Source organism: Psychrobacter sp. JCM 18903 (genome assembly GCF_000586475.1).
Lineage (GTDB): Bacteria > Pseudomonadota > Gammaproteobacteria > Pseudomonadales > Moraxellaceae > Psychrobacter.
Genome location: NZ_BAWJ01000006.1, coordinates 57,672 through 115,342, shown reverse-complemented (window position 1 = coordinate 115,342; position 57,671 = coordinate 57,672). Strand labels below are relative to the sequence as shown.

The following is a 57,671-nucleotide window of genomic DNA, read 5'->3' as shown; positions in this document are numbered from 1 at the left end:
AAGCCACGTGGCTAGCAGTATGACCGGACACATCCCATACTTGTGCTGCACAGCCCCACGCACTGACGGTACTGCCATCTTTGATGGTTTGATCTTCATCGACATTATGCTCAGTATGCGCAACCAGATGCGTCATCGGATAAGACTCTTGCAGTTCTGCGACACCGCCGATATGGTCATGATGATGATGAGTCGTCCAGATAGACGTCAGCTCTAATTTATTTTCTTCCAAATAACTCATGACAGGCTCAGCTTGACCAGGATCAATAACGATCGCCTGTTTATTATTTTCATTAATCAATGTCCAAATATAATTGTCATTAAACGCTTTGATTGGGTGAATGCGGATAGTCATATTAAATCCTTACCAGTAGTTATCTTTATTGCTGATGTCTTTTATGGTTTTTTTTAAACCAAATAAAATTTTAAGATGCAGCGTTATTTCCTTTATTGTTCTAAATTATTGCTTCAAGTATTGGTTAACACGTGCTTCTGCTTCTTTGTCCGTCCACCAGTAGTCAATACCGATGGCATTAGAGGGCAGTTTTTCAGTATGACGATATTGATCCCAATAGGCGACATTGGTCGCTGATTTTCCGTATAAGGGCACTAAATAATGACCAGCACGTAGTAGGCGATCGAGCACCTGAGCATATAAAACAATCTCATCACGATTCTTGGCTTTGCCTAACTGATCTATTACTGTGTCAATCGCCGTATTTTTAATACCAATAGTGTTTCTGTTGCCCACTTGGTCAGCGGCTGAGCTACCCCAAAAGCCAACTTGTTCCGCACCAGGGGATAAACTCTGAGCAAATACATCGACCACCATATCATAATCGAAACGGCGTACCCGCTCATAATATTGTGGTCCGTCGACTTGACGTAACGTCGCATCAAATCCCAAGCGCTTTAGATTTCGAATATATGGCAGCAGCACCCGACCATGGTTTCGCCTGTCATCAATATCTCAATCTGAGCAAGTTGTCCATTGGGCTGATATAGTTTCATATCGTTATAATAAAACCCAGCATCTAGCAACAGCTGCCGCGCTTCTAACAGTCCTTTACGGTTAAAGCCGCTACCGTCACTGGTCGGCAATTGCCACTCCATTAATACGGCTTGACGTTGCAGTGGTTCAAGCTTCGGTAATAAAGGCGTAAGCACCTGCATCTCTTCAGCAGACGGCATCCCTGTTGCGGCAAGCTCGGAGCCATGAAAGAAACTTTGCAAGCGTTCATACTGCCCATGAAACAAGGTCTTATTCATCCACTCAAAGTCGTAAGCCTTGCTCAGTGCTTGGCGAACGCGAATATCTTGAAAGATGGGACGTCGCATATTCATGACCAAACCCTGCATTGGCACGGGATTTTCGCTACTGATGGTTTCTTTACGAATCAAACCTGCCTTGACGGCGGGAAAATTGTAACCTGTTGCCCAATTAGAGGCTTTATTCTCCGGACGAAAACGATATTGACCAGACTTAAAACCTTCAAAGGCAATCTCTTCGCTTTGATAATAAACAAACTTAATCATATCAAAGTTATAACGACCGCGATTGACCATCAAATCACGACCCAATAATTGGGATCACGTACATAGCTGACCGAGCGCCCTGCATCGACACGTCCTAACTTATAAGTCCACTGCCCATCAATGGCGTCAACGTTATTTTTTCAAAATCCGTATCGATAGAGGACTTAGCAAAAATAGGAAACTGTCCGACGGTTAATAAAATCTCTTTATTGTCATCAGAGTTAAAGATGAATTTTACTTGTTGCTTATTAATAATTTCAATATTTTTAATATCACCCAAATAGCTGCGAATATACATCGGACCTTTATTTAACAGTGCATCATAAGTCGCTTTGACGTCACTGCTGGTGACCGGCGTGCCATCCCAAAAGCGCGCAGCAGGATTAATATGATAGATAATCCAACTGGTATCATCAGGGTCATAAGTTACTTTGGTTGCCAGCTGCGGATACATGGTAAAGGCTTCATTTAATGAGCCAGTCATCAAGGTATCATATAGATAGTCCGTACCAACCATCGCCACACCTGTGGTCATCCATTTATTAGCCGCGTTAAAAGTACCACGCGCCTCAAGTGATAATATACCACCTGTCGGTGCCTTTGGATTGGCATAAGGCATAAAGGGCACGTCAATATACTCAGTGGTACTATTATGACCAAGCGCAGTAGTAGTGATTGGCACCGCGATACTGGCAGGTATCCAGCTTACAGTCATGGCAAGTAAGACGGCTTTTAGCATGGTATTTTTTATCATAATAAAGTTATAACAAACCCTTGTGCGAGCCCAATGAATATGATGAAATTTTACTTAAGTGCTACCATATAATTAAAAAAGAGTGAGTGCCGCAGAATTTTATCATAACAAACTTAGGTTTTTTAACCTAATGATTTGCAGCGTTAGAGTTGCTACATGATGCATCATTTATCTTAAAAGAATACTAACGCGTATAAAAAAGACGCAACTTTTATAAGCTGCGTCTTTTGTTTTAAAATCCATGCTAATTTATGCGTGTTTTTTCTCAAACGCAATCATAAAGTCAACCAACTGCTGCACCCAATCTAATGACACTGCATTGTAAATGCTGGCACGCATACCGCCCACATCGCGGTGACCTTTTAAATTCATCAAGCCTGCCGCTTCCGACTCTTCTAAGAATACTTTATCAAGGCTGCTGTCGGCTAAGGTAAAAGGCACGTTCATGATAGAGCGATATTTGGGATCAACTGGATTGCTATAAAAGCTGCTATCATCAATCGTTTTATAGAGTAAATCAGCTTTTTGTTGGTTGATTTTGCCAATAGCAGCAACGCCGCCCTGCTCCTCTAACCAATCAAACACTAGTCCTGCTAAATACCAAGAATACGTCGCTGGTGTGTTTGACATGGATTCTTTTTCAGCTTGGTGCTCATAGTTCATCAGCAGTGGGCACCATTCACTCGCTTGACCCAATAGGTCTTCACGGATAATCACGATAATCAGACCTGCTGGCCCGATATTTTTTTGCGCACCTGCGTAAATCATGCCAAATTTAGAGACATCAATGGGCTGTGACAAAATACAAGAAGACATATCGACGACAATTGGTGCATCGACTTGTGGCGGCTCAAATATTTGCAAACCATGAATGGTTTCGTTAGCGCAGTAATGGAAATAGGCGGTATCTTCGCTCAGGTTCCATTCGCTTTGGGCTGGTACGTCAGTAAAGCTACTGTCTTTACCCGTTGCGACCTGATTCACTTCACCAAGACCAAGCTTTTCATAGCGCTGTGCTTCTTTGACCGCTTTACCAGACCATGCACCCGTCGTTAGATAGTCTGCGCGCCCACCATTTAGCAAGTTTAATGGAATCGCTGAAAACTGTAAGCTAGCGCCACCTTGTAAAAATAGAACTTTATAGTTATCTGGAATGTCCATTAGCGAGCGCAATTTGGCTTCGGCTTTTTCGGTAATGGCGATGTATTCTTTACTACGGTGACTCACTTCCATAACCGACATGCCGCGTCCCTGCCAATCAAGCAACTCTTCTTGAGCGCGTGATAATACGGCCGTCGGTATAGTAGCAGGTCCCGCTGAAAAATTGGGTACGCGGTTAGGAGCGGCTTTAGTGGTCATAATCAATATCCTAAATATGATGAAGTCATCGTGGTTATTAAAGGTTGAATGTTGAAGGTGAATTTTATCGTTATTTTTTAATCTCTATCATAGTAAGTGGTAAGCCTTTAACTGTGACTCGATAACTGCTCCCAAAGCTGACGTTTAAGGCTACTATCAGCAAGCATCTCATCGAGTGTGGGCACAGTAGTCACGCTAGGATGTTCAAGACCGTCAGGCAACACTGTCAATGCGGCAATTTTTATCTCTTCGCTACGGCCGATTTTAAAGACGTATCCAGCAAGACTGGCATTGGCAAGCTCAGCCGTATCCATACCTTCACAGATAGGGAACGATGTCGTCTCACAACTGATGGATAACGCTTGGGTGATATTTTGCCACAGTTTTTGGCTGTCATGATTAAGTGCTTGGATATCCACCAAAATCACCCAATCACCATAACGACCACCTTGCAAATCAAAGGGTGCTACCTTTTTAAAGCTTTCCTCTTGAAAGCCCTCTTCTTTAAAACTGCCATTTTCAAAGCTCGAAGCATCATTTATATCAACAATAGAAGTTTGCTGAACGACTGTATTTACAAGGGAAGTCACGGCGGGCTTAGAGATGTCAGAGGCAGTCGAGTCAAAACTATAAGTAATAGGGCTTTGCGGGTCAGAATGGTGTAAACCTATCTCACTAGCATCATCATAATAGTGATTAGCAGATGCTGAATGCGACATCCCAACGCTTATATCATCACGATTGGGAGACTCAATAGTTGGCTGTTCAGTGCTCGTCGCAGAAGAACTGCTAGCATTAGCTAAAGTTGAGTTAGCTATAGTCTGCTCAGGCAGAGTAGGCGCAGAAATATCTGCGATATTTATGGTCTCAGAGCTTGGCTGCACCCACTGATTGATACCCATCATCGCTAAAATTTGGCGCTGCTGCATACGATGCTGCAATATAATTAGCGGGTCTTGGATATCACTCATGCTTATTTACTATCCTACTTATCTAAAATGGATTTACAGGCTTTTAATGTCAAAAACAATATTAAAGAACGATGTTAAAAAAAGGATTAAAGATATAGTCGGTTCAATTTAAAAAAGAACACTCAAATGCCATCAATGACATGGCTCAAAAAAGCTGCCGAACGCCTAGCCAATGATTGGCTAACATGGACAAGCAATCATATTCATCTTGACTGACTATCGTATCGTGTAACATCACCGTATGCAATGTGCTCAGCCATTGCCGGTAATCATTGTAATCATAAGGCTTATTATTAATCACATTATAATCTATTTGAGCGCCGCCCTGTTGCCTCTGTCGATAATTATCATCACCTTTGGCTTCTGATGCACACGACTGACTGGCAGATGCTAATAAAATAGGCACCGCTTCTATCACTGCCAATAATTGAACACTATTTATATTTTGCGTAGTCAATAGTAGCCATTGCAAATTTGCGTCACTAACGGCGGCTAAGTCAATATCAATCAAACGTGCGTGACGCCGCAAATCCACAAGATAGTGAGCAACACTGTCATTATTATAGCCGAGTACTGAAATAGGTGATGAAATGTGTACTGAGCTATCTAGTGCTGATACGACCTGACCCTTAACATCTTTTGATAGCCGATAAGCCAATAAAACAAGCATTGTTTTCGCCGCAACATCGAGACCATCAAATACCTGTTCTGAAGGGTCAAGCTGGTCATAAATATCATCTCTACCCGCTTGCAATGCTTGCTGCCATAACCATAATAGCTGAGGCTGAGCATGCACGTGTGTCTCGTTCAATATAGTAGACAATATCGGTAATAGTTGCTGCAACTGTAGCGCTTGCCATAATGATAAAATCGATGGCAACCGAGAGTTGGTATTTTCTAAAGGATTTGATAATAATTGAGGCTTATCAATAGAATCATCATTATCTATATTATCGGCGATATTTTGGCTTAAATCCGCCGTGAGGTAGTGTTCAAATAGCTCAATGATACCCTGTTGATAGCGCATCAGCATTGTACGACACTTTTTTTGCTGCACATAATGTTGATGATCTTGATTGCTATGACTCTCTTCATATCTGAAACGCAATTCATTGATAGCAGTTTCTGACAGGTTATGCTGACTCAGTTGCTTTATTGCCAATGCAATCAATGCGTTGTCTAAACGCCTATCAAGATGTGCCACTGCCGCTAATAATTTATGATCTATCGTATGCGCTAAAAATTGGGGGTGGCTGCTAATATTAGCGCTAGCGTTATTATCGATTTCAGCAGCAGACGTTTTATCGTTAGCAAGTCCAAGCCAGATATCACTCAAGTCATAACTCTCAGTCGTTGATAATATACGACCTTGATGGCACAACATAACTGCTTCAATCAAAGCTTGCGCCCCGAGCGGGTGATAACTGTGATTGAGTATATACTGCGGCAGTGAAACTTTTTGTCTATCGTCGATACCAATCAATGTATCCGATGGCAAATCGCTATCAGGTTTTGCTTGCCATGGCTTGAGCAACTGATGAATACCGGTATTTTGCGCTTGAACCTGTAAACGTCCTGCAACAACGACATCTTTCTCGATAACAAACTCTAGCCCCTTATCTTCGTCCAACTCATTCTTTATTTCATTTGCAGGAAAAGCAGTAATTTTTTTGTCTATAACATCATTGCTGTTATTAGTAAGGCTTTTATTGTTATTGCTTTTATTGTTATTTAACGCTGATTGAGTTTCAAATATTGATGATTGGCTATTTTTTTCTTGTTTATTTTTGCTTAGGCTATTTGCTTTTATGACGCCCCAATCCCCTAATCGCCGCTGCTCATATATCTCTTTTATTTTCTGTTGATTTATGCGCTTTTCTTTAGCTACTTTTATCGCAAAATCATGATAAGCGTGGGCATTAATGGCACTCATTCGCTCAGCCAAGCTCGGATGGGTGGCAAACCAAGAGACGTCACCCAAATCAGCACCACTACTAGCAAAGAAGAAGTGACTAAGACCATTAATATCGGCGATACTGGTTAAGCGCGAACCAAGCGAATCTTGATGAATGGCTTTCAGTGTTGCCATAATAGCCGGCGAGCGTGTCAGCTGCACGCTGGTCGCATCGGCAAGCAATTCACGCTGGCGATTAAAGCTGTGTTTAATCAGTTGCGCACTGGCCATACTCGAAAAACTCAATCCATGTATTAACAACGTCCAAATATTGCGCGGTGCTTGACTATCGAACTTATTATTATTTTGTAGCCATCGTGACTGGCTCTTAGCTGACGACTGCTGGCTTTGTGATTGACTTTGCCAATAGCTTACCCATTCACTATGGGTGGTAAAGTTGGCGGTTTGGGCTTCAGTGCTACGCGCATGGCTATCGACGGCTCTTTGTGACAATAGATTGCGTCGATTGACGCATCATCAAAATAATTGTGATGGCTATTCTGATGACTGCGTTGATTACCAGCGCCAAAATTATTAATAGAATCACTCCAGTCATAGAGTAATTGCAAGCCTGCCAGCACCACCATCAGTTGCAAATTAAAAGTGGCATCACCATGCAAGATATGACCATATTCATGCCCTATCAGCATACAGCCCCTCATCGGACAGCTTATCAATCGCGCCTTGAGTGACGACCAACACCATATCTTGACTATGACGACCCGCAACGAAGCCGTTAATACCTTGCTCATCAGGCAGTATATAAAGAATCGGCATACGTACACCCGAAGCAATGGCTAGCTGCTGGGCAATCTCGTAATAACGACGGTAGACAGGCGGAAAATCTCGCTCATTACGCACGGCGATATGGTGGGCGCTGAAACGAACCTTTGGTATAGGCTCATGCTGATGGGCAACCCCTTGACTATGCTCCCACGCATCTTGGCTGTGGTCGATAAACAGCCGAACCCCGCCCACACGCTGAGCAATAGCGCGACCGCCCGCTTCTAAACGTCTGTACTCTAAAAAACTACCGATCACAAAGCTACCGATTGTCCAGATAGCAACCAGTATCAACACCCAATGATAAATGCCACCAGTAAATATCGTTAGCAGCAGCGCCATGATACCCAGCGCTACTGCCAGATGGGCAAAGACAATAAGAAAAAATAGCCCATAGAGCAACAAACTTCGCTGGGTACGGGTGCGTTGTTCACCAAAAAAATCCATCTATATGCCTGACTTAAAAATAGCTAAACGCATCTGAACATATGAATATAATTCAATATCAGCCCATATTGACGACAGGTGCTTGAGCGATCACCTTTCTGTCTTCAAAAACTAGCGGGCTTAATGGACGAAAGCCAAAAGTCGTACTAATAAGATTGTTGGGGAATACCTCGCGGTCATTGTTGTAGAACATCACGCTGTCATTATAGTGCTGACGGGCGAAGCCAATGCGGTTCTCAGTATTGGTCAGCTCATCCATCAACTCTTTAATCATGCTGTCCGCCTTTAGCTCAGGGTAAGCTTCCACAACCGCTGAAAACTGCCCTAACGCTTTAGACAGCATACTCTCAGCTTTGGCAAATAGCGCCATATGCTCAAGCGAGTCTGGCTGATGTATATTGGAGTCTTGCAAGCTCTGGGCATGATTACGTGCACTAATCACACGGGTCAGCGTCTCTTCTTCATGCGTTAGATAGCGTTTAGCAGTTTCAACCAAATTTGGAATCAAATCATGACGGCGCTTCAGTTGCACATCTATTTGAGCAAAACCATTTTTCGCTTGGTTGCGAGCGCGTACCAATTTATTAAATATAGATACGCCAAACACAATCACTAGTAGCACGAAGGCAATGAACAACCAAACAAACATCTTCATAAGAAAACCCTAAAGTGTCCAGAATGTTAATAAAAGTTAATACATTGTATTTTAACCCATCTTAATCAATCAAAGGTCAAAATCGGACAAAAAAAGGTCGAAAAAAAGCCCTTTACAATGAAGGGCTTAATAGATCAAACGAGCATTTCTGATTAAATATCAAAACAGGTATCAAATTTTAGGCAAAAAAAAGCGACTCCAAAAGCAAATCCTCGGCACACACTGTGACTATTACCGTTGCTACCTTCCGGTCCTGGCGGGGTTCATAGAACAATGTTGCGAGGCTACCAATGGAGCCACCAGTTGCAAATTATACAAGAATTTTTAAATATTACAACCCCTATCGTAAAACTCTTTCTATTACCTCCAAACGCCCTGTAACTTAGGTGACAAAATTCTCACAGCAAGCCTGTTAAATTTTGCTATTTTAGTTGAGGAAGCTGAGCATACTCGGTATCAACTAATAACTAAAATGGACAGCTTCTCATAATAAGGCGAGTCTTACCTATGGTATGGCTCACCTAAATACTATTGATATAACTCACTCAGGAGATCATTATGAAAACCACTTTACTTAATAAAGCCGCTCTAACGACTGGTACTGCATTTCTACTCACAGCCATGATGGGTAGCGCGCATGCAGAACCAACAGGCTACGATCAGCTTACCTTTCAGACAGAAGTAAAAGAAGAAATCCAGAATGATGAAGTACGAGCCAGCTTATATAAAAAAGCGCAGGCAACGGATTCTAAAACTCTAGCGACAACGCTCAACACCTCAATTAATAATGCCATGAAAATTGCTAAGCGCTATCCAACCGTTACCGTGAGTACCGGACAACAGCGCACCTACCCTCGCTATGACAAAAATGACAAAATCATTGGCTGGACAGGACAAGCAAACATCGATTTAAAAAGTACCGACTTTGCAGCAACTAGCCAACTCATCGCTGACCTACAAGAAACGCTGGTGATGGACAATCTGAACTTTGGTGTCTCAGATACCAAAAAGGATGCGCTTGAGCAAAAGCTGATGACCAATGCGTCTCGTGCTTTTCAGCAACAAGCTAAAAACCTAACACGCGCTTGGGATGCTCGTGGCTATCGTGTGGTCAATGTGAATTTAAATACAGGTAGCAACTACCCACGTCCGATGTATAGTGCTATGAGTATGAAAGCAGGCGCAGCAGACGAATCAGTACCTAGCCAAAGTTTTGAATCTGGCAATAGCACTATCTCAGTGACTGCTAACGGTACGATTGAATTGACTAAATAAGCTATAAATACATAGAATTGATAAATATCCTGATAAACATAAAGGCAAGTGCTGCAATCAGCGCTTGCCTTTATGTTATATAGAAGAAATCAACTTATAAAGTTACTCTATTTTGTATAGGTTCTTATACTTATCCATGATTGACACATTGACTATAAGTTAATTTATCACGGGTTGCTCAAGCGTCATAGGTTTATCCACTATAGGCTTAGTAAATGATTGCATATTCGGTTTTTTGCCTCTTGACGCATTTTTAACAGTACTTTTTGATACCAAGGTAGATTTTGATAAGCTAAAAGCTGTTGCGCGATTTTCTTATTATTTTGCAATGTTGTATTGTTTTGAATCACATAAACCGTACGCTCTACTTGTTTGAGTGTTTGACCTTTCTCATTTTTTAACACGGCTTTTATCTTGTGCGATCCTGGCAAAACATCTACCGTTGCAATCGATGCACTGAGACCTTGCGCGACTTCATTACCATCCAAATAAATACTGACACTATCACCTGCTTGTAACTCCGGCTTCACTTGCACCTTTATATCAATGCTTTGGGCTGGGCGACGATATGCACGTTCTGCGCTTGGTTCAGTAATAGCAAGCTGATAATTGGCGTCAGGGCTATTTTTAGCAGCAGTATTTTGCGTAGTCGTATTAACATTACTAGAAGAAGGCGGACTACTCGTGTTGTCACTGTTACTTGAGCTGACGCGACTTTCTTTCGTCGTGACACCCGTTTGGCTGATTTTTTTACCTGCCTGCTGCTCATAATTTTGCGGGCGGTCGGTAAAGGTGACTTGACCTGTTTTTTCGTCAATAACTTTATAAATAGGCGCAGCATTTACCAAAGGGGCGTAGAGAGTTGCCATACTAATCATCGTAGCAGCAATCAGTGCTAACCCTAACTTACTGTTTGAAAAAACCGGTTTTGATAATGAAGTCATAGTCAGTCAACCTAATGAGTACCTAATATTATGAATATCTATTATGCGATACTTTGGGCGTTAAATCAGTAATAATTTCAAAGAGGACAGATCCGTTGATTTAGCAAATTATTATTGAGACGTAAAAAAACCAGCTAAGATTGCCTTAACTGGTTTTATGAATTGAGCTTGCTATGAGCGTATTAGCTGTAAATTAGCAGCTGTAGTATAAGTCAAACTCAACGGGATGTACGGTTACATTGACACGTTGCACTTCTTCTTCTTTCAAAGCGATGAATGCCTCTAACATGTCTTCAGTGAATACATCACCTTTTAACAAGAACTCATGATCATCACGCAAGGCTTGTAGTGCAACTTCTAAGCTCTCCGCAACGGTTGATGAGTGCTTCTTCTTCTGGTGGTAAGTCATACAAGTTTTTGTCAGCCGCTTCACCCGGATGTATTTTATTTTGAATACCATCAAGACCTGCCATTAGTAACGCTGCAAACGTTAAGTATGGGTTGGCCGCTGGATCAGGGAAACGTGCTTCAACACGTACCGCTTTTGGGCTGCTAACATGTGGAATACGGATAGATGCTGAGCGGTTAGACGCTGAGTACGCAAGTTTGATAGGCGCTTCATAATGCGGTACTAGGCGCTTATAGCTATTAGTCGATGGGTTGGTAATCGCATTCAACGCACGCGCATGCTTAATAATACCACCGATGAAATACAGTGCAGATTCAGAAAGACCCGCATACTCATCACCTGAGAAAGTATTGACACCATCTTTGGAGATTGACATATGCACATGCATGCCTGAACCGTTGTCACCAACGATTGGTTTTGGCATAAAGGTAGCCGTTTTGCCAAACTGATGCGCAACATTATGCACAACATACTTTAGCTGCTGTACTTCATCGGCTTTTTTGACTAACGTATTGAAAGCGACACCAATTTCTGACTGGCAAGGCGCAACTTCATGGTGATGAACTTCAACACAGCCTTCACCGATGATTTCTTCTAAACGCTCACACATAACAGAGCGCATGTCTTGCGAGCTATCGATTGGTGGTACTGGGAAATAAGCGCCTTTAACACGTGGACGATGTCCCATGTTGCCCCACTCATAGTCATTGTTAGTCGACCATGCCGCTTCTTCGGCCGTGATCTTGTGACTAACGCCAGACATATCAATTGACCATTTCACATCATCAAATATAAAAAACTCAGGCTCAGGACCAAAATAAGCAGTATCGCCAATGCCCGTTGACTTTAAGTACTCTTCGGCGCGGCGCGCAATAGAACGTGGGTCACGATCATAACCTTGTAGCGTTGATGGCTCGATAATATCGCAAGTAACAACTACGGTAAGTGAATCAAAGAACGGGTCAAGAAAAGCCGTCTCTGGATCAGGACGCAAGATCATATCTGACGCTTCGATACCTTTCCAACCAGCAATAGATGAGCCATCAAACATCTTGCCATCTTCCATCACTTCTTCGTCAACGCTATGCGCTGGAAAGCTGATATGTTGCTCTTTACCACGTGTATCAGTGAAGCGAAAATCAACCATTTAGCATTAGAGGATTGGATAAGATCTAGTAGTTTGTTCGACATAAATAGTCTCCGTTGTGTTGATTAGGTTATTGCGATTTAAAATTATAGGTACAATCTGTTGGTTAAAAATCTCTGGTTTGATAACAGTCAGCGCTGCGTTTAGCGCTAAATATCCTGTTTAATATTATGCTTATTCTCAGCACTGTCAATATTATTAGTCAAGATAGTCATCTGAGTTATGCGCTTAATAAGACCCGCCAGTGTTTTGGTTCGATATTATTCTAACAACATATCACTCATTATGCTGAACTCTTCAGGCACTTGTTAATAATAATTATTGAACCACTTTATCACCAAAGATAATCATAACAGTAATAATGCAAAGGCTATGCCAGTTTTTTATAATAAAAAAATATCGAAGACATAAGTATAGTTATTAATAATAATTACAGTAACTTATAATACCTTTGACAATATTACAGCCGTAGATTTATCGTCAGTGGTGTCATGCAAATTGTTTATCTAGAATCATTACTAACGCACTTATGCACTAAATTAGTGCATATTAAATGTATAAATAAAAATTATGTACTTTTTTAGTGCGTTTGAGATGTTAACGAATGTCATCTAACAAGCAAAATAGATTGTTATTCACCACTTATTTGGGTCGCCTGTACCCTACATTTGATAGTCTACAAAATAGTGGTAAGATAACGGCGTTATATAACCATCTCCATAAGTAGAACTCAATAAGTAGAACGCTAATGATTCTGATGATCGATAATTACGACAGCTTTACGTACAATATTGTACAGTACTTCGGTGAATTACAGCAGGACATCACCGTCTGGCGTAACGATCAAACCACTATTGAAAATATTAGAACCCTTGCGCCAGATGCGATCGTCATTGGCCCCGGTCCCTGCGATCCTGATCAGGCTGGTATCTCTCTAGAAGCTATCAAGACTTTTCAGGGCGTGATACCGATACTAGGTATTTGCCTAGGACATCAGGCAATTGGACAAGCATTTGGTGGACAAGTGGTCAAGGCTGGTGAAGTCATGCACGGTCGCTTATCCGCCGTCTATCACACTGACCAAGGTGTCTTTGAAGGCTTGCCTAATCCCGTACAAGTCACGCGCTATCATTCGCTTGTCATTGATAAAACCAGCCTGCCCGATTGTCTTGAGCTGACCGCATGGACACAAAACAGTGATGGCAGTATTGAAGAAATCATGGGTATCCGTCATAAAACATTTGCGATAGAAGGGGTACAATTCCATCCTGAGTCTATCTTAAGCGAAGCAGGTTATCAGCTGCTCAACAATTTTTTGCAAACGCATCATTTGTCAGCACTAACCTCAGATGAACTACCACAAGTCGGCTAACAGTTTATTAAAGCATGTTCTAAAAAAGGCGTTAATAACAAAATCAAAATAAAACCTATTTTATTTATAATTTAAAATTAACGTATAAAAACATCAAGAGAGATCATAATGAGTACGACAAAAACAAATAAAAACCCTACCCCAACTAACATTGCTCAACTGTCTGATGAAGAGACACATACGCTACTGACGACGGCTTTGGGGCGAATTTTTCAGCACATTGATTTAACCTTTGATGAGATGTATCAGGTGATGCTGATTATCATGCAAGGCAGATGTAGCGACGCATGATGGGTGCTATTTTGACTGGTCTGCGTATGAAAGGTGAGTCCATCGATGAGATTACTGCCTCTGCCAGTGCAATGCGTGCGTTAGCAGCCAATATCGAACCACGGGACTGTAATTACTTAGTCGATATTGTCGGAACTGGCGGTGATGGTGCCAATTTATTCAACGTTTCTACTGCATCAGCATTGGTTGCTGCCGCTGCTGGTGCTCAAGTAGCCAAACATGGTAACCGCGGCGTCTCTACCAACTCTGGTAGCTCAGATTTGCTTGAGCAAGCAGGTATCAGTCTGGCACTTACTCCTGAGCAATCTAAAGAATGTATCGAAAACCAAGGTATCGGCTTTTTGTTTGCGCCCAATCATCACAGTGCGATGCGTTATGCCAATCCAGTACGCCGCGAGCTCAAAGCGCGCACCATCTTTAATATTTTAGGACCATTAACCAACCCTGCTGGCACACCCAATCTGGTAATCGGTGTCTTTACCGCTCAGCTGTGCGAGCCTATCGCTAAAGTCATGAAAAACTTAGGCGCACGTCATGTCATGGTTGTGGGCGCAAAAGACGGTTTGGATGAAATCAGTCTCGCTACCTCAACCACTGTCGCTGAATTAAAAGACGGTGGGATATCTGTTTATGAGATGATGCCAGAAGATGCAGGTATTGAGTCACAAACCCTTATCGGTCTCGATGTAGATTCTCCAGCGCAAAGTCTTGAGCTGATTCGCGCGGCTCTATCAGGAGAGAACTCTCAAGATCGTGCTGTACTTAAAGCACGTGATATGATTGCACTAAATGCAGGCGCGGCCATATATACCGCAGGACTTGCCAGCAACTACTCTAATGGTGTGAGCCGGGCACAAAAAGTCATTCAGAATGGTGATGCTCTACTCAAGCTTGAGTCTCTCGCCACATACACGCAGCAACTAGTGACTCCTGCTTAACGGCTAAGCACCATTACTGTGCACTCTAGCTATTTTGTCTATTTACATTCAACGATATTCGGATACCAGCATGACTCATACAGAAACTAAGACAGATATTCCTTCCGTATTGCAACGCATTGTCGCCACTAAAGTGGAAGAAGTAAATGCCGCACGCGAGGTATTATCTCTTGAAGATTTACAAGCGCAAGTCGCGGCAGATAACAAACCACGTCGTGGCTTCGCGGCGGCGCTGCGGGCGGCTAGCACTAAAGAGCATAATATTGGTATCATCGCTGAGATTAAAAAAGCATCTCCTTCTAAAGGCGTTATCAATCACAACTTCGCGCCTGCCTATTTGCCAAACAATACGAGCAAGCGGGCGCCAGCTGTCTGTCTGTATTGACTGATCGCGATTATTTCCAAGGTGATGATAGCTATCTTATTCAAGCAGCTAATGCGGTAAGCCTACCGATACTGCGTAAAGATTTTATGATAGATGTATACCAGATCTATCAATCTTATCTGATGGGAGCTGACTGTATTTTACTCATTATGGCCTGCCTTGACGACACCCAAGTACAAGAGCTGCATGCGCTAAGTATCGAATTGGTATGGATGTATTGATAGAAGTCCATACCCAATTCGAACTTGAACGTGCGCTACAGCTACCGCGCTCAGCGCATAATATTTACGGTATTAATAATCGTGATTTGAATACTTTCGATGTCGACTTACAAACCACGCTGGATCTAAAAAATATTTTAATCGACGCACTGGCGGCTGATGTGGATAGCACGCTTAAACCGCTTATCGTCACCGAAAGTGGCATTCATAATAGCGCTGATATTCGTTTGATGTTAGATAATGACATTCAGCACTTTTTAATCGGTGAACAGTTCATGAAGACTGATCATCCTGGACAAGCGTTACAATCCTTACTTGCGGGCGTCGCAGCAGACGGGTAAAGTGGCTTAAGTCTACTGAACAGTTTAAATCAATCATTCATCAACCAACGATACGTTAACTTCTATGTCAAACTCTCTATTTTCAAAAGAAATGCAAGACCAGCTCAAAGAGCTAAAAGGCCAACTTAGCAAGGGTCGCGATACCAATTCGCCTGAAGATGAAAACCAAAAGCCTACTGAGCCTGTATCATTGCCCACGCAAAAGCAAGTAAACAAGACTGTCAAGCAAATGGCTAGCGAGCATATTGACGATGACAAAGTTCTGTTTATGCAAGCAATGCATGGCGTCAATCAGCTTGAAGACAAAAACGTACGCTCACCTGCCAATGCTAGCAAAGCGGGCAAGCCTGATGCGACCACCTTGTCTAAACGTGCTGCTGCGCAAGGTAGTGAAGCGAGTGATTTGGGAGCTGGCTTGTCAGATATGCAAGCACTACTCAACCCTGTCGCTGCTGAGGCCTATTTATCTTACAAACAGCCGACTTTGCAGAATAAAATCTTTGATCAGCTTAAAAAAGGTAAGCTACGTTGGTATGACGCCGTAGATATTCATGGTTGTACCATCGAAGAAGCACGCGTGGCCATGACTCAACTCCTAAGCCAAGCGAAACAGAAAAACGAGACCATGGTAAAAATCGTCCATGGTAAAGGCAGTGAAGCCATTTTAAAAACCTGCGTCAATGGTTGGCTGCGTCAACTACCAGAAGTATTGGCATTTTGCTCTGCACCGCCAAAGATGGTGGTAACGGTGCTGTATTGGTACTGCTCAAAAAATCTAAAGCTGATGGTGAATAATTTTTAGTGTTAGAGTTAGTATGAAGAATCAAAAGGACTGCTTATTGGCAGTCCTTTTTGTTATGCTCATTTTAAAATCACTATTTAATCCTTATCTACTACAGCCACTATATTTAACATCTAACGATAGCGGTATTTGCATAAGTTAGGATCGGACATTTATGAGCATACAGATCATTGAGAACACGCAACAGCTACATGAACATATCATGGCTTTGATTGTTATCGAGCCAAGATTTTTGTCTATCTATGAACAAGTTGGTATGCCCAGTCTACGGCATAATGTCGGTGGGTTTGAGCAGTTGATGCGAGCAATGGTTGGTCAACAGCTGTCTGTGGCAGCAGCAGCCAGTATTTGGCAAAGACTACTTGATGCCGCCTTAACGAATCCACAGGCAATTATCAAAGCAACAGATGAGGACTTAAGAGCGCAAGGGTTATCTAAACAAAAAACCCGTTATATTCGCTCATTAGTCGATCATGATATAGACTTTGCTGCGTTAGAAATTATGCCTGATGAAGAAGCAATAGAAGTGCTGACGGCCGTTACTGGTATTGGCATCTGGACGGCTGAAATGTATTTATTATTCTCACTGAAACGTGCAGACGTACTTGCGGTCGATGATCTAGCAATTAAAGTAGCGGCGACGGCGTTATTAGGCTTAACGGAACGCCCAACGCCAAAACAGTTAAAGAATCTAACACAAGATTGGTCGCCACATCGCAGCGCTGCCAGTCTATTGCTATGGTCATACTACGGCTTATTACGTAATCAAACCGCTGTTCCTTTATAATACCAAATACTCAAGTGATGATTCACCTTATCAAACTCGCTTAGCTTAAGCTTAGTCTAGCACTCGTTTTCTTTGCTGTTCTAATTTTTGTGGATCGTATAAGATAAACGCTTGATACTTACCTCAAGTGCTTATCTTATACAGTTTTTAATCCATAATTTTATGGCTGATTCCATATAGAAAAGCCAGATTTTCTTTTTGCGTACTTGAACTTGATTTTCTTTATCATACGGCTTTTATTTCTCAATGCCTTTAACGCATTGTCTTTTTTACTCTCTACGGATTTAGTCGTTTGCTGGCTGCCCTTTTCATTTGTCTTGACGTTATCTTTACTCAAGTCCACGGCATGCTTATCATCGTTGCTGTTATCCTTATTGTCGCTAGCATCATCATCAGTATGGTCATCATTTGACATATCTTTTGTCGTTTCCGCGACGTTGTCTTCCTTATTCTTATCTTCAATTTCGTTTTCTATGTGATGCTCAAGCTCAGTTTGATTGACAATAAGCTGCTGCGTTGGCAAAGCATGCTCGACATCATATTTCGCCACTTGGTTCAATAAATCAACAAATAAAACGTTCTGTTTGTCATAGAATTCAGTCACGCCATTAGCATTAACATACGCCTGTAATTGAATGATATAGCAGTCTTGACGTAGCTCTAAAATATTGACCTGATTCCATTCTTGGTTGGTCAAATAATGCTCATCTATAAACTCATCCAAGTCCTTGACCATCTTAAATACCACATCAATATCAGCAGTGCGTTTAATATATAACTGATGGAAGAAGCGAAACATATCGCGGGATGTAAAATTTTCAATCTGCATTGATGAGAAATCACCGTTTGGTACAGTCACAACAGTGCGCGTCAAGGTGCGCACACGTGATGAGCGAATACCAATATCAATGACTGTGCCTTCATAAGTGCCAAACTTACAATAATCACCAATACGTACGGGCGAATCCGCCACGACCACGACACTACCAACAAGGTTTTCGATGGTTTTTTGCGCACCCAGTGCTAATGCCAAACCACCCACACCCAAGGCGGCAATACCCGTGGTCAAATCAAAACCCAAATTGCCGAAGATAACAATCACGGCAAAGATCAGCAGCAACGCTTTGACCACTTTGCGTAGCAGCCCCAAGATTGAGACACGTTCAGTATAATTTTTCTTATAACTTAAATTTACCGCACGAGTGAATATGGCATCGATGACTCGTAACAGCAACCAAGTCAATGCAAGCCAAGATGCAATCTCGGTAAAACGATTGATCGGTTCACGTAGCGTCACCGACACGCCTGCATACACCATCACTTCTGACAATATCAGCGCCATGATGACCACTGCCAGAGGCAATACGACCTTATCAGGTAATGGCAATGGTACGCCGCGCACACGAGGATAGACGATGCGTAATAGATGGTACAGCAGCCATACCATGATATAAGTAAATACAAAGCTGCCGACAGTCATCATTAACGCTGCGGCTAAATCCGCCACTTGATAACCAAACAGCTTTTTGCCTTCTAAGGAATCAAAAGTATAGCGAGACACTAACGTTGGTTCGGTATTTTCTATGACTTCTGGTATTGAACTGAGCGTATCTGTAGAAAACTGCCAGTACTGCTCTCCTTGCTTAGATACCACTCTTTCAAGTATCAGTGGCACACTTTTTTCACCCACATTAATCGCACCGACGTTTTCTTGGCTTGGCGGTAGCTGATCAGTTAGGTTGCCTCAGGCGTATTATTAATCTGCAAATCAGGCTGAAAACGCCCGCCTGCATCCAGCGCTTGCTTGAATTGACGAACGATTGTGGTTGGATTGTCAGACTTTGATAAGTTTAAATAATTACTCGCCAGCAGATAGTCATTTTCACCTAACGCACTGATGAAGCCCTGTACGGTATGGCGCGGTGTATCGCGTCCGAATGAATCTGGTATCGGCGTACTCGCCGACTCCTCACTGGTACTGCCACCCATTCCCAGTGCGCTAGCTTCAGCAGCAAATGCATTATTGGGCAACAACGCACTCAACAGCATCACAAGCAAAAATAAAATTGCCATTAGTGGCATTTTGATGGTTGAGTATGGTGAAGACAACTCGGGACTGGGAATCATAGGAATCAGGCGATACTTAATAGACAAAACAAACCTCTTAGCATTATGAATGGTACAACGAAGAACAAATGAGTGCTTCCCTATAATAGCAATTATTTATAACAGCAGTGCTTTTGATTACACGTTTTTATGGTCATCTATGTGAATTATCTACTCTCACCTTTGCTTATGGCTGCTAATTTTTTATCACCTTTCACGACACTCCTTGTCGATGTCTACTATGAATAAGAGTGACAATCATTAAATGAATAAACCGCAATCTATCATGAAAACTACTCAGCTTACCGTGAATAACATTAGGTTAAAGTGGTTTATAAAGCGGTCTGTTTTGTAGATAATGAACGCAGTTTTGCTTGTCTACTGTTTTTTGTAATTTTTAGCCATGTTAACGTCAGTATGGTTACTTTTTTCCTGCATTTTTTAATATGATTATTTTGGAATTGACTATGTCTTTATCACGTTCATCTTCACGTACCTACCTTCGTTTGAGTATCTTAAGCGCACTAGGTTTACTTGCGGTTAACACAGCAATGGCAGCGACACCTGACGTTGCTACTATTAACGATAGTGAGCTACCACAAGTTGAGCTTGATGAAATCATCGTAACAGCAACCCGTACCCCCACTAAAACCAGCAATGTAATTGCGCAAACTCGGGTTGTAGATAAAGAAGATTTAAAACGCTTTCAAGGTCAGACGGTTTTAGAAGTACTTAGACGGCAGCCAGGATTTAGCATTAAACAAGATGGTGGTATGGGTCAAAGCAGTAATTTCTATCTTCGCGGCTATGATAGTAAGCGTGTATTAGTGCTAATAGATGGTGTTCGTTATGGCTCAATGTCAACAGGTCAGCCCGCTTTAGCCTTATTACCGACCGATCAAATTGATCGTATTGAAATTTTATACGGTGCTTCAGGCTCTAGCATTTATGGTTCAGATGCTATGGGCGGCGTCATTCAAATATTTACTAAAGGCAGTGACGTCGATCAAACTAATTTTTCTGTGACCGCAGGTGTTGGCTCACATGACCACTATATTTATGGTGCAACAGCGCAGTTTGCAAATGCTCAAGGCGCAAAACTGAGTCTTTCCGCTAGTCGGAATCAAACCAAAGGTATCAGCGCGCTTGACAACCGAACAGGCAATGATAAAGATGACGATGGCTTTGAGAGCAATAACTTTGCCTTAAATGCTAGTATGCCTATTACTCAAAATATAAGCGTTGGCGCAACTGGACTTTTCTCTAAGTCAACGACAGAGTTTGATAACTTTAGTTTTGGACCAGGTCCCAATGCAGAGATTGATCAAGAGAATGGTGCCGTATCAGCATTTTCACAATACGAAAACGATAAGCTGACAGTACGACTATCAGCGGGTCAGAGTTTGGATAAGATTGATAACAAAGTGGGCGATGCCTTTGAAACCAAGCAGAAACAGGCGAATTTGATAAGCACTTATAAATTACCTATAGGACAATTTCAAGCGGGTGCCGAATGGTTGCAGCAGGAAGTAGAGCTTACGGACAATACTCCTAGCGCTGGTGGTAAAGACAGCTATAAAATAAATGACCGTGATATTAAGAGTGGCTTTGCTGGTTATCAAGTAAATGAGGATGCTTACGATTTTCAAGCCAATGTTCGTTTCGACGATAACTCACAATTTGGTCACGAAACTACATTTGGTCTTGGTTATGCTGTAAATCTAGCGCCTAGCCTACGCCTAGGTACTAGCTTCGCTACTGGCTATAGAGCGCCTACTCTCAATGACTTATACATCGAGAGTGCTTACTATGTTCCAAATGAAGATTTAAAAGTCGAAAAGAGTAAAAACCTAGAAGTATTTATTGAATCTACCAATACGATACAAACTACTCGTTTGACTGCCTTTAATAGTAATGTCGACAATCTTATTGATAACAGATACGATGGTAGTATTGATAAATATCAAGCACTGAACATTGATGAAGCAAGCTTGTCAGGTTATAGCTTTACCTCAGACTGGCAGCTCAGTAATATTTTATTTGGTGGTCAATACACTCGCACCAATGCTGAAGAGGACTCCGGAGCTAACAAAGGCAAACAATTAGTGTATCGCCCTGAAAATACTGGCCTAGTATATATAGGTTACCAAGCTGCAGAGTTCGATATTCGTACTGAAGCAGAATATGTGGGTAAAACCTATAATGTTGCAGATAATAGCACTTTTATAGAGGACTATACGTTATTCAATATCAGTGGTAATTATTACTTGAGTCCAAATCTGACATGGACAAGTCGTATTAACAACTTGACCAACGTAGATTACTCAACCAATGAGAGTTTTGGTCAATATGCTTCGCGTTACAATCAAGACGGCACCAACTTCTTCACATCCCTGACCTATAACTGGTACTAATTTCTCTTGGTACTATTTAAACTGCCTGAACTGAGAATAAAAAAGGTCATCCATCGATGGCCTTTTTTATTGCTACATATTACTGCTCGCCTTCTTACGTGCCTATACCGTCAGCTATTTATGTTATCCAACAGGTGACAATTCATGACTCATCAATTACAATAACGACCTCCGAGAGGTGTTGCGCCATAATATCTGATAGTGCATTTAGGCTTCAAAGTCCTGCTAATCAGTCATCATGTTAGGCTCGGTAACTGTTAAACAATCATCTCATTGATTGTTGACAGCGCAAATAACGACACCTGCGTTTTTATTCTTTTTATCATACCTTAACCACTGATAGGAGCATATTATGGACGCAGTGTCTAACACCCCATCTGCCCATACGATCGACCCCTCTTTCACTGACTATAAAGTCGCTGACATTAGCCTTGCTGATTACGGCCGCCGTGAAATCACTCTTGCTGAAGCCGAAATGCCTGCTCTAATGGGTTTGCGTCGTCGCTACGAATCCGATCAGCCGCTTAAAGGCGCGAAAATCGCTGGTTGTATCCACATGACCATCCAGACTGCCGTTCTTATCGAGACACTCGTCGCGCTAGGTGCTGAAGTACGTTGGACATCATGTAATATCTTCTCAACTCAAGACCATGCTGCTGCTGCAATTGCCGCTGCTGGTATCTCTGTTTATGCTTGGAAAGGCGAAACAGAAGAAGAGTACGAATGGTGCTTACGTCAGCAAATCCACGTTGGCGGCGAAGAGTCAGGTCAGCTTTGGGATGCCAACTTAATCTTAGATGATGGCGGTGATTTGACCGCATTGATTCATAATGATTATGCCGAGCTTCTTGATAGCATTCATGGTATCTCTGAAGAGACGACTACAGGCGTCCATCGCTTGGTTGAGATGCTCAATAAAGCACGCTAAAGGTGCCGGCTATCAACGTTAACGATGCAGTTACCAAATCTAAAACGACAACAAATACGGCTGCCCGTCATAGCTTAAACGATGCGATTAAACGCGCTACTGACATGTTCCTTGCTGGTCGTCGCGCCTTAGTTATCGGCTATGGCGATGTGGGTAAAGGCTCTACACAAAGCTTACGCCAAGAAGGCATGATCGTACGTGTCTCAGAAGTTGATCCTATCTGTGCCATGCAGGCATGTATGGACGGCTTTGAAGTATTATCACCTTACATTAACGGTGATAATACTGGTGGCGCAGAAAACATCAACACCCGTCTGCTTGAAGACACTGACATGATTGTTACCACCACTGGTAACTACCATGTTTGTGATCGTCACATGCTAGCAGCCCTGAAACCAGGTGCTGTTGTATGTAACATCGGTCACTTTGATACCGAAATCGACACTCAGTTTATGCGTGATAACTGGCGCTGGGTTGAGATTAAGCCACAAGTCCATCAAATCTTCCGCTCAGATGATGAAAATGATTACTTAATTTTGCTTGCTGAAGGTCGTTTGGTAAACTTGGGTAATGCGACTGGTCACCCATCACGCGTGATGGACGGCTCATTTGCTAACCAAGTATTGGCTCAAATGTACCTGTTCGAAGAAAAATTCGCTGACTTGCCAGCCGACGCACGTACTGACAGCTTATATGTAAAAGTACTACCTAAGAAGCTCGACGAAGAAGTCGCTGCGGCGATGGTTGCTGGCTTTAACGGTACGTTGACTAAGCTGACTGAAAAACAAGCAGAGTATTTGGGTGTGCCTGTCGAAGGTCCATTTAAGCCTGACGCTTACAAATACTAAAAGGAGCTAGACTGTGACTAAGCCTGCTTTCTCCTTTGAGTTTTTCCCTGCCAAAACCGAACTAGGTCATGAAAAACTACTCAGTACTTATGATGAGTTGAATAAGCTATCACCTGCGTATTTTTCGGTGACTTACGGTGCTGGCGGTTCAACCCGAAATCGCACTTTAGATATCGTCCAAGCACTATGCGCACGCGGCGATACTGATATTGCGCCGCATATATCTTGTATCGGTGATGATAAGGCGGAAATCGCTGAATTGCTCGATCTGTATAAAGATTTGGGTATCAAGCGCTTAGTCGCCCTACGTGGTGATTTACCATCAGGTCAAGTCGGTATGGGCGAGCTACCATTTGCGTTAGACTTGGTTAAGTTTATCCGTGAATATTCAGGCGATCATTTCCATATCGAGGTTGCAGCGTATCCTGAAATGCATCCACAAGCGCGTAGTTTTGCGTTTGATGTTGACAACTTGGTCAATAAATACCAAGCGGGTGCTAATGCATCGATTACTCAGTTTTTCTATAACGCTGATAGTTACTTATATTTGCGTGATACCTTAGAAAGACGCGGTATTGACACGATTGCTCAGCCTTTAATCGCTGGTATCATGCCAATTACTAACTCAAGTAATTTGGTACGCTTTGCCGATAGCTGTGGCGCTGATATTCCGCGTTATGTACGTAAGCAGTTGTCTGACTTTGGCGATGACCGCAAAGCCATTCGTGAATTTGGTTTTGATGTCGTCTATCGTTTATGCGAGCGCTTAATTGCTGAGGCGTACCTGCCATGCATTTTTATAGCATGAATAAGGTTGAGCCAAACAAGCGCTTGGTTGAAGCACTCGGCTTAGCTTAATTGCTCATCGTATTTATTAAATGTATTTTTTAAAGACTGGCGTTCCTAGGAGCGCCAGTCTTTTTAGTATAAGAATTGCTCTAATGCAAATTCTACTAAAGATAATCCCTTTACCCTCTCAAACGATATTCTGCTAAGATATTTGAAATATATTATTCAAACAATAGGACTAAGCAACTGTGCGACGTTTTTTTTATGACACCAGCAATGACACCAGCAATGACATCAGTGATGAAAGAGGCTCATTCCATCCTCAACTTAGCACCTTGGCTATTGGGGATAGTGCCGAATTAACAGAGAGTATCGTCCATCATTGGTGCCGTGTATTGCGTGCCAATATTGGCGATCAAGGCATATTATTCGATGGCTTTGGCGGCGAGTATCAGGTGCAGCTACAAGCCATCAGCAAAAAACACGCCACTGTGACATTATTAGCACATGTAGATACTGACCGAAGTGCCGCTGTCTTCACTAAAATCGGTCTAGTGATGAGCCGCGGTGAACGCATGGACTATGCGATTCAAAAATCCACCGAGCTTGGTGTCACTGCCATTCAATTGCTAAGTAGCCATCATGGCGAGGTCAATCTAAAGCTGCCCAAGTAGAAAAAAAAACTGATACATTGGCAGCAAGTTGCCATTGCCGCGTGTGAACAATGCGGTCTTAACCGTCCACCGCTTATTATTGCGCCTGTGTCCATAAATGACTGGTTACAACAATCAGTGACTCACTCTGCCGATGCGCAAATGAACCTTCGCCCTCCTACTACCAGTATTATTGTCACAACCCTTAGCCAAGACCCTTATTATCAAATATTACAACAACCAGCAGATTTGCGTCTGCAACTGAGCGTACCAGCTGCAGGACAACCAGCAATGCCTAGGTCGCTACCAACAGTCTTAACGCAACAGTCTCCTTATATTGAGCTGCTAATAGGCCCTGAAGGTGGTCTGAGCGTTGATGAATGCCAGCAAGCAGCCAAAGCTGGTTTTGAACCTTGGCAAATTGGCTCAAGAATCTTACGCACCGAGACTGCACCGTGGTGGCGTTGGCGACTCTGCATGCTTTGAGCTATTATGGGTAAATACCCTATGCGTAATCCTAACTGCTGCTCTATTTCGATATGATGAGTCCAACTATGACTGCTTTCGCCCTATTTCCATCGCAGACAAGCAGCAACTGCTGGCCGAGTTATGCGAGCAGCTTGATGATGCCATATTCATCTTAGATGCCAATTTACGCTATCTATCGGTCAATGCCAGTTATGAGATTATCATTGGCTACAGTGAGTCATTTTTGCTTGGCAGACCACTTGGTGTTTATGCGGCAGAATTTTTATCAGATGAGGAAAGGGCCGTTTTAGCAGATATCACTGACCATCTAGACTGCAATGGTTTTTATGAAAACGACTTTTCGATGCCGAACCGTTATGGACAAATACTTGACTGTCACATGACTTATCGCAAAATCTGTGTCAATCATAAGACTTACTATATCGGCATGGTGCGTGATATGTCCTCGGTCGTCAAAGATCAAAAGCAAGTGGCGCATTTGCTCAATTATGATCAATTGACTGGATTACCAAACCGTAAGGTTTTCTTGAGTCAGACCAGCGACCTATTGTTGGACAGCTATCAAGAAGTCGTGATTGTGCGCTTTAATATTGACCGTTATCGCAATCTAGCAAGCTTGCTTGGCCCTGACGGCATCAACACTTTGGTAAAAAACTTTGTCACACGCCTGAAGAACCTTAAGCTCGATAATTTACAGTGTTTTTCCCATTTTGGCGGCGATGATTTTGCGTTATTATTCGAATTTAATGACGCTAATATGGTACGTCATCAGCTAGACAGCTTAATGCAAATGTGTGAACGCCCCTTCTCCTTAGATGAAAACACTGCGACAGACGCCAAGATTTATTGTCATATTTCCGTCGGGGTCAGTTACTTTCCCACTAACGACGATGAAGTGACAGGATTATTGACCAAGGCTGAAAAAGCGCTGCATTATGTCAAGCAGCAAGGCGGTGATGACATTTGCTGGTATGATGCGGCCATTGACGAAGCCACTGCGGGTAGCTTGCAGTTAGAGGCGGAGCTTAGAGCCGCTACCACTGAAAATCAGTTTGTTCCTTATTATCAACCAAAGTTTGAGCTGGCTACTGGCATCATTATTGGTTTTGAAGCGCTGGTACGTTGGCAACACCCGACTCGCGGACTGCTAAAGCCGATACATTTTATCAATGCCATTATCACTCATAAACTGTCGTTTGAGTTGTTCTCGCACATGGCGGTTCAAATTGCTAAGCAGTTATCGACTTGGCAACAGCAAGGGTTTTGTCAACATATCTGTATCAATGCAGATGCCGCCGAATTTAGCCACCCTGAATTTTCTGAGATGGTGAGCAGTTTATTGGTGCAACACCGTATTTCTGCGCATCAGCTACATATTGAAGTCACCGAATCATCCTTAATTCAGCGTCATGCAAATGTCAAAAAACAGCTTAATTTGCTCAAGGAACTGGGGATTTGTCTGGCGTTGGATGACTTTGGCACCGGTTATGCCTCTTTGAGTTACTTACAAGAATATCCGTTTGATTTCATTAAAATTGACAAAAGTTTTATATCCAACATCGACACCGATCGTACCCAACATGCCATTGTAAAAGCTATTTTAGACTTGGCAATGGCACTTGATATGCAGGTAGTCGCCGAAGGTATCGAAACCGAACAACAGCGCGATGTGTTGCTAAAAATGGGCTGTCAACAGGGTCAAGGCTATTGGTTTGGCAAACCAGTGCCAGCAGAGGCTGCGACTGAGATGTTGATTCAGCAGTACGCCGCCAAATAAACCCCCTTTAACGGATGCTTATTTATCCAGTATCATTAGTATTTTCATATGGTTATTCGCATTTCCTCTTAACGCCTAACGTCGATTGTATAACCGATGCAAGATAGGTTCATGACTTATCAGTGCTGTCACCAAACTTGTATAATCCCCTCTGAAAGCCTATCTTTTATAGTGAATTTGTTAGAGCTTATTAAGTTTCAAGCTTACTCTAACCATCGCCATTCTTTTCAATACTATTTTATATAGCCGACAACATCGTCAATCTGCATTATTGCCTAGCATTTATTTGGGCTCGTTAGATTAATATGGGCTGGACTTGTGCACTAAATAACAGTGCAGTCATGTGCCTACCCTTGATGATGATGGGTATATTCTCAAAAGGACAGGAAGTTATGCAATACAAAGCGCCCTTACGTGACATTCAATTCGTGATGCATGAGTTACTCGACAGCGAAAGCCATTATAAAACCCTGCCAGCATTCCAAGAAGCGGATCGCGAGCTAATGGACAGTCTGTTTGAAATGGCGGCAAGCTTTGCTGAAAATGAGCTATCACCATTGAATCAAAGTGGTGACGCTGAAGGCTGCCAGTTTAACAATGGTCAAGTCACTACGCCAAAGGGCTTTAAAGAAGCCTATAAAGCCTATTGTGAGCTTGGCTTCCCAGCCTTATCTGCTGAAGAAGACTTCGGTGGTCAAAACATGCCGTTCTCATTATCAACCGTCATTAATGAAATGGTTGGTACAGCTAACTGGTCATTCTCTATGTACCCTGGTTTATCGCATGGTGCCATTCAAACCATCGAGCATCACGGTACGGACGAGCAAAAACAAACCTACCTAGAAAAAATGGTCAGCGGCGAATGGTCAGGCACCATGTGCTTGACTGAAGCACATGCAGGTTCTGATTTAGGTATTATCCGCACCAAAGCCGAGCCTAAAGAAGATGGTAGCTATAGCATCACTGGTCAAAAAATCTTCATTTCAGCGGGTGAGCATGACTTAACGGACAATATCATTCACATTGTATTGGCTCGTCTACCAGGCGCGCCTGCTGGCACAAAAGGCATCTCACTGTTTATCGTTCCTAAAGTAACGGTCAACGAAGATGGTAGCTAGGTGAAAACAACAACGTCGTTTGTGGCTCTATCGAACACAAAATGGGTATCAAAGCCTCAGCCACTTGCGTGATGAACTTTGATGGCGCAACGGGTTATCTGATTGGCCCAGAAAACCGTGGTCTACAGTGCATGTTTACCTTTATGAACGTGGCGCGTATTGGTACCGCAGTTCAAGGTTTAACCGCAGCAGAATATGCGTTCCAAGGCTCATTGACTTATGCCAAAGATCGTCTAGCAATGCGTTCATTATCTGGTGTTAAAGCCCCTGAAAAAGTCGCTGACCCTATCATTGTACATCCAGCGGTTCGTAACATGCTGTTGACTGAAAAAGCCTTTGCCGAAGGTGGTCGTGCTTTGGTTTATTACCTCTCACATTTTGCCGATACCGTCGCAAAAGGCGAAGGCGATGCGCTTAAATTTGCTGATCAAATGTTGTCACTATTGACACCTATTGCTAAAGCGTTCTTGACTGAAACTGGTCTAGAAGCGGCTAACCATGGCGTACAGGTTTATGGTGGTCATGGCTTTATCAGCGAATGGGGCATGGAGCAAAACGTGCGTGATACACGCATTGCGTGTCTTTACGAAGGTACCACTGAAATCCAAGCACTCGATCTACTAGGTCGTAAAGTATTGGGCTCACAAGGCAAACTGCTTGCAAACTTCGTCAAAATCATCCAAACATTCTGTGAAGAAAACAAAGAAAATGATGCGATGGGTCAGTTTATTCGCCCACTTGCCAAACACCTTAAAGAATGGGGTGATTTGACTGCACGCATCGGCATGCAAGCCACTGAAAACCCAGATGCGGTTGGCGGCGCTGCGGTTGATTACATGTATTTCAGCGGTTATGTAACGCTAGCCTACTTATGGGCACGCATGGCATTAGTAGCACAAACTGAACTTGCGAACGGTACTAGCGAACAAGCCTTCTACGACGCGAAAGTAAAAACCGCGCAGTTCTACTTTGCTAAGCTATTGCCACGTACCACCACTCACGTACAGCGTATCAGCACTGGTGTTGAACCGTACATGAGCATGGACGTTGATCAGTTCGCTTTTTAATTAGACGTTAAATACTGCTAATACTGTATTTTTATCGGCAACATACTCAAGTGTGTTGCCGATTTTCTTAGCGCTATTAAAATTAATAACGAGTAGAGTCAACACTTTCAAAAAACCTAACCTTTTGTAAAAATCTATCCTTATTTTTATAAAGGCTATCCTTTATCAATACTTTTGGTGTACGCACAATTCACGAAGAAACACACCCGTGTGCAAGCTTATTTGCTAAACTTTGATTATTAACCGCTAAGGTTAGACCAAAAGAACAATTGATATCTTTAACAACTTTAATTTTATTTATTTGAACCAAAGGAATGTTTATGGCTGTTTATAATGCCCCTCTGAATGACATGCGCTTTATCTTAAATGATGTATTTAACGCGCCTAAATTTTGGCAAAACAACGAAAACTTAGCTCATGTCGATATGGAAACAGTCGATATGATTTTGGAAGAAATGGCAAAACTGTCAAAAAACATTCTTTTGCCAATCAACCGCAGCGGCGATGAAGAAGGCGCAACCTTTGAAGGTAATGGCGTCGTCACGACTCCTACTGGATTTAAAGAAGCGTATAAACAGTATGCTGAATCAGGCTGGGTTGGCTTAAGCGGTAACTCTGAATACGGTGGTCAAGGTTTCCCAAAAATGGTGACCATGCTGACTGAAGAGATGGTATTCACTGCCAACCAATCATTTGCCCTCTACCCTAACCTAACCGTTGGCGCGACACTGTGCCTAAACGCAGCGGCTTCTGAAGAACAAAAGCAAACTTACCTAGAAAAAATGTACAATGGCGAGTGGGCGGGCACCATGTGCTTGACAGAGCCACATGCTGGTACTGACTTAGGTATCATCAAAACCAAAGCTATCCCTAATGATGACGGTAGCTATGATATCTCTGGTACCAAAATCTTTATCACTGGCGGCGAGCATGACTTAACCGAAAACATCATTCATTTGGTATTGGCAAAAACCCCTAACGCCCCAGAAGGCTCAAAAGGTATTTCGTTATTTGTCGTACCAAATTTTTGGTCAATGCAGATGGCAGCTTAGGCGAGCGTAACACCCTAGCAGTTGGCTCTATCGAGCACAAAATGGGCATCAAAGCCTCAGCCACTTGTGTCATGAATTTTGACAGCGCTAAAGGCTGGATGGTTGGTGCCGAAAACACGGGTCTGTCATCAATGTTCATTATGATGAACTATGAGCGTGTCACCATGGGTCTGCAAGGTCTTGGTGGTTCTGAGCTTGCTTATCAAAATGCGGCGTTATATGCCAATGATCGTGGTCAAGGTCGTAGCGATACCCAACTGCAAAGTCCAGAAAAACCAGCGGATGCCATCATTCATCATGCCGATGTACGCCGTATGCTGTTGAATGCCAAAGCCAATACCGAAGCCTCACGTTGCTTTGCGATGTACGTTGCTAAAAATCTTGATGAAGAGAAGTTTAGTACCGATCCAGAGGCCGCTCAAGCTGCTGCCGCACGTGTTGCTCTATTGACGCCAGTTGCTAAAGCGTTCTTGACCGACAAAGCATTAGAAGCGACCATTGATTGCCAGCAAGTATTTGGCGGTCACGGCTATATCCGCGAATGGGGTATGGAGCAAATCGTCCGTGATACCCGTATTGCACAGATTTATGAAGGCACCAACGGTATTCAAGCACTTGACTTACTAGGTCGTAAAGTGGCAAAAAATAACGGCAAATACGTCACCCACTTCTTAGGTGAAATTCGTGATTTCGTCAATAACATGCAAGCAGATCATGGTATCAAGCAAGCAACGCTAGATGCTGCCGACACGATTGAAGCATTGACCAACACTGTTCTTAGTAACATTAGCGAGCGTAAAAACGAAGTCAATGGCTGTGCCGTTGACTACATGCATGCCTTTGGTTACCTCGCTTATTCGTACATGTTTGCGTTGATGATAGAAGCCGCTAACGGTAAAGAAGGTGAGTTTTATACCAATAAAGCCAAGCTTGCCGATTATTTCGTCGGGCGTATTTTGCCACGCATCGATGCTCATGCTCAAATGGTTCAAGCTGGTAGTGATCCAATGATGAACTTTGATCTTAGCTACTTTGATGTACCTGCTAGCTAATTGTTTGCTTTTATAATAAAGTAGGCAATACCGCACTACGATAAGGGGACAGTCACGTTACTGTCCCTTTTTTACGTATAACATATTGTTTTTAAACGTAATTATATAAACCTTTGCATATTTGGTAGCCGTTTTGGTAGCCACTAGCTTTATTTTTTGGCTATTGGTAGTTAAAACCTTAACATTACTTAACAGGCTAAACCTTAAAAACAGTCGTTTAAGTTTCAACATTCCTCAACATGCCAGCAAGTGAAAACCATAACATTTGATAACAAGCTCATAGGCTCTAACTTAGCTTAGCTAACTTTGTACCATATCAAGGTTAAAACGCTGTAGCGGCTAAATGAGGCGGTATAGATAACGTGTTAAGACTCACATCATTGGTTAATTATTTGATATTAGCTTGATTGCTCACGATACCTGTCCGAAAAGTCGCTTATGCTGCCTCATGTTACTTGTCTTGAAACTATCCAGCATAAGCAAAACCTACCCCGTGTGCGTACTGTTCCATTAACTCCCCCTAACGTGTCCAACAACTCATTTTTAGCCGCTGCTTAAGATGTCCGAAAAGTCCCTTACGATACCTGTGCATAAAGTCCCTTTTATGGACTCGCAAAATTACCCTCTACGATGTCCGAAAATTACCCCAGTCCTTTTAAAACAGTCCGAAAAACTACCCCTTTATGGACTCCAAGAACTCCTTTTTTATATTGTTCAAAAACCCCTGTAATTGGTGCTTGCCTCGCGTGCGCGCGCGATACTTGTACAGAAACTAGCTAAGCCCTTATGCTGCATAGCTTTGTGATATTGGCAATGATGAGGGAATGCCATGCAAAATGTTAGCATTTGTTAGCATTAGCGGCGTGTGATTTGGCTTTGAATGACAGGTTTTGACAGGTCGGCGGCGGTGCTAAAACCTCATGTTTTATCAGGTTCTAACCTTGTGGTTATCTTGGGGTAGTGAGTGCTGCCAATAACAACATTTCACAACATGGGCGGCGGTGCAAATTGATTTTGAATGTAAGGTTTTGTCAGGTTTTGAATATTGGATTTTGCTGGGTTCTAACGTGTCCGAAAACTACCCCTTTGCATGAGATAGGCGCAAAACTGCTCACATCTAAAAACTAGGGGTTTCCTCAGGTTTTGAGTGCTGACAATGTAAACAAATGACAACATGCGCGGCGGTGCTGGACTGCTTGAATGCGATACGTCCAAAACTGGACTTATCTAAACCTTAGGGTTTCCTTAGGTGATTGAGCATGGTCGCCGTTGGTGGTAATGCTCAATTAATCATTAAATTATTGCTATTGCCTCCAACTTTGCACTGTCAAAACTGACATAACCTCTAACAAGCAAAAAAAGGCGCTATTTTTAAATAACGCCCAGATATTGCACTGCCAAAACTGACGAAACTATATAAACGCTTTGAGGTTTGGATTGATAAAGTAACGCTCTGTCGGTCTGCCACCTTGCCCCGTGCTTTCTACTTGCTTGTAGTTAAGCCAGTCATATTCTATCAGCACATCAAGCGCGGTCTGTACTGCCTCATCATCAGTTAAGCCTTTCCAGCTTTTGCGCTTAAGACTTCGAGCGGTAAAGCCATGACTTACCCAGTCGGTTTTGTCGGTTTTGTCACTTGGTTTCTTAAGCATTTCTAATATTTTCTTGGACAGCAAAGACGCTTTGAGGTGTGAATTATCAGTAATGCAGCTATACACCCTAAGCATGTGAGTTTCTAACATATCGCCCCATGCAATCGCCGCTTGTAGTGCGTCAAGGCTAACCCCTCCTAACCGTCTGCCTATCTCCACACAGTCCACCAGATGAAAGATGAGGCTAACGCTGGGACAAGTCTGCCATACTTAAGCAAGTGCTGGGTTATTACGTCATGTTCTGCCTCATCAGCTTTGTTCTGTAGGTTGTCGTCCCAGTCCATAAACACAGGGTAAGCATTACTATCAAATCGAAAATAAGGGCGCTTGTAGAACTCGTTCGGCTCATGTGCCCCGTAACTGACTAAGCTATCGGTGTAAAGGTTGTCCATCGACTCAAACAAGGCATAAACGGCGTTACGGCTGTCCTTATCGACTGCTATATCATTCCGCTTAACCCGTGCTATTGGGTCTGGGTAAACCATCATTTGAAAGCGTTGCATAAGCCCGTCATTGCCTAACCCTTTCATGGTCTTTTCTAAATACATCTCTAACTTATCAGGCTGCAAGCCACCCATGACAGACAAACAATGATTTTCAATAAATAGCGAGCCGCGCCCTATTCTGTCCACCATTTCGCTGCCTGTACCGTTAAAGCCTGACAGGTAGAACGCCCTTTGTTCTTGTTCGCTGTCCTTATCAAGACTGGCTAAAAAGCCTGACAGCTCATCACGAAACTGTAGAACGCCGTTATTGTTTTGGTTCTCAATTTCGCCCAGCTTTTCCATAGTAATATTACCTACATGTGGCGGCGTGGAATGGGCACGTTGTTATCTTGAGCCTTGCTTTCAGCTATGGCGGCTGCCTTTTTGTGCAAGTCCTCACTGGTTATAGGCTCGTCCGTGTCATCGGTCTGGGTAGCAAGCTGCTTAGCCATTTTCTTTAGTGCGTCATCGTCTGCCTTTGCCTTGCTGTCATTGATGAGCTTTTGCGTTTCATGTTCTTGTTTAGCGAGTTCATGAGCTGCCCTTGCTTGGCTCGCAAGGTTATCAATCGGTTTCATTGCGGCGGCTATTGACGGGCTTTTCTTACTTGAGGGCTGCCCAATGATAGCGCCCCACAGATTTGGCACTATGTCCCAGTCATCAAGGCGCTTAGGCATGATAGCTACCTTTGTACCTATGACGCTGCCCAATGCCACAAGCAAAGGCACGGCTACAAATTCAAGCGGTACGTTAAGCCGTTCGGCGCTGTTCATTGAGTAGTTGTAAAGCGGCTCTGGTAGCATGTTTTTGGTTATGCTGGTCACGGGCGGCAAGGTGTGATTGATGGGCTTTGGTTTTGCCCAGTCTGCTAACTGCAAGTCGATTATCTGGGTATCATCAAAAGATAAGATTTCAGCATAACTTTTGCCACATTCAAGATGAGTTATCACACCCAATGGTGCAATAACCACTTTGACGTTACACCCTGCAAACTGTTTTTTAACCCTGTCCCTGTGCTCAATGCTGGGGAATATTGTTACTTGGGTATCGTGTGCAAAGTGCTTTACCGTATCAAGCAATAGATGAGGCGTTGGACTCACTGCTACTATGATTTTCTCATGTGCAAAATGCTTAGCGAGCTTTACCCCATCTTTGTAGTTATCAACTATGACTAGCTCATAATCACTTTGAGGTGTGCCAAGAAATAGCGCACATGCTTGGCTAGTGTCAGTGACAAAAGGCAATCCGCTACTATTTGGCGTTATACACAAAAGACTTATTGCCTCATAAATCCTGTTATGTAATATTACTCCTACTGTGCCTGTAGTTTGTTGCCTTACCCCTGCATGTTCGCCTGTGGTCGGTGCGATTTCTTGTTGAATGTCTAACAAACTATTGGGTTCTAACAAGTGATAAATATCTGTTAGCAGCTTGTCACCTTGTAATGTTTGCTCCGTTGCTGGGCTGTGGTCGCCCAAAACAGTAGTTACGCCCGTGTTGGTCGCATGGGCGTTTTGCTGTGTGGTAGTCATCTTTTACCCCTCGTTTGCGTCTGCTTAGGCTGGCGCGTTGCTCGATACTTCTTGTAATAGTTTTTGCGCTTGGCATATTTGCGGCTCTGTTTGGGTTGTGGGCAGTGCCTCATTGTTCGCCCTCCTTATCGCTGTCATGTTGAGCTTGTGCGCGTTTTGCAGCTTGCATGATTTGATAGTAACGCCCGCCTTGTGCGTCTTTTCTTTTCTGCTCTTTGCCCTGCTTTGACTTCGCATAGGCAAGTTGAGCGTGCATGAATGTTTTAGGGTTGTCGTTATCAGTCGTCATGAGCTGCCACCTCACCAAAAACACTTTGGGCTAATGGCTCGTTAAGAGTGTTTAGCGAGCTGCAAAGTAAGTTTGCCCATGTGTCGGCGGCATCGTGTGTTAGGCGTGCCATGCTTGCCGCTTGTTGGGGTGTAATGCCTTGTTGATAGATAAGGCTTAAGAGTGTGCCAACATCGTTCAGGACGGTAATAGCGCCGCTTATATCACATGCAATATCGGACAACATGATAGACGGCATTAAAATCACTTCGTCATCATCGGCGGTTGTCATGTTGATGGTTTTAATTTGGCTGGCGTGGGCGGTGTTATTTAAGTGACGCATGATTAGTTACCTTTGATTTTGTGATTGTTTGAACGTTGACGCGCTCGCATGAGGCGATTAGTAGCAGCATTAACAAGCCAGCCATGATTGATATAAAACCGATAACGCTAAACTTACCGCGCTTGGGGTGCTGGTTGTCGCTGTGCTGCCTGTAGTCGGCTCTTAACTTGGTTTTGTTATCTTTGCTCATGTCTTACGTTCTCCACGTTAAAGGCTATCTCTGCTATTTTTACAGATAGATTTTTTAATGACTCCACTTGTCGGCTGCCTGTAGGTAACAAGCTGCCTAACATTTGAGTTTCTATTTCTGCAAGTTCTGTCATGGTATTAATGATGGTCACATTGGCATGCAAGGTAATGATTAACTGGTCGATAAAGTCATCAGTTATCATCAAAAAACCTTGCTCTTTTAGCCTGTCCATTACCTCGTTTACAAGTTCATCTCTACTCATAGTTGTTCACCTCATCGTCTGCCTTATTAACCCAGTAGCGGCTAAAATGCTTGCCGTTATCCTTAACGGTTTTGCTTTGGATATTCATGCCTGCCTTTCTAAGCTCATGAATACACTTAGCAAGGCGCGTTATGCGGTATTCAGTGATTGCTTGCCATGATGTGATTGGCTGCCCTGTTAGCAAGTGCTCTTTGATGATTTGGTTTTGAGTTTGTTTAGTCATCGGTTACACCTCATCACTGTTAGCGTGTTGGCTGTCAATAAATGCCAGAATATCGCTGTTCTTGAATAGCAAAATGCCATTGACGTTTGACGGCTTGATAAACTTGGGCGGCTCGGCTTGCCACCATCTACGCAAAGTAAGCGGACTTACACCAATTAAGGCGGCGGCTTGCTTAATACGCATTTGCCCGTCTGGGTGGATTGCTGGGGGTGTCTGGGTGTTGTCTGTCGATTGGGTCATGCTGATTAACTCCTATTGTCTGCCATTGTTTGGCGTGGTCTGGAGTTTGCATATTAGCTTTTGATAGGAGGGTGCTATAAGGTCACATGACCGTCACATGACCCTATTTTTGATAGGCAATAAAAAAGCCCTGCATTGCTGCAAGGCTGTTATATTCTGTTCATGTCATTACTTGTTTTGCTTGTAGTTTTTATTCAATATCAAGCCTGTTATAAACCCCTCCGCGTTCGCTATGTATTGGGCTGCTTGATATGAGCTGACTTGCTTTTCACTGTCTTTGCCGTACTTAAGCGGCGTTAAGTAATGCTTGGCTATGCTACTGGCACTCATGCGCTCAACATATTTCAATAGTAAGATTTTGCCCTCTAACGCTTATACTCACATAAAATAGTGATAAGCCCCTCAACTTTTAACGCCTCATCATCGGTTATAAACATGGTAGTACGCGCTTTTCTTTTCTCTACTACATGCCCACGCATTAACATAGCCATTGGACTGGTATAACCTAACCCTGTACCGTCTGCCAATACCCAATGACCCCAAGACGCTAACAAGTCTTGCACCTCTAGATCTAAGCTGTACGCCATGCTGCCACCTCTTTAGTTTACGCGTTATAAGGTGTAGCAGTATGTACAAGTGCTGGGTTATCTATAAGGGCGTGTGACGGTCATGTGACCCTGTTTTTGTGTCTATCCTTAATTGCTGTACTCTTTTAAGCCACTGTACAAGAAAACCTTTGCTTATAGACGTATTAACACTTGGGTGCTTTGAATATTCGATAAGCTGCTTGTTTAAAGTACCTGAATGGGCGCTAACGTCATAATCTAACTTATAGAATAAGACGTTTAATAGACGAGTAACGGCGGCTGTTGAGCTTGGCTGCAACTCCTTGTGATCGTCTAGTTTCTTTCTTAATAAATCATTATCGGCGTGGGCTTGTTCTAGCTGCTTTGTGAGTTCGGCTATACGTTGATTGTCTTGGCTATTGTTTTGATATGGCGCGGCGGTCATTGCTGGGGCGGCTATGTGCTGCCCTGCATTAACTGGCAACTGCTCCAAAATGTTATTGATGTCCTCAATAGCAAAGAAAACATTACCCCTATCTATGACAATGGTGTCGTCCATGTCCTCATAGTCATAACGCCCCTCATATATTGGCTCATCATTGAATAAGGTAACATGTCTATTTTTAAGGAATACATCATCATCTACATTAGTTTTATTTATTCGCTTTGCTGCCTCATCAGTGCCAACGAAACGACTTGTTAAAACCTCGTGCAAAATTCCAGAATTATATCTAAGTCTAAAAATACTATTGCTTAGGTTTTTAAATGCAGACTCTATATTTGAATTTGAGCGCCTAAATGCACCTGAGTTATCCAAAGAATAAGCATGTTTATCTAAAAAATAACCCTCTATGCGCCATATGTTTTTCATTTCCATGTCATCTAGTGAAACATTGAGGTTTAAAACTCCATAGCCATTAAAATAAAAAACTGGTATTAATTGCCCTTTATTTATAAATCTTTCTAAAAACTGTTTTGCTCCTACTGTTTCAAACATTGAGCCTCTAATTCTATTCTCAGCAATCAAGATAGCCTCATCAATAGATAAATACTTAATCATGTTTACACCCTACACCCTTAAAAAAAGTAGGAGTGAGGCGCTGACAGCATAAGGGTGTAAATCGCTGTCGTTCGGTTCATGACTACCTAGCCTCACAAGTGGTATGACAGCCCTTGAGCCGTCAAAACTGGTTAAAACTGTCTAATATGGGGGTTTTGTCAGTTATGGCAGTGCTGTTTTAGGCTTGATGTTGTTTTTTATTCTTAAAATCAGCATGAATAACATTATCAAACTTGCCAGCTTTGATATTGTCTAAATAGTTCGCCCAGTCGTTCATCATGCGCGTTCTATTGTCCGAAAACTCAAAACGGCTATATGCTTTGCCATATTTATTAAGCATTGCATGACCTAACTGCATTTCGGTTATCAGTTCATCATAACCTAGTCGTTCCATCAGCATAGTTTTTGCACTGGCTCTAAAACCGTGGGGGCTGTGAATGTATTGATAGCCTTTACCGTTATTCATAGCTGGGCTGTTCAGTAGCTTGTTAACTTCTTGGGCATGATGATATGGTGCTTTCTTGCGTCTGGAATTATAGAATACATAATCATAATCGCCCGTTAATGGCTGTATCTTCTCTAATATAGCTATAGTTTGCGGTGCTAGTGGTATCACTACACTATCCACCATATCGCCCCGTCCCTGCCCTTTCTGTGGCTCTAATATCCATTGCTTGGCGTTTAGGTCAATATCTGCCCACCTCATAGCGCAAACATCACCAATGCGAACAAACGTAAGTGCTAGTAGCTGTAATATACTTTTGTTATATAGCTGGCTTGTATCGTCTAGCTGGTCGATATCCTTTAGCAGTTCCGCAAATTCTTTAGGCTGTGTTAATGATGGGCGGTGCTTTACTTTATGCTTAATGAGCGTTCCGCCTAAGTCGCTGGCTGGATTGTACTCAATGACCATATGAGCTTTAGCGATTTGTAGAATGCTCTTTAATATAGTTTTTACCGTTAAGCCTTTGTACGTGTACTTTTTCTGTATGTCCTTAATAAACGTAATAACGATACTAGGGCTAATGTCTGTAACTTTCATATGCCCTAACTTTTGCTGAATAACCTTAATGATTATTTTATTGCTCTTAATAGTCGATTGAGATAAGCTCTTGCTGTTTTGTATTTCCTGCCATTCGTTAATAAAATAATTTAAAGTATTTTGACGGTCTGTTATGTCTTTTTGCTTTAAGCTGTCCCTATGCTCTATTGGGTCTATATCTTTAGCTAATAGCTGCATGTTGTCGCTGTGGTATTGACGGGCATCAGCAAGGCTTAACGCTGGGTATTGCCCTAACGTCATATAAGGGCGTTTGCCAGTGACAGGGTGTGTATAACGGTGTCTAAAGTCGGCTGTAACGTCTTGGCTATCTTTTTGTGGTCTAATACGTATCTCTAAGCTTTATAGCCAGCTATAGGATAGCTAATCGTTTTATCCGCTTTGATAGTGTCTTTGATTACTTTCTTAATTTGGGTGTCGGTTGTTAGGTCTGTTTTAGCCATCGTCTTATCACCTATATTTTGGTAGCCACTTTGGTAGCCATTTGGTAGCCGTTTCCACATTAGTTCTAACGTTACCACAGATGACATATTAGCATCAAAGTCATATAAAATAAAGGCTGTACAGTTATCAGTTGATATCAGGCATTATCAAAAAACACACTCACGCTACTGTCCCTTTTTTTGCCAAAAATATCATCACAGCGATGGTTTCCACAATCGATATAATGAGCGCCACAAAATAACTGCTAACAAAATAATTAACCGCTCAGGCATTGTTACGATTAAAATAACGCAAAGTCACAACATTAAGATTGGTACAAATATCTTTAACGCCGAAACCAATAAGCTTAAAGCTAATAATTTCCAAATTAGTGAGCTATAAATTAGAAACCTAACCATCAATAGTGGTAGATATCGCGACATTGATAACCAATATAGCCATTCAAAGCACTTATATCTTTGCTCATACTCAATAATAACAATGATTGAAATAACCACCACAAGGGATGCAATGTGTCAGAAATAAAACACATTTTACAACAGATTACAGCCTTAAGTGATGTGCCAGATCCTGCGGTACTCAAGCGCTTAATCGATGAGCTACGAGTGAGTGATAAAGAGCCCACGTTAGCCAATCAAAACATTCAAGAGCTGATTGATATTTTACGTCAACATCCAGAATATGCAGATGGACTGTCAAGTTTCGTCTTAAAACTGATTATTGAATATCGCCAAATTGCTTTATATACCGATACTGGCATCATGTCGGATCAGGGCTTTTTTAATAGTCTACGTCGCCTTATCGGGCACCGTTTTTTACCGCTATTGCCACAAGAAGATTCTGTCGTAGAATTGGTCGGTTATTTATTTGATAAACGCTCTGATGAGCGCTGGCTTGCCAATATTAAAAAAGACAAATGGGATGAACTGGTTGAGCTACTCAAAGTCGATGAGCAGCATTTAAACTTAGTTGCGACAGCAAAAAACAGTATTTTGAATGCGATTATCATTTTGTCATACCGTATCAGCGGTATTGGCTTGCATCCAGATTTGATGGAATTTTATCCGCAAATGCTGAATTATTCAGCGTCATTTGTGGCACAAAATCAAGAGGCGGTCTTATACGTCAATCAGTACCGAGAAGCGCATGAGCTTGATACTTTAACAGATATTACGCCCGAAAAAGCGGTAGATCCTGCGCCGTTACTGGTCATGATTGAACAATGCGAAGATATCGTTGCCACCATACGCAAGCGAATTTATAAAACGGGGATCTCTATTCGCCTGACCAATATGATGCTGCGTTTAGACCAAAGTTTGCAGCGTATGCGCATCCTAACTGAACTGGTAGCAGATAATTATGATAAGCGTGATCAGGCGCTCATTGAGTTGATTCAAGCACTGATTACCACTGCGAGCCGCCGTTATAGTATTGGATACTTAATTGATAATAATACCAAGCTGCTGTCGCGCAAAGTCACTGAAAATGCCAGCCGTGTGGGTGAACATTATATTAGTACCGATAAATCGGGCTACCAAAAAATGTTCAAGAAAGCCTCTATTGGTGGTTTTATTATTGCTTTTATGGCAACGCTTAAGATATTAGCCTATAACCTAGCCCTTGCACCGATGGGACGCGCCTTTGTAAATAGTATGATTTATGGATTGGGTTTTGTTTTTATCCATATCGTTCATGGTACAGTTGCTACCAAACAGCCTGCTATGACGGCGGCGGCAATTGCCTCTACTATCTCGGACGGTTCTGGCAAAAAGTCACACCAGTTAAATAAACTATCAGAGTTGGTGGTCGATATTTTACGTACCCAGTTTGTGGCGATTATGGGTAATATTATGCTAGCGATACCAGTCGCTCTGATTATCTCTTTTGCATGGCTACAATATACTGGTGCACCGATGATCAATACCGATAAGGCTGCACACTTACTGCATGATCTTGACCCCTTTCATTCACTGGCACTACCCCATGCGGCCATTGCTGGCGTCTATTTATTTTTATCGGGTCTTATTGCTGGTTACTACGATAACTTGGCGGTCTACAACCAAATCGGTGCCCGTATTCAGCGCCACAAACTACTTCAATACCTACTACCAAAAACTTGGTTACAGCGTTTAGGCGGTTTTATAGAAGCCAACCTTGGCGCCATTATGGGCAATTTCTTGTTCGGGGTGTTCTTAGGTAGCACTGCAACAATTGGCTATTTATTTGGCTTACCGATTGATATTCGCCACATTGCGTTTGCCTCGGCGAATTTGGCGCATGGACTGTTTAATATATCTGCCAACCAGTGGGATTGGCAGATTGTGTTTATTTCTATTTTAGGCGTTGCCCTTATCGGCATGGTGAACCTCATGGTCAGCTTTTCGCTCGCCTTATTTGTGGCACTGCGCTCTAAAGAAGTCAAATTCATGGAGTGGAGTCGTTTAACCAAGCAGCTTTTCAGCCATATGCTTACCCATCCTTCAGACTTTTTCTGGCCACGTGATAAGCCAATGAAGTATGCTCGTATCGACAGTCAAGGACATATGATCTTTGACGATACCAGCGCTCATAAAGGGGGACAAACTATTCCCAATAATTATGTCGTGCGGCGTTTGTCTGATGTAAAAATCCTACCTAAATCCAAGCAAAAAAGCATGCAAAATGAACAGGCTATCACAGACATAGATTACGATAATAACATCTCAAATGCTGACACTGACGCTGCGCTAAAAAGCCGGGAAACACACAGCACCACCAATCATATCAGTACCAAAAAACCATTGAACTCGATGATGGGCTGATAGATGAGGAGCTCAATAGCATTCCTTATAGTAGTGATATTCAATATGATAAAGCGCATAACGCCTTTACTGAGGGTAATGAGACGACTGCCCATCCTGAAAGCGATAACAGCAACCCTGAAAACAAGGCCACGGGCGATGCTAAAACATCACTACCTAAACCCAAAAAACCACCAAACCTACAGCTAATGGGAAGGTTTTGGTGGTTCAATAAATCGTTTGGATAAGCCAAATAGTTGCGGCGTGACCTCATTTTAAAAACGGAGATAGAAATGAGCCATGCCTTAATATTATGTTCCTGTATGTAAGCAGTGCGCACTTGACCTGATGATTTTTCCATCACTCAAGCGATAAGCCAATAGATCATTTCCCCAAACACAGCCGCCGTCAAGTGCACGCGCATACGGTAAGTCTACCTCACCTTTCAGCGCTGCCCAATGCCCAAATAGTATCTTGCGAGTCCGCGGCACTTGCCATTCAAACCAAGGCAAAAACCCCTCTGGCATAGACGATTCTAACCCTGCTGCAAAGCTAAATTCTAACGTGCCGTCTTGTTTGCACAGCCGCATACGAGTGAAATAATTGGCAATTGCGCGCATTTTGGTAAAGCCGCTAATATCTGGATGCCAGTCATCAGCAGTCTTGCTATATAAATTTGGCAATAAACGATCCAGCTGTTTTAAACTACTTTGCAATTGTGACTCTAACTGCTGCGCATACTTTTCGGCATCTTCGATACTCCAATGTGGCGGAATACCAGCATGAACTAATACCGTCTGCTCATCAGGAAAAGCCAATACTGGCTGATGACGTAACCATTCAAGCAGTTCATCGCAATCATCGGCAGCAAAAATAGGCGCTGTCTGATCCTTTTTTTAATCTTTGCCGCACCGCGCCAGACAGCGATCAAATTGATATCATGATTGCCGAGTACTGTCGCGGCTGTCCCTTGCTCGCAAAGTGCTTTGACATGACGCAAGGTACTTAACGAGTCTTCACCACGTGCCACCAAGTCCCCTGCAAACCATAGCTTGTCTTGTGCAGGATCAAAATCCAATATTTCAAGTAAATGAAGGTACGCCGCGTAGCAACCTTGCAGGTCACCGATGACATACTGATGACGAAAACTCATAAACCCTCAATAATTTTTAACTGCTCGCTTTTAAGCAGCTTACAAATGATAGTAAATGGCTAATATTTTTTCCATCCAATGACCATCACGTATTTAAACGATGAGAACAGCCCCTTCTCACTGTTTTTATAGCTGCTAGAAAGAATATGTTATAACTGAACCGTGCTCGCCTGATTGCTCAAATTGACAAAATCTTTTACGCTTAAGGTTTCAGGGCGTGCTTGCGGATCAATACCACACGCTGCAAAATCGGCTTCACTGAGTGTTGGTAATAACGTTGATTTTTTAAAGATGGCGCGCAGTGTCTTACGGCGATGATTAAAGGTTTCACGTACCACCAAGGCAAAATACTCTTCATCTTCTGCCACAATTGGCTTAGTGATATGCGGCGTCAAACGAAAAACCGCACTGGTTACTTTTGGTGGCGGATTAAAAGCACCACGTGGTACAGTCAGTAGATAATCGGTATGGCAGTGATACTGCATAATGACAGATAGGCGACCATAAGTTTTGCTACCAACGTCAGCGGTGATACGCTCGACCACTTCTTTTTGCAGCATAAAGTGCATGTCTTGAATCACATCGGCATAACTGAGCAAATGAAATAAGATAGGCGTAGAAATATTATACGGCAGATTACCAACCACACGGAGCTTGCCCCGCTCATCGCTATACAGCTCGCGATAGTCGACATGCATGGCATTGTCTTTGATGATCGTAAAGTTTGGATGGCTGTTGGCACCGATACGAATACGCAGACTATCTGCCAAATCACGATCCAGCTCGACCACAGTCATCGCATCCACTTCTGCCAATAATGGCTCAGTCAGTGCGCCCATCCCTGGCCCAATCTCAATCAAATTGTCATCGCGCTCTAAGCGAATGCTCTCAACAATCTCACGGATGACACTGCGATCATGTAAGAAGTTTTGACCAAAGCGCTTACGCGGTTGGTGTTTGGCAGCGCGTAGGCTGTTGGTAATAGACTGAGCATCAAACGAAATTTTGGACATAAAAAAGTCTTAATGAGTAAAAGATAAATGGGCTATAGCGCTATGGCAATGCCAGCAATGTGCTAGTTTTATAATGATGAATTATAACACAGCTCATAATTGCACTGTATTTTTGAGATATTTTATTGTTAAACTACCCATACATTAGCGCAATCGACATAGTGCCTTATTTTTTTCTAAAATCGTTTATTATAAGAGTATTATGAGAGTAAGCATGGTTCCCTAGTGAGGACTTGAAGCTTTTGCTGTAGGCTAGTGATATCAATGTTTTAACTCACTGAAATACTCACGGTGTACTTTATGGTGTGCTTACCATACATATTCTATTCGTCTTTAGTGCGCTATAGACGCACCGATTAGACGTTATCTTAAATGAAATTGAGCATAAGAAAAACAGTTTATACAAGGTTCATTGAGGTATATATTAATATCAATGATCTGAATTCAGGAATTGAGCCATGTTAACTTTTCATTCAAAATCATCATTGCCGATAATTAGAACGGCAATGGCTTCTACTTTATTAATCGCTGCTGTACAACAGATGACAGGCTGTGACTTACAGCCCTCATCTACAAATAACGATGACACTACACAAACGAATAATATAGACAAAGATATGATCGAGAATGATGAGATGCCTGTCAATCCAGCACCTACAGATACAAGTGCTATAGATGAAGCCCAAACTAACAAAGCGACAGATATAGCTGATGAACAAATCGTCAGCCCGTCAGGGTATCAGAAACTAAGCTTTGGTCAGGTTATTACTCCTGAACTACTAAGCAGCCTAGGAATGACCAAAGCCAAGAGCGATAACGAAAAATGCTATTACGTCAGTAATCCAGAGCTGAGCTATATCGATAAAAAGTACGGTAAACGTGCTTCTGTGCTGTATCAAATCATAGACAACAAGGTTGCCCTGATTAATATTCAGGATCCAAGTATCCCGTTTTATAAAGACATCAACGTTGGCAATTCCGCTACAGACGTTATGAAAGCACATAATGACGAGCTTAGCTACGAGATCGATAAATATGCGGTTGATGGTGACTACTATAACCTGATTGCTAATGTCAATTTCAAGGTAATAAAAGAAAGCCCACTTGGAGAATTCTTAAAAGATGACAATATTGAGCTTAATAATAAACAGGATAAGTTACCCCTACAAATTGAATATCATGTCAAGGGTGGTCAAAAGCTGAGTGATTCTATGATTAAGGCGACTGAGTGGACAGCAGAGCATAAAAACCTATTAAAAGGTGAGGTAGAAAGCATAGATATTGGTATACCAGAAGCGATTTATTTGGTGGAAGGTTGCTCTTAAAAGTTGAACGTAAAAAACCCAGCATCTAGCTGGGTTATTAGTGGAAGGTCGTTTTTATAAGGTTGCTTTGTGACTCATGCTTAATCAATGAGTTATCACACTCTCTAAAATCGTATACGCTGCTTTGACCCTATCTGCATTGGGATAGTTTTTATTTGCCAGAATGACAATGCCTGATTTTTCGGCAGGAATATAAGCGATATAGCCACCAAACCCATTAGTAGCGCCTGTTTTATTGACCCAGACGTTGTTTAAAATAGACGTTGGATGATTGTCTATTTTAATGGCTTGAGGCTTTAGCACCACATCCATTGAGTTACCTTCGAGTAAGGTATTTAGCTGAGTAGGATAAGAGTACATCTCCCATCCTAACCCTTGGGTAAAAGTACTCGCCTGATAGTAACCCTTTCTATTATTGTCTAACGCTTGCTGAATATCTTTATCCAGCGGCACCAGCCCCATATTCGCCGCCATAAACTGCGTCATATCTTTAATGGTGGATTTAATGCCATAGGCTTCAGCGTCTAACATGCCAGGATTGACTCGGATAGCATCGCCAACAGCATTATAACCAAACGCATAATCCGCCATTTTGTCATTAGGCACATTGATAAAGGTGTTGGGCATATTGAGTGACGGCAGTATTTTTTCTTCCATCAATTGTGTGTAATCAGCATCCATGCTCAATGCCGATATATAACCAAACAATCCTATGCTGGCATTGGAATATAAACGCTTTGAGTTGACAGAAAAGACTGGCTGCCAAGATTTATAATAACTAAGCAACTCTTTATTGTTTTTGACTTCATCAGGTACTTGTAACGGCAGACCGCCAGCTGAATAGGTAACTAAGTTTATAAGCTTGGTGTTGCCAATGGTGCTGTTTTTAGGTAGGGAATATATTTATCAGCAGTATCTTCTAATGTAAGTGTGCCATTTAATTCTGAATAACTGGCTAAGGTAGCAGCAAACGTCTTACTGATTGAGCCTAGCTCAAAAATAGTGTTTTCTGAGACAGGTATTTTGGCTTTCTTATCAGCCAAACCATAATGATAAAAATGTGATTTGCCATCGATGATGACGCCAAAAGACATCCCTGAAATATCATGCTCATTCATTAGTAATTTGGCTTGTTGATCAACGGTGCTCTTTAGATGGTCATTGTTATCTGCTGCTTGTACTGTTCCAGATAGTAATGATGCTGTCACTAAAGCGGTAAGTCCCACTTGATTTAACAGGGTCTGAAAAGATTGTTTCATTCTAGGGCTTCTCATTTATTCTGATAGATGTACTGATAATTTAGTGAGCATGCAAATAGCGCTTTGCTTTCAGTTCAGATATACCATCTTACATTATCTCAGAATGCTGAATCCCCGACAATCTTAGCAATTTAGTATCATAGAATGGATCTTTTAGGATATACCCTAGCAGAACCAGCTATTTCAGCCCTCTAAACCTATTAATAGACCACTTATAACAGACTGCTATGGTGGAACCAATTATATTAAACCCTGTTTGATAATTCATAAATAGCCATTACTCACACTAAAGTTACCCAATACTGCGTGATAAATGTCGCTAAGGTGCCGGCTTATGCAAGAGGTCTATTTAATAAGCGGTTTATCTGCCATCTCGTTTGCCATTTTTAATGCTTGATACAAGCTAGTGGCACTAGCATTGCCGCGCCCCGCTAAATCAAGCGCAGTCCCATGATCAACCGAGGTACGGATATACGGCAGTCCTAAGGTAAGATTGACCGTATCACCAAAACCATGTGATTTCAGCACCGGCAACCCTTGGTCATGATACATCGCAATCACCGCATCACAGTTGGCTAGATGTCTGGGTGTAAATAAGGTATCCGCTGGCATCGCCTCTGATATGTCTACGCCTGCTTTGATAAATTCTTGCAAGACTGGATTGATAATTTCAATCTCTTCTATACCTAAATACCCACCCTCGCCTGCATGTGGATTGAGACCACAGACTAAAATACGTGGTTGCGTTAAGCCAAATTTTGCTTTCATCTCATCGACGACAATTTGTACGGTTTGGCGTACATTGTCAGACGTGATTGCAGCAGGGATATCTTTTAGTGGTAAATGAGTGGTAACAAGCGCCACTTTCATGGCTTGATTGGCGAGCATCATAACCACTTTATCACAGCCACTTTGCTGCATAAAAAACTCTGTATGACCGCTAAACATCGTGCCATCTAATAGCTTAATACCAGCTTCTATCAATGCAGACTTTTGCAATGGTCCAGTGACGATAGCCGCCACTATTTTGTTGGTTGCCAACTGATGGGCAACGTCTAACTGCTTAGCAACCATTGCTGAATTGCGCGTGTTAATTTGTCCGCAGACAACTGGCTCAGCACAAGATATATTAAGCAGAATAAAAGAACTATCCACGTCAGTATCTGGCTGCAACATCTGCTCTACAACGTTAAAATTAAAGTCATCGGCATCGATATCAATAGTTTGCCAGATAGGTGAATTTGTCAGCACGCCAGCTGCAACCAACTCATCTGCGCGCTTTGTCATAGCAGTGCTATCGGCAGTGACCCAAATTGGGCGTTCAAAATCTTGCAATTTACCCTCAGCCGCTAATAGCAGCACGATATCCATTCCAATACCAGCAGGCTCACCAGTTGTGATTAATAATGGCAATTTTTTTTGTATATCTTGCATCGTAACTACGCCTTTATATTTATATTGAGTCGTGAATTTTATTGTATTTTTTATGGGAAAAATAAGTACTGACACTTATATTGTATAGATAATTTTTTACTTATTACAACTGTCATCTAGAATAGATAGTTGTCTATGGGTGCCGAAAAAAACCTATTATGTGTTAAACTTTCGCTTTTCATTATAGCATTTACCAGTAAACACCGAGCTCAGGTTTTGGTACTTCAATTATAGTGGCACGTGGCGTTTTATTTGCTGTATCAGCACCCAATAAAACCCTGATGTCACATACCCATTTATACCCTCTTTTATATCGACTTTTGACACATTAGGCAATCATGGCAGACAACGAAAAAACCGACGACTTACTCAATCAGACACCGCCGCACAATATCGATATTGAAAAGGCATTGCTCGCGTCCTTAATGAGTATCGAAGAGGCGTACGACAAGATTGCTGATATCGTTACCAAAGATGATTTTTATGCAGGGCGACATCAGTATATTTTTGATGCTATTGCTCATTTAGCGGCAGTCAACGAACCCTATGATACGGTCATGGTACACGACTGGCTAGAAGCACAAAAACTCCTTAAAAGTGCAGGCGGCGATAGCTACTTGGCAGATATTTTGAGCCAAAGCCCTGCGACCTTGTTTAACCTGACCGCCTATGCTCAGCGCGTCCGTGAACTATCTACTCTACGCCAACTGATTACGACTGGCAATGAGATGCTTACGCTCGCCTATAATCCTAAAGACCAAACCGTCAGTGATATTTTAGACAGTGTTGAGGGTAAGATATTTAGCATCAATGAGCAGCACAATAAACGCGCTGAACAGCGTGGACCTGTGGGCATTACGGCTGTTTTGACCAATGTTATTGATAAGATTCAAGAACTCAAATCCAATCCCGATGGCATGATTGGTTTGCAGACGCCGTTTGCTGAGTTGAATAATAAAACCCAAGCTTGCAGCAGGTGACTTAATCATTGTGGCTGCGCGCCCTTCTATGGGTAAAACCACTTTTGCAATGAACTTGGCAGAAGGTATTTTATTTAACGAAGATCTGCCTGTTGTGGTATTTTCGATGGAGATGCCTGCTGAGTCTATCGTCATGCGTTTGCTGTCCTCATGGGGCGCGATTAATCAGACGCATCTGCGTTCTGGGCAAATGAACGAAGACGAATGGGCAAAAATGATGAACGCCATTCAGCACTTGCAATCAAAGCATCTCTATATTGATGATAGTACTGCTTTGCCACCCTCTGAGATGCGTTCACGCTGCCGCCGTATCGCCAAAAACCATGACGGCAAGCTTGGCGCTATCGTCGTCGATTATCTCCAGTTGATGAAAGTGCCAAACCTAGATGGCAACCGTGTTGGGGAAATCTCTGAGATTTCACGGAGTCTCAAAGCGCTAGCACGTGAGCTTGAATGCCCTGTTATTGCCTTATCACAGCTTAACCGTAGTCTAGAAAACCGCCCTAACAAGCGTCCTATCATGTCGGATTTGCGTGAATCGGGTGCGATTGAGCAGGATGCCGATTTGATTATGTTCATCTATCGTGATGAGGTTTATAATGAGAATACAGACCACAAAGGCGTGGCTGAAATCATCATTGGTAAACAGCGTAACGGCCCTATCGGCACTATACGTTTGGGCTTTGAAGGGCAATTTACCCGCTTTATTAACCTAACGCCAGAATACTATCAAAACGTCAGTTTCGAGAATGACGAGTAATCAATCTTATAAAACTTAAGCCTAATAGAAATCAGCCTGATAAAAACTGAAGCTTAATCATAAGCGAACAAATAGTTTTTAATAAAATAGCCAGTGCTGCATTAGCCTAATTAATGCAGTACTGGCTTTATAATTTCATAATTCTACTTATAAAGAAGCCAATTATGCGTACTATCACAATCAAACCACAAGCCATTACTCACAACTTAAACCAAGTTAAGAAAATGGCATCAAACTCTAAAGTCCTAGCCATGGTCAAGTCCAACGCTTACGGACATGGCGTAGCAGCGGTATTGCCTGCATTGCAACAAGCAGACGGTATTGGTGTTGCAACCTTGACTGAGGCGCTAGAAGCTCGGCAGTTAGGCTGGGACAAAACGATTGGTTTGATTGAAGGGGCATTTACCGCTGATGAGTGGCAGCAAGCCATTGAGCATGATATTAGCTGCGTGATTCATCATGCACCGCAATTGCAGTGGGCACTCGACAATATCCCACCAGCCAGTAGTGCGACCAGAGTGGTTTGGCTTAAATATAATACTGGTATGAATCGTCTAGGCTTCAACGCTGAAGGTATTATGGCAGCGGCTAAGCGCTGCATGAAGCGGGATATCAGCTGATACTAGCCACGCATTTTGCTAATGCCGATGACAGCACTCATCCATTAAATTCAATGCAAATTCAGCGTTTTTCAGATGTATTAAGCACTTTGCAAGAGACTATTAGCAACGATATCAAAGGCTCATTATGCAATTCAGCCGGTATCGTTAATTTTCCAGAGCATCATTATGACTGGGTACGTCCCGGCATTATTTTATATGGTAGCGCCCCTGTCATTGATAAAAGCGCGCATGAGTTAGACTTACAGCCAGCGATGGATTTCAGCGCACAAATTATCGCCCTGCAAACAGTTCAGGCAGACAATGCTATTGGCTATGGCAGTCGTTGGACAGCGCAGAAAGACACTAGAACAGCGCTGGTGAGTGTCGGCTACGGCGATGGTTACCCTCGCGTCATCAGCATGAAGCCTATGTCACTGTTATAGATACTACCAACGATCAAAGCTATCGATGCGCAGTCATTGGACGCGTGGCAATGGATATGATTGTCATTGATGTCAGTACCGCGCCAGAAGACATTGCGTTAGACAGTAAAGTAATTCTGTGGGGCGATGCCCCGCACGTCGATGAAGTCGCCGCGCATGCTGGTACGATTAGCTATGAGCTACTATGCCGCCTAAGCATTCGCCCAAATCGCATACAAGTATAATTATGCTGACCTTATCACTATTCATGTAATGTCTGTTTGCCAGACTTATAAATCACGGCAAATTGGACATTTACATTAAGCCTAATTGCGCTATACTAAAAGTTTGTTGTCACCCCAGCATACGCACTGACGCGATGCTATTAAAGACTGATGACGTTTCACTGACTGCGATCGACTGCTAGGATTACTATGAGTTTGCGCCATTTTTTGACCTTATCTGATTTAACCAAACAAGAATTAGAAAACCTTATAAAACGCGCCAGCGAATTACGCAAGATGCAACACGCAGGCGAGATATATCAGCCGTTTGTTGGTCGTACGCTTGGCATGATATTTGAAAAATCCTCAACCCGTACGCGCATCTCATTTGAGACAGGTATGGGTCAGTTTGGTGGTAGTGCTATCTTTTTGTCGCCAAATGATACCCAGCTTGGGCGTGGTGAGCCGCTAGAAGACTCCGCTCGTGTCATATCGAGCATGGTCGATATCATCATGATTCGTACCTTTGGTCACGAAAAAGTTGAAACCTTTGCTGAATACTCAAGCGTGCCTATTATTAATGCTTTAACTGACGAATTTCATCCTTGCCAGCTACTGGCTGATATGCAAACCTATTATGAACACCGTGGAAGTATCGAAAATAAAATCGTTACTTGGGTTGGTGATGGCAATAATATGTGTGCATCCTATATGCAAGCAGCCCATCAGTTTGGCTTTGAGCTACGCGTCGCTGCGCCTTATGGGTTTGAGCCTGACCCTGAGCTGATGAAACGCTTCTCGCATTGCGTCAGTATTGTCGAAAACGTACAAGAAGCCGCGAAAGATTCAAATTTAATTGTCACCGATGTATGGGCAAGCATGGGACAAGAGTCTGAACAAAATACTCGTGCGCGCCGTTTTGCCGCTTATCAAGTATCGCCATCGCTATTGGATAAAGCCGATCCTGAAGTGGTATTTATGCATTGTCTACCCGCGCATCGTGGTGAGGAGATCTCTCATGATATGCTTGACGATCCACGCTCAGTGGTATGGGATGAAGCTGAAAATCGCTTACATGCACAAAAAGCCTTGATGGAATTTTTGTTAAAAGATAAAATTAAACTTTAAAAAATATCGCCATAATCTATTTATGGAAGAGTAAGTACGAAAAAGGCAGACCACATTTAGTATGATCTGCCTTTTTATTTTATGATGAACGATAAGCCACTGCTTAACCGATTTTTAACGAGTAAGCATTTTTTAACGAATAAGTGTCGTCACACCATTACTACCTGCTTTCAGCAATACATCAGCTTGATTGGCCGCAAAAATACCATTACACACGACACCCACAATATTATTCAGCTCTTTCTCAAGCGCTATCGGATTACTAACATCCAAATCATAAGTATCTAAGATGACGTTGCCATAATCAGTCACAAAATCTTCGCGGTAAACTGGCTCACCGCCCATACGGCTAATTGCCGTGCGACATAAGAACGTGCTTGCGGCAGTACCTCAATAGGAACAGGAAACTCGCGACCTAGCACCTCAACGCTTTTGCTCTCATCAACCATACATATAAATTTGTTAGAAGCCGCTGCCACGATTTTCTCACGAGTGAGCGCGCCGCCGCCGCCTTTTATCAATTGCAAATGCTCATTGACCTCATCTGCCCCATCGATATAAATATCAAGCGTACCAGCAAAGTTTAAATCCACTATCTCAATACCAAGGGCACGAAGTTTGTCTTCAGTGACCTGTGAGCTAGCCACCGCGCCAGCAAGCTTTACAGTTGGCAATAATTCAATCAAACAGTTGACCGTACTGCCTGTGCCTACTCCAAGTATCATGTCTCTTCGATATAACTTAGAGCCGCTTTGGCTGCGGCTTGCTTTTGTGCTTGCTGATCACTCATCATAAATCCTTGGCAAAATAAACGTATCGCTTTAAAAAAAGTAAAGGGTAAAAAGGTAAAATGCGCCGCCATTATACCCGATGCGCTTAATGGATGTCAGCGTAATAGCCACGCTAATCGCAAGACATTCACTCAAATTTTAAAATGTAGATAGATAAGGCAACCAAACAACCAAAGCCAGTAGCGTGACCAATAGTACGGGCGGGGTAATAAGCAGTCCAATTTTCATATACTGCCCCCAACTGATTTTATAGTCTTTTTCTGCCAATACATGGAGCCATAATAAAGTCGCAAGGCTACCGATAGGTGTGAATTTCGGCCCCAAATCATTACCAATCACATTAGCATAAATCATGAGCTCGCGAGTGGCAGCAGGTACTTGCGCACTATCAATCGCCAATGCACCTACTAAAGTAGACGGCATATTATTCATGACAGAGGCTACAATAGCGGAGAGGAATCCAGTTCCTACTGTTGCGATGACCATACCCTGCTGCCCCAACCAATTCAAAACTTGAGCACCATAGGCAGTCAATCCTGCATTGCCCAAGCCATAAACAACCAAGTACATACCGATGGAAAATAATACGATTTGCCAAGGTGCTTGACGCAGGATATCAGATACAGAAACAACGGCATCACGCCCTCCTTGCCACCAGCGACCTGCGATAGCCATTAACAGTAACGCCGCCACTCCTGTCACCAAGGAGATAGTAATGCCGAATGACTCAGTCGTAAAGTAGGCAATAAGTAGCAACGCGAGCAGCGGAAAGGCTGCTTTAAAGACCAACGGATCTTCAATCGCAGACTCGGGTGCACTCAAATCAGCAATGGAGTAGTGTTTTGGAATGTGCCGTGCATAGACCACCCATAATACGGCCAGCGTCGCCAATACAGAAACAATATTGACCGGTATCATCACTGCTGCATAACGGCCAAAACCAATGTCAAAATAATTGGCACTAACGATATTGACCAGATTAGAAGTGACTAACGGCAGACTTGCGGTATCAGCAATGAAGCCAGTCGCAATGATAAATGCCAAAGCAGATGGTGGTGAAAATTTAAGTCGCAGCAAGATAGCGATGACAATCGGGGTCAATAGCAATGCTGCCCCATCATTGGCAAAAAATGCGAGATAAACGCGCCTAAAATCACAATCATAGGAAATAGCAAACGTCCTTGCCCATTGCCAAGCCTAGCCACATGCAGTGCTGCCCAGCCAAAAAATCCTGCTTTATCTAAGATAAGCGAGATGATGATAAGCGCCACAAAGGTAAAAGTCGCATCCCAAACGATGTCCCACACAATACCAATATCGGAGAGCTTTACCACGCCAAAAGCTAAGGCAATCAATGCGCCGCCCATTGCACTCCAGCCAATACCCAGTCCTTTGGGCTGCCATATCACTAAAACCAAAGTCACGATAAATATAATCAATGCGATCATTGAGTAACCTTTTTAGGCTTAATTATTATAAGAACAATTATGTAAGAGCAAGTATGAGAAAATGAATGATGAGAGGATACATTAGAGTGATTTTTGATTGACGCGCTGCGACAGCTCCTCTGCGCTTTCTACCCGTTCAGAGTAACGGTCAGTCAGATAGGCTGAGCGTCCACGGGTCAGCCAAGTGAATTTCACCAACTCCTCACAAACATCCACGAGACGCAAATATAAAGGAGACTTATCCATACGATCATCGTCGTTAAATTCCAAAAAAGCTTTAGGAATAGAGGACTGATTGGGTATGGTAATCATCCGCATCCAACGCCCAAGAATGCGCAATTGGTTAACCGTATTGAAGCTTTGACTGCCACCGCTGACTTGCATCACTGCCAAAGTTTTTCCTTGAGTTGGACGTACACCACCTAATGACAATGGAATCCAGTCAATTTGTGCTTTCATAATACTGGTCATACTGCCATGACGCTCTGGGCTCACCCAAAGCATACCTTCTGACCACTGCGCCAACTCTCGCAGCTCTTGTACTTTTGGATGATTGGCATCAACAGCATCAGGCAATGGTAAACCCGTCGGATCAAAGGTTCGAACCTCACAACCATACCAACGCAATAGACGACTCGCTTCTTCACTGGCCAGTTTAGAGAATGAGCGCTGGCGTAGAGAGCCGTATAGCACCAATATTCTTGGCGCATGGCGCGGGTCATTTGCACCAATTAAAGACTCAATATCAATAGGCTGTATACTGTCTACATCGATATTGGGCAAATCACACAAATCGATCACATCTAAATCTGTTGTTTTATTTGCCATGATAAATCACTTCCCCATCTTCTTTAGTGAAGCTGCTCACGGGATTCTCTAACAACTCAAATACGCGCTCAGATGGGCGGCATAATGCTGCGCCTTTATTGGTGACCACGATAGGACGATTGATTAAAATGGGATGGGCAATCATCGCATCAATGATTTGATCATCAGACAATTCAGGATTGTCTAATCCTAGCTCATCATTGACAGGCTCTTTGCTTCGTAACAGCTCTCTTGGTGAAAGGTTTATCTTTGCCAACAGCTCAACTAAATAATCACGGCTTGGCGGGGTTTTAAGGTATTCAATTACTTCTGGATTTTCGCCTGATGCTTTCATGATGGCCAATGTATTGCGAGACGTACCGCATTTTGGATTGTGAAAAATTAGTGATGTCATAGTAATTTTACCTATATTTATGAATATGCTTAGGGTATGTCCTCAATCTTAAAAAAATTGACTAAATGAGCTAAAAATGAGGACACGCCCTAGTAATAAAGAGGTTTGTTAAATCAGTTATGGGCTTACTGATTGTTTGAAAGACTGTCTGCATCAGCAGGTTTGGCACGCTCACATCCGCTCAAACTGTCCATAAGAGACGCACACAATTCTGGATGTCCCGCACAACAATCTTGCAATAGAAACTGAATAACCTCCTCCATATGTGACAGTGAGGCGCGATAAATTATCTGCCGACTGTGCCGTTGAGACACCACCCACCCTGCACGAGCCAGCACCGATAAATGTGCTGACATCGTGTTATGTGGCACAGACAGTTTGCGAGCAATTTCACCTGCTGGCAGACCAACGGGCTCTTGGCTGACGAGCAACCTAAAAGCCTTGAGACGAGTATCTTGAGAGAGCGCAGCAAAGCTGGCGATAGCATTTATTATTTCCATATGTCCAATAATACAGACATATGGAAATAATTCAATATTTTATTTAAAAAATATTGAGATAAAATCACCCTATCTTTCATCAAAAATTGAAATCGCTGCAAAAACTGCAATAGGGTCTTGCAAGACCGTTAAAATCAGCATAGGCTAATCTATTTAATTTTCTATTCATCCACACTTTTTATTAGGGAACATTATGTTGTCACATTGGGTACGAGCCATCTTGCAAGCCACCGTCTATGACGTGGCAATTCAAACACCACTTGAAGCGGCACCCAAGCTGACCCAACGTTTTGCTAATGACATTCGTTTTAAACGCGAAGACTTGCAACCGGTCAAATCCTTTAAATTGCGTGGTGCCTATAATCGAATTAGTCAGTTAAGTGATGAGCAAAAAGTACGCGGCGTCATTTGCGCCTCAGCAGGTAATCATGCCCAAGGGGTTGCTTATTCTGCCCGTAAACTTGCCCTAAACAATATCATCGTGATGCCCACCACTACACCTGACATTAAAGTAGATGCAGTAAAGGCGCTTGGCGGCAATGTCGATTTGTATGGTGATAGCTTCGATGAAGCCAACCGTTATGCAATCAATCGCGCTGAAACAGAAGGTCTGACCTTTATCCCACCTTACGATGATGAAT

At 42.6% G+C, this 57,671-nt stretch carries 39 protein-coding genes, 1 other RNA gene and 15 pseudogenes (2 of these 55 cut by a window edge); 19 read left to right on the top strand and 36 right to left on the bottom strand.

Annotated elements, in window-relative coordinates; genetic code table 11:
• The 9 genes and pseudogenes from gloB to ffs form a co-directional block, all read right to left on the bottom strand.
• Window positions 1-355: the 5' end (the start) of a hydroxyacylglutathione hydrolase gene (gloB, locus tag TT12_RS05920; RefSeq protein ID WP_045452946.1), read on the bottom strand. It extends 425 nt beyond the left edge of the window; the window shows 355 of its 780 coding nt (coding positions 1-355); its start codon is at window positions 353-355; its stop codon lies off the left edge, out of view.
• Window positions 356-460: 105 nt separating this feature from the next.
• A pseudogene (locus TT12_RS05915) lies at window positions 461-2,290 on the bottom strand (extracellular solute-binding protein).
• 249 nt (window positions 2,291-2,539) lie between these two features.
• The gene (gene serC, locus TT12_RS05910; RefSeq protein WP_045452943.1) at window positions 2,540-3,649 is read right to left on the bottom strand and encodes a 3-phosphoserine/phosphohydroxythreonine transaminase; all 1,110 of its coding nucleotides are present in this window, start codon (window positions 3,647-3,649) and stop codon (window positions 2,540-2,542) included.
• A 107-nt stretch (window positions 3,650-3,756) separates the two neighbouring features.
• Entirely contained in the window at window positions 3,757-4,620 is an 864-nt protein-coding gene (locus tag TT12_RS05905; protein ID WP_045452940.1) for a hypothetical protein, read from the bottom strand.
• 145 nt (window positions 4,621-4,765) lie between these two features.
• The gene (locus TT12_RS05900) at window positions 4,766-7,027 is read right to left on the bottom strand and encodes a M48 family metalloprotease (protein WP_243443423.1); all 2,262 of its coding nucleotides are present in this window, start codon (window positions 7,025-7,027) and stop codon (window positions 4,766-4,768) included.
• A complete protein-coding gene (locus TT12_RS16775; RefSeq protein ID WP_243443422.1) occupies window positions 6,946-7,224 on the bottom strand; it encodes a M48 family metalloprotease in 279 nt (92 codons plus the stop codon). Before TT12_RS16775 ends, TT12_RS05900 begins: the two co-directional genes overlap by 82 nt.
• Window positions 7,208-7,804, bottom strand: coding sequence for a M48 family metalloprotease (locus TT12_RS16770; RefSeq protein WP_243443421.1), 597 nt, complete (start codon window positions 7,802-7,804; stop codon window positions 7,208-7,210). The genes TT12_RS16775 and TT12_RS16770 overlap by 17 nt, the downstream gene beginning before the upstream one ends.
• A 58-nt stretch (window positions 7,805-7,862) precedes the next feature.
• A complete protein-coding gene (locus tag TT12_RS05895; protein ID WP_193011389.1) occupies window positions 7,863-8,459 on the bottom strand; it encodes a LemA family protein in 597 nt (198 codons plus the stop codon).
• Between the two features lie 196 nt (window positions 8,460-8,655).
• Window positions 8,656-8,752: signal recognition particle sRNA small type (ffs, locus tag TT12_RS15360), an RNA gene on the bottom strand.
• 265 nt (window positions 8,753-9,017) lie between these two features.
• On the opposite strand from ffs, the gene TT12_RS05890 reads away from it, so the two are divergent.
• Complete coding sequence (locus TT12_RS05890; RefSeq protein WP_045452937.1) at window positions 9,018-9,734, top strand: SIMPL domain-containing protein; 717 nt, start codon at window positions 9,018-9,020, stop codon at window positions 9,732-9,734.
• A 200-nt stretch (window positions 9,735-9,934) separates the two neighbouring features.
• On the opposite strand, the gene TT12_RS05885 is transcribed toward TT12_RS05890, so the two are convergent.
• Both TT12_RS05885 and glnA read right to left on the bottom strand, forming a co-directional pair.
• Window positions 9,935-10,678, bottom strand: coding sequence for a DUF4124 domain-containing protein (locus tag TT12_RS05885; RefSeq protein WP_243443420.1), 744 nt, complete (start codon window positions 10,676-10,678; stop codon window positions 9,935-9,937).
• 193 nt (window positions 10,679-10,871) lie between these two features.
• Window positions 10,872-12,278: pseudogene (glnA, locus tag TT12_RS05880) on the bottom strand (type I glutamate--ammonia ligase).
• Window positions 12,279-12,982: 704 nt separating this feature from the next.
• Here glnA and TT12_RS05875 point away from each other — a divergent pair.
• The 5 genes and pseudogenes from TT12_RS05875 (at window position 12,983) to TT12_RS05855 (ending at window position 17,371) form a co-directional block, all read left to right on the top strand.
• Entirely contained in the window at window positions 12,983-13,606 is a 624-nt protein-coding gene (locus TT12_RS05875) for an anthranilate synthase component II (RefSeq protein WP_045452934.1), read from the top strand.
• A 108-nt stretch (window positions 13,607-13,714) separates the two neighbouring features.
• A pseudogene (trpD, locus tag TT12_RS05870) lies at window positions 13,715-14,835 on the top strand (anthranilate phosphoribosyltransferase).
• A 70-nt stretch (window positions 14,836-14,905) separates the two neighbouring features.
• A pseudogene (gene trpC / locus TT12_RS05865) lies at window positions 14,906-15,782 on the top strand (indole-3-glycerol phosphate synthase TrpC).
• A gap of 64 nt (window positions 15,783-15,846) precedes the next feature.
• Window positions 15,847-16,577, top strand: a pseudogene (locus tag TT12_RS05860) (Smr/MutS family protein).
• A gap of 161 nt (window positions 16,578-16,738) precedes the next feature.
• Window positions 16,739-17,371, top strand: coding sequence for a DNA-3-methyladenine glycosylase family protein (locus TT12_RS05855; protein WP_045452931.1), 633 nt, complete (start codon window positions 16,739-16,741; stop codon window positions 17,369-17,371).
• A 160-nt stretch (window positions 17,372-17,531) separates the two neighbouring features.
• On the opposite strand, the gene TT12_RS05850 is transcribed toward TT12_RS05855, so the two are convergent.
• Both TT12_RS05850 and TT12_RS16765 read right to left on the bottom strand, forming a co-directional pair.
• On the bottom strand, window positions 17,532-19,061 hold the full coding sequence (locus tag TT12_RS05850; protein WP_243443419.1) for a mechanosensitive ion channel family protein: 1,530 nt from the start codon (window positions 19,059-19,061) through the stop codon (window positions 17,532-17,534).
• 44 nt (window positions 19,062-19,105) lie between these two features.
• Window positions 19,106-19,525: a hypothetical protein gene (locus tag TT12_RS16765; RefSeq protein ID WP_243443418.1), complete on the bottom strand. Its 420-nt coding sequence runs from the start codon at window positions 19,523-19,525 to the stop codon at window positions 19,106-19,108.
• A gap of 419 nt (window positions 19,526-19,944) precedes the next feature.
• Here TT12_RS16765 and TT12_RS05845 point away from each other — a divergent pair, with 419 nt between their 5' ends.
• The 7 genes and pseudogenes from TT12_RS05845 (at window position 19,945) to TT12_RS05815 (ending at window position 31,664) form a co-directional block, all read left to right on the top strand.
• Window positions 19,945-21,891 (top strand): TonB-dependent receptor domain-containing protein, encoded by a 1,947-nt coding sequence (locus tag TT12_RS05845; RefSeq protein ID WP_045452928.1) that lies wholly within the window; start codon window positions 19,945-19,947, stop codon window positions 21,889-21,891.
• 352 nt (window positions 21,892-22,243) lie between these two features.
• Window positions 22,244-23,667 (top strand): annotated as a pseudogene (locus TT12_RS05840) (adenosylhomocysteinase).
• Between the two features lie 13 nt (window positions 23,668-23,680).
• Window positions 23,681-24,525 (top strand): annotated as a pseudogene (locus TT12_RS05835) (methylenetetrahydrofolate reductase).
• A 224-nt stretch (window positions 24,526-24,749) separates the two neighbouring features.
• Window positions 24,750-25,609 (top strand): annotated as a pseudogene (locus TT12_RS05830) (16S rRNA (uracil(1498)-N(3))-methyltransferase).
• Window positions 25,610-25,623: 14 nt separating this feature from the next.
• On the top strand, window positions 25,624-27,375 hold the full coding sequence (locus TT12_RS05825; protein WP_045453065.1) for a putative bifunctional diguanylate cyclase/phosphodiesterase: 1,752 nt from the start codon (window positions 25,624-25,626) through the stop codon (window positions 27,373-27,375).
• A gap of 392 nt (window positions 27,376-27,767) precedes the next feature.
• Window positions 27,768-29,560: pseudogene (locus tag TT12_RS05820) on the top strand (acyl-CoA dehydrogenase C-terminal domain-containing protein).
• A 320-nt stretch (window positions 29,561-29,880) separates the two neighbouring features.
• Window positions 29,881-31,664: pseudogene (locus TT12_RS05815) on the top strand (acyl-CoA dehydrogenase C-terminal domain-containing protein).
• A 1,412-nt stretch (window positions 31,665-33,076) separates the two neighbouring features.
• Here the strand turns inward: TT12_RS05815 and TT12_RS05810 are convergent.
• From TT12_RS05810 to TT12_RS15355, 13 genes are all read right to left on the bottom strand, one after another.
• Window positions 33,077-33,475: a hypothetical protein gene (locus TT12_RS05810; protein WP_045452925.1), complete on the bottom strand. Its 399-nt coding sequence runs from the start codon at window positions 33,473-33,475 to the stop codon at window positions 33,077-33,079.
• On the bottom strand, window positions 33,466-34,104 hold the full coding sequence (locus TT12_RS18260; protein WP_045452923.1) for a DUF3987 domain-containing protein: 639 nt from the start codon (window positions 34,102-34,104) through the stop codon (window positions 33,466-33,468). Before TT12_RS18260 ends, TT12_RS05810 begins: the two co-directional genes overlap by 10 nt.
• Before the next feature lie 11 nt (window positions 34,105-34,115).
• The gene (locus TT12_RS18255) at window positions 34,116-35,333 is read right to left on the bottom strand and encodes a DUF3987 domain-containing protein (RefSeq protein WP_045452920.1); all 1,218 of its coding nucleotides are present in this window, start codon (window positions 35,331-35,333) and stop codon (window positions 34,116-34,118) included.
• 109 nt (window positions 35,334-35,442) lie between these two features.
• Window positions 35,443-35,622, bottom strand: coding sequence for a hypothetical protein (locus TT12_RS05795; protein WP_045452917.1), 180 nt, complete (start codon window positions 35,620-35,622; stop codon window positions 35,443-35,445).
• The gene (locus TT12_RS05790; RefSeq protein ID WP_045452914.1) at window positions 35,612-35,944 is read right to left on the bottom strand and encodes a hypothetical protein; all 333 of its coding nucleotides are present in this window, start codon (window positions 35,942-35,944) and stop codon (window positions 35,612-35,614) included. The genes TT12_RS05795 and TT12_RS05790 overlap by 11 nt, the downstream gene beginning before the upstream one ends.
• A 176-nt stretch (window positions 35,945-36,120) precedes the next feature.
• Window positions 36,121-36,396, bottom strand: a complete 276-nt coding sequence (locus TT12_RS05780; RefSeq protein ID WP_045452909.1) for a hypothetical protein — start codon at window positions 36,394-36,396, stop codon at window positions 36,121-36,123.
• Entirely contained in the window at window positions 36,389-36,619 is a 231-nt protein-coding gene (locus TT12_RS05775; RefSeq protein ID WP_045452906.1) for a helix-turn-helix domain-containing protein, read from the bottom strand. Before TT12_RS05775 ends, TT12_RS05780 begins: the two co-directional genes overlap by 8 nt.
• Window positions 36,620-36,622: 3 nt before the next feature.
• Window positions 36,623-36,859 (bottom strand): helix-turn-helix transcriptional regulator, encoded by a 237-nt coding sequence (locus TT12_RS05770; RefSeq protein ID WP_045452902.1) that lies wholly within the window; start codon window positions 36,857-36,859, stop codon window positions 36,623-36,625.
• A 168-nt stretch (window positions 36,860-37,027) separates the two neighbouring features.
• Entirely contained in the window at window positions 37,028-37,189 is a 162-nt protein-coding gene (locus TT12_RS05765; RefSeq protein WP_207804005.1) for a hypothetical protein, read from the bottom strand.
• A gap of 35 nt (window positions 37,190-37,224) precedes the next feature.
• Window positions 37,225-37,446 carry a hypothetical protein gene (locus TT12_RS05760; protein ID WP_045452895.1) on the bottom strand — a complete coding sequence of 74 codons (222 nt, stop codon included), beginning with the start codon at window positions 37,444-37,446 and terminating at the stop codon, window positions 37,225-37,227.
• Window positions 37,447-37,507: 61 nt separating this feature from the next.
• Window positions 37,508-38,485 (bottom strand): hypothetical protein, encoded by a 978-nt coding sequence (locus tag TT12_RS05755; RefSeq protein WP_045452892.1) that lies wholly within the window; start codon window positions 38,483-38,485, stop codon window positions 37,508-37,510.
• A gap of 178 nt (window positions 38,486-38,663) precedes the next feature.
• On the bottom strand, window positions 38,664-39,872 hold the full coding sequence (locus TT12_RS05750; RefSeq protein ID WP_279378815.1) for a tyrosine-type recombinase/integrase: 1,209 nt from the start codon (window positions 39,870-39,872) through the stop codon (window positions 38,664-38,666).
• Window positions 39,873-39,880: 8 nt separating this feature from the next.
• Window positions 39,881-40,075 carry a hypothetical protein gene (locus TT12_RS15355; protein WP_207804004.1) on the bottom strand — a complete coding sequence of 65 codons (195 nt, stop codon included), beginning with the start codon at window positions 40,073-40,075 and terminating at the stop codon, window positions 39,881-39,883.
• A gap of 426 nt (window positions 40,076-40,501) precedes the next feature.
• On the opposite strand from TT12_RS15355, the gene TT12_RS05745 reads away from it, so the two are divergent.
• A complete protein-coding gene (locus TT12_RS05745; protein ID WP_243443417.1) occupies window positions 40,502-42,790 on the top strand; it encodes a site-specific recombinase in 2,289 nt (762 codons plus the stop codon).
• Window positions 42,791-43,080: 290 nt separating this feature from the next.
• On the opposite strand, the pseudogene TT12_RS05740 reads toward TT12_RS05745, so the two are convergent.
• Window positions 43,081-43,922: pseudogene (locus tag TT12_RS05740) on the bottom strand (symmetrical bis(5'-nucleosyl)-tetraphosphatase).
• A 149-nt stretch (window positions 43,923-44,071) separates the two neighbouring features.
• Window positions 44,072-44,935 carry a 16S rRNA (adenine(1518)-N(6)/adenine(1519)-N(6))-dimethyltransferase RsmA gene (rsmA, locus tag TT12_RS05735; RefSeq protein ID WP_045452885.1) on the bottom strand — a complete coding sequence of 288 codons (864 nt, stop codon included), beginning with the start codon at window positions 44,933-44,935 and terminating at the stop codon, window positions 44,072-44,074.
• A gap of 458 nt (window positions 44,936-45,393) precedes the next feature.
• Between rsmA and TT12_RS05730 the strand changes: the two genes are divergently transcribed.
• Complete coding sequence (locus TT12_RS05730) at window positions 45,394-46,260, top strand: hypothetical protein (RefSeq protein WP_045452881.1); 867 nt, start codon at window positions 45,394-45,396, stop codon at window positions 46,258-46,260.
• Between the two features lie 84 nt (window positions 46,261-46,344).
• Here TT12_RS05730 and TT12_RS05725 read toward each other — a convergent pair whose 3' ends face one another.
• The 3 genes from TT12_RS05725 to pdxA all read right to left on the bottom strand — a co-directional run bounded on the left by TT12_RS05725 (window position 46,345) and on the right by pdxA (window position 48,944).
• Entirely contained in the window at window positions 46,345-47,088 is a 744-nt protein-coding gene (locus tag TT12_RS05725) for a serine hydrolase (RefSeq protein WP_279378814.1), read from the bottom strand.
• A 26-nt stretch (window positions 47,089-47,114) separates the two neighbouring features.
• Window positions 47,115-47,519, bottom strand: a complete 405-nt coding sequence (locus TT12_RS18250; protein ID WP_279378809.1) for a serine hydrolase — start codon at window positions 47,517-47,519, stop codon at window positions 47,115-47,117.
• 345 nt (window positions 47,520-47,864) lie between these two features.
• Window positions 47,865-48,944, bottom strand: a complete 1,080-nt coding sequence (pdxA, locus tag TT12_RS05720; RefSeq protein ID WP_413786970.1) for a 4-hydroxythreonine-4-phosphate dehydrogenase PdxA — start codon at window positions 48,942-48,944, stop codon at window positions 47,865-47,867.
• A 347-nt stretch (window positions 48,945-49,291) separates the two neighbouring features.
• On the opposite strand from pdxA, the pseudogene dnaB reads away from it, so the two are divergent.
• The 3 genes and pseudogenes from dnaB to argF all read left to right on the top strand — a co-directional run bounded on the left by dnaB (window position 49,292) and on the right by argF (window position 53,069).
• Window positions 49,292-50,693, top strand: a pseudogene (gene dnaB, locus TT12_RS05715) (replicative DNA helicase).
• A 164-nt stretch (window positions 50,694-50,857) separates the two neighbouring features.
• A pseudogene (gene alr / locus TT12_RS05710) lies at window positions 50,858-51,962 on the top strand (alanine racemase).
• 189 nt (window positions 51,963-52,151) lie between these two features.
• Entirely contained in the window at window positions 52,152-53,069 is a 918-nt protein-coding gene (argF, locus tag TT12_RS05705; protein ID WP_045452876.1) for an ornithine carbamoyltransferase, read from the top strand.
• Between the two features lie 132 nt (window positions 53,070-53,201).
• On the opposite strand, the pseudogene rpiA reads toward argF, so the two are convergent.
• The 5 genes and pseudogenes from rpiA to TT12_RS05680 all read right to left on the bottom strand — a co-directional run bounded on the left by rpiA (window position 53,202) and on the right by TT12_RS05680 (window position 57,030).
• Window positions 53,202-53,859, bottom strand: a pseudogene (rpiA, locus tag TT12_RS05700) (ribose-5-phosphate isomerase RpiA).
• A 139-nt stretch (window positions 53,860-53,998) separates the two neighbouring features.
• Window positions 53,999-55,308: pseudogene (locus tag TT12_RS05695) on the bottom strand (arsenic transporter).
• Between the two features lie 81 nt (window positions 55,309-55,389).
• Complete coding sequence (gene arsH, locus TT12_RS05690; RefSeq protein WP_045452874.1) at window positions 55,390-56,136, bottom strand: arsenical resistance protein ArsH; 747 nt, start codon at window positions 56,134-56,136, stop codon at window positions 55,390-55,392.
• Window positions 56,126-56,530 (bottom strand): arsenate reductase (glutaredoxin), encoded by a 405-nt coding sequence (arsC, locus tag TT12_RS05685; protein ID WP_045452872.1) that lies wholly within the window; start codon window positions 56,528-56,530, stop codon window positions 56,126-56,128. The genes arsH and arsC overlap by 11 nt, the downstream gene beginning before the upstream one ends.
• A gap of 125 nt (window positions 56,531-56,655) precedes the next feature.
• Window positions 56,656-57,030, bottom strand: a complete 375-nt coding sequence (locus TT12_RS05680; protein ID WP_045452870.1) for an ArsR/SmtB family transcription factor — start codon at window positions 57,028-57,030, stop codon at window positions 56,656-56,658.
• Between the two features lie 193 nt (window positions 57,031-57,223).
• On the opposite strand from TT12_RS05680, the gene ilvA reads away from it, so the two are divergent.
• On the top strand, window positions 57,224-57,671 hold the 5' portion of the coding sequence (gene ilvA, locus TT12_RS05675; RefSeq protein ID WP_045446449.1) for a threonine ammonia-lyase, biosynthetic. Its footprint extends 1,106 nt past the window's final position; the window shows 448 of its 1,554 coding nt (coding positions 1-448); its start codon is at window positions 57,224-57,226; its stop codon lies off the right edge, out of view.

Bases quoted from the DNA above. Each gene is read 5' to 3' on its own strand.
- serC (WP_045452943.1), bottom strand. From the start codon at position 3,649: ATGACCACTAAAGCCGCTCCTAACCGCGTACCCAATTTTTCAGCGGGA.
- TT12_RS05905 (WP_045452940.1), bottom strand. From the start codon at position 4,620: ATGAGTGATATCCAAGACCCGCTAATTATATTGCAGCATCGTATGCAG.
- TT12_RS16775 (WP_243443422.1), bottom strand. From the start codon at position 7,224: ATGCTGATAGGGCATGAATATGGTCATATCTTGCATGGTGATGCCACT.
- TT12_RS16770 (WP_243443421.1), bottom strand. From the start codon at position 7,804: ATGGATTTTTTTGGTGAACAACGCACCCGTACCCAGCGAAGTTTGTTG.
- TT12_RS05895 (WP_193011389.1), bottom strand. From the start codon at position 8,459: ATGAAGATGTTTGTTTGGTTGTTCATTGCCTTCGTGCTACTAGTGATT.
- TT12_RS05890 (WP_045452937.1), top strand. From the start codon at position 9,018: ATGAAAACCACTTTACTTAATAAAGCCGCTCTAACGACTGGTACTGCA.
- TT12_RS05885 (WP_243443420.1), bottom strand. From the start codon at position 10,678: ATGACTTCATTATCAAAACCGGTTTTTTCAAACAGTAAGTTAGGGTTA.
- TT12_RS05875 (WP_045452934.1), top strand. From the start codon at position 12,983: ATGATTCTGATGATCGATAATTACGACAGCTTTACGTACAATATTGTA.
- TT12_RS05855 (WP_045452931.1), top strand. From the start codon at position 16,739: ATGAGCATACAGATCATTGAGAACACGCAACAGCTACATGAACATATC.
- TT12_RS05845 (WP_045452928.1), top strand. From the start codon at position 19,945: ATGTCTTTATCACGTTCATCTTCACGTACCTACCTTCGTTTGAGTATC.
- TT12_RS18260 (WP_045452923.1), bottom strand. From the start codon at position 34,104: ATGGAAAAGCTGGGCGAAATTGAGAACCAAAACAATAACGGCGTTCTA.
- TT12_RS18255 (WP_045452920.1), bottom strand. From the start codon at position 35,333: ATGACTACCACACAGCAAAACGCCCATGCGACCAACACGGGCGTAACT.
- TT12_RS05795 (WP_045452917.1), bottom strand. From the start codon at position 35,622: ATGACGACTGATAACGACAACCCTAAAACATTCATGCACGCTCAACTT.
- TT12_RS05790 (WP_045452914.1), bottom strand. From the start codon at position 35,944: ATGCGTCACTTAAATAACACCGCCCACGCCAGCCAAATTAAAACCATC.
- TT12_RS05780 (WP_045452909.1), bottom strand. From the start codon at position 36,396: ATGAGTAGAGATGAACTTGTAAACGAGGTAATGGACAGGCTAAAAGAG.
- TT12_RS05775 (WP_045452906.1), bottom strand. From the start codon at position 36,619: ATGACTAAACAAACTCAAAACCAAATCATCAAAGAGCACTTGCTAACA.
- TT12_RS05770 (WP_045452902.1), bottom strand. From the start codon at position 36,859: ATGACCCAATCGACAGACAACACCCAGACACCCCCAGCAATCCACCCA.
- TT12_RS05765 (WP_207804005.1), bottom strand. From the start codon at position 37,189: ATGAGTGCCAGTAGCATAGCCAAGCATTACTTAACGCCGCTTAAGTAC.
- TT12_RS05760 (WP_045452895.1), bottom strand. From the start codon at position 37,446: ATGGCGTACAGCTTAGATCTAGAGGTGCAAGACTTGTTAGCGTCTTGG.
- TT12_RS05755 (WP_045452892.1), bottom strand. From the start codon at position 38,485: ATGATTAAGTATTTATCTATTGATGAGGCTATCTTGATTGCTGAGAAT.
- TT12_RS15355 (WP_207804004.1), bottom strand. From the start codon at position 40,075: ATGTCATCTGTGGTAACGTTAGAACTAATGTGGAAACGGCTACCAAAT.
- rsmA (WP_045452885.1), bottom strand. From the start codon at position 44,935: ATGTCCAAAATTTCGTTTGATGCTCAGTCTATTACCAACAGCCTACGC.
- TT12_RS05730 (WP_045452881.1), top strand. From the start codon at position 45,394: ATGTTAACTTTTCATTCAAAATCATCATTGCCGATAATTAGAACGGCA.
- TT12_RS18250 (WP_279378809.1), bottom strand. From the start codon at position 47,519: ATGAAACAATCTTTTCAGACCCTGTTAAATCAAGTGGGACTTACCGCT.
- argF (WP_045452876.1), top strand. From the start codon at position 52,152: ATGAGTTTGCGCCATTTTTTGACCTTATCTGATTTAACCAAACAAGAA.
- arsH (WP_045452874.1), bottom strand. From the start codon at position 56,136: ATGGCAAATAAAACAACAGATTTAGATGTGATCGATTTGTGTGATTTG.
- arsC (WP_045452872.1), bottom strand. From the start codon at position 56,530: ATGACATCACTAATTTTTCACAATCCAAAATGCGGTACGTCTCGCAAT.
- TT12_RS05680 (WP_045452870.1), bottom strand. From the start codon at position 57,030: ATGGAAATAATAAATGCTATCGCCAGCTTTGCTGCGCTCTCTCAAGAT.